Source organism: Citrobacter sp. Cb023, assembly GCF_030336805.1.
Classification (GTDB): Bacteria; Pseudomonadota; Gammaproteobacteria; order Enterobacterales; family Enterobacteriaceae; genus Citrobacter; species Citrobacter braakii.
The window spans coordinates 1-57,671 of sequence record NZ_JAOWCV010000038.1 but is presented as its reverse complement, the minus strand read 5'-3'; the positions used below and the strand labels follow the sequence as shown (position 1 = coordinate 57,671).

The following is a 57,671-nucleotide window of genomic DNA, read 5'->3' as shown; positions in this document are numbered from 1 at the left end:
ATCCATCTGACTGCTGGCCATTGATGCCGCAATCAACGGGATGGCTTGCTGGCGAGCTGACAGCGTATCTGAAACCGTTTGTTCGTGGTTCATTTCTGAGGCTCCTTTATTGACGGGCGCAGCATGTGCCGTGAGACCCAAACCAAAGGTCAGCAGTACCGCTGCCGTTAATGCCTTAATGGGCGTGGTATTGTTCATCTGTCACTTTCTCCATCCAGTTAACGCTTTTGCCATCCACAATCCCGGTTATCGCCAGGTGCGTCATTGCGCTGCCGGGTGCCGCCCCGTGCCAGTGTTTGACGCCCGCCGGGCAAGAGACAACGTCGCCAGCGCGGATGACCTGCACCGGTTGGCCTTCTTGTTGGGTAAGCCCAATTCCCGAGGTCACAATCAGCCGCTGCCCTGCCGGATGCGTATGCCAGGCGGAACGAGCACCTGGCTCAAAGGTGACATAAGCCCCGGAAACGCTAATTTCGTTATCTGGTTTGAAGAGAGGATCAACCCGGACGCGACCGGTAAAGTTCTCTGCTGGCCCGTACACCGCATTCTGGCTTCCGGCGGTGGCGATATGGACAGCGGGATTTTGCTCCGCCGCCCAGGATGAAAACGTAAAGAGGGGCAGTAACAGCCCGAGGTAACGTAAATGTCTGATCATGCAAAGCGTCCTTATCTACAATGATGGAGAGGGTCTGCAATGATTCTAATCAGGGGGAGATGTCGTCAGACTGACGCCAGCCTGACAATTCTGTCAGTTAACCCTTATTATGGTGACGCTGCTTTGTCTTTTCTAAAAATAAGGCACCAAAGCGAAAACCGTGTCATTAATGAAAATAAAACAATAATGGCCAGGTAGCGTAGATAAAAAAGTAGGGCAGATTCATCGTAATCGAAAAAGGAGAAATCGACCTTTATCAACAAATAATCGAGATAGTCCTGGTTCAGTAATTCGTACAATCCCAGTAGTGCGATTAGCGAAAAAACTCCTGGCATCATGACATTTGCAAAGAATGAATTGCTGGAGATGTTCAGGACCCGGCAGAAAAAAGTCGCCAGCATTTTCCAGTGCAACCCGATATGCAGCGCCAGAATGAGCATTCCCCAGTGGACCGACGTCATGTGTACTTTCCTGACCCAGCTCGCCGGGTTGTGGAACGCCTGGTCCAGAAGGATATGTCGGGACAGCATCATGCCCGAGACAATCGCGGTCAGAATGACAACGAATGTCACTGCATTAATGATTCTGTTAACTACCAGCATGGGTAACGGAATATTGGGTGACAGTGACCACAAGCGATGCCGGTTAAGATATAAATGCAGCATGATGAGCAGCGTAAAAATAATACCCGCCCATTCATGCACGATTTCACCGTGAAGGTGAAATCCCATCAATACCAACAGAAGTAACGTCATCAGAGCATCCTGCATGACCTGGAAAATATAAATTTTCTTCATGTCGAGGGATTAACGCTGTGGCTGGACTTGTTTTACCCATTGCTCAACCTGCGCGGGTACGTCAGGAGCTGAAATATCGTTGCGCGAGATCGCGAGCGCACGAGTGACTAATTTGGCCTGTGGCTGCATGCGAGCAATTTCTCGCAGGGAGTCGGCTAACCTGCTGCCACCATGGGTGGTAAAGGGAACGACCGTTTTGCCTGCAAAGTCATTTTGCTCAAAGAGGCTGTATATCACCATTGGCATGGTATACCACCAGATGGGGTAGCCGACGTAAATGGTGTCGTAATCGCTCAGGTCAGGGAGCGGCGTTTTTAGCGAGGGTCTGGCTTTCGTTTGCTGTTCCTTTTCGGCAACGCGCAAAAGTGCATCATGCTGGCGAGGGTAGGGAGTGGCGGTTTCAATGCGAAACAGGTCGCCGTGAGTCTGCTTCTGAATCAGTTGCGCAATAAACTGCGTGCTGCCGGTCTCTGGCGTATTTTTTTGTAATACGCTGGCCCCGGAAAAACCATCCACGGCACCAGGTTTCATCTCCTCTGGTTGTGAAAAGTAGATAATCAGCGTGCGGGCGTGTGCGGATGAATCCTCTGATGCGAACGCGGGCTGCCCCAGAAGCCCCATGACCATCATCGCCAGAAACCCGCTAAATACCTTTTTCATTCTCACTGTTTCATTCCTTCAATCAGCCGTGGTGAGTATCAGCAGTGATTCTGGCGCAGATAGCCTGACATCAGACTGACGACTCTCTGACAATTTTGTCAGAAGTCTTTGCGCGCGGAGATCCCGATTTTGTCTCTGAAATCAGTCTCCCGGTTCGGATAGCGTCAGGCTGTTTAGCAAACGTCAGGCCAAAGGTATTGATACCGTTCTCGCTACGGGCAAAGACATCTCCCCGGTGCATAATGGCGACGGCGCGGACGATCGACAGGCCCAGCCCATGATGGGTATCACTCCTGGATCGGGAGGTGTCAACACGATAGAACCGTTCGAAAAGCCGCTGTAAGTGCTCTGGCGCTATCGGATCGCCAGGGTTAGAAACGTCTACACAAGCTTGATTGCCTTTTTCGCTTAAGCGTACCGTAACCGTGCTATTGGAGGGGGAATGCCTGGCGCTATTTTCCAGCAAATTAGCCAGTGAACGGTGAAATAGCCGCCTGTCGATATGCGCCGTGACGTCGCCCTCAACCTCCAGCGAAAGCTGTTTTTCAGCAAAAGAGGGTTCAACATATTCCGCTGTTTTCAGGGTTTCTTCTCGCAGGGACACCTGCGTAAGCTGGGAAGCATGTTCACCTGCGTGCGCATGAGACAGGAACAGCATGTCGTTAACTATCGACGTCATGCGTTCAAGCTCTTCCAGATTGGAACCCAATAACTCTTCCAGTTCATCTTGTGAACGTCGGCGTGATAGCCCGAGTTGCGTCTGACCGATCAGGTTAGTCAGCGGGGTACGAAGTTCATGCGCAACATCGGCATTAAAGCTCTCGAGCTGTCGCCAGGCGATTTCCTGACGCTCTAACACACCGTTAAATGATGATGCCAGTTGCTGCAGTTCTTCGGGCAACGCGCAGGTATTCAGGCGCTGGCCATGGTCACCTGGTGCAAGGTGTTGTGCCTGCTGACTGAGCATGCCCACCGGACGCAGGCCAATCCGTGAAACAACGTATCCCAGTAAGGCGACAATCAGTACGCCCAGCGCGGCAATAATCAGCAGCGTCCGTGTGAACGCATCAAGTGTGCCCATATACGGCGTAGAGTCGATGGCAACCACATAGCGCAGCTCAGGCCTTTCACCGTTGGCGGGGATGGTTTTCACTAACAGGAACAGTGAGCATGCACCTTCCGATGCGCCGGGCACTTTATTAAATCCCTCCTGCAAAGAAGACCACTGAACGCCCACCGGTGGTATTCCCCCCATGCTAAAGCGCGGGTTATCGCTCACTATCCAGTAGCGAACGCGCTCACCTTCAGAATTGGTTAGCAGAGTAAATTTATTAGCCAACGTCGACCAGCCGTCAGCCGAGGTTCGTGCGGCGATCCACGGACTCATTAATGATTCCCGGAACAACAGTTCGTTGTGCATCTGCTTTTGCAAAGAGTCATGTAAGGAGCTTCTGAGCAAGATACCGATAATGGACACAATCAGCAGCGCGGATAAGGCAAACATCAGCGCCAGGTGAACGGAGATGGAACGTTTAGGCATGCTGAGCCTCTTCATTTATTCCGACCGGACTTCGAGGACATACCCCATGCCACGAACGGTATGTAACAGTTTGACGTCGAACGGGGTATCCACTTTGGCTCGCAGACGTTTAATGGCGACTTCAACCACATTGGCATCGCTGTCAAAATTCATGTCCCATATCTGCTCAGCAATCATCATTTTTGACAGGATCTCCCCCTGATGCCGGGCCAGAAGACTTAACAGGGAAAACTCTTTTGCGGTCAACTCCAGTCGCGTTCCGGCGCGAAATACGCGGCGGGCCAGCAGGTCGAGATGCAGATCGTGAATTTGCAGTTGGGTGATGTCTGCGCCATCCGTAGCGCGGCGACGCACCAGTGCCTGAATGCGCGCCACCAGTTCAATCAGCGAAAAGGGCTTAGGGAGATAATCATCAGCGCCAAGTCGAAGCCCTTTAACGCGCTCGTCGACCGAACCGCGGGCCGAGAGCATCAGTACCGGCGTTTGTTTGACGGCTCGCAGCCCCTCGAGTACCCGGTAGCCATCCATCCCCGGCAGCATCACATCAAGGATTATCGCGTCGTAGTCAAGCTCCAGTGCGTAATGAAGACCTTCAGCGCCATCTGCAGAGACATCTACCGTAAATCCGGATTCACTCAACGCACGGTTGAGATAGGTTGACGTTTTTTCTTCATCTTCGACTAGCAACAGGCGCATAACGGGATTTCCTCTTAACTGTTCAATCGGGCTTATTCTGCCTCTTGATTGCCAACATAAAGCTGACGCTTACCTGACAGCATTGTCAGAAACATGAAGCCATCTCAGCCTGCTTGCTGACAAAAATGTTATTTACCTGTCACGATGCTGACAGGCCTCTCTCTCTAACCTGAGTCTGCACATTTAAATCCGCAAGCCTGAAACTCATCGGGAGAGACCATGAAATTCAATCTGTTAACTGCAATACTGCTCACGGCAATAACCGGGGCCACCTCAGTCAATGCGGCTGATTACAAAAAAAATCCATTTACCCTGGCCTATGACGGTGCCATCACTGAGAACGTCAAAGGCAAGGTCAACATTCATCCGGTGAAGTACGATCTGCATGGCATACAGATAGCTGCGAATGTCTATATCCCTGCTAACTATGATCCCGCCAAAAAATACCCTGCCGTGGTGGTTGCACATCCGAATGGCGGCGTAAAAGAGCAGGTCGCAGGTTTGTATGCCCAGCGTCTCGCCGAGCAGGGCTACATCACGATTACTGCCGACGCGGCTTATCAGGGCGCGAGCGGTGGGATGCCTCGCAGCGTGGATAAACCCGCTAATCGCATCGAGGATATCCACGGCATGGCTGACTACATCAGCCAGTATCCGGGAGTGGATACTTCCCGCCTCGGTCTGCTGGGTATTTGCGGAGGCGGCGGTTATTCACTTGTTGCGGCCGAAACGGATCAACGGTTTAAATCGATTGCAACCATCAGCATGTTTAATTCAGGCCTGGTGCGCCGTAACGGTTTTCAGGACTCACAGCTGGATACTATTCAGCAGCGTCTTCAGCAGGCTTCTGACGCACGTGCTCAGGAAGCTTCCGGAGGCGAAGTCCTGTACTCCGGTGATGCCAATCTGACTGATGAACAGATCGCTAAGTTACCTTTTGCCTTATATCGACAGGGCTATGAGTACTACTGGAAAACTCACGCGCACCCGAACTCTACGTTTAAATACACGACAAGCAGCCTGTTAGATTTGATGAGTTTTGACGTTACGGACCATATCAATCTCATCAATAAACCGCTGCTGATGATTGCTGGTATAAAAGCCGACACGCTCTATATGACGGAAGATGCGTTTGCGAAAGCCACCGGTACAAAAGACAAAGAACTCTTCCTGATCGATGGCGCTACCCATATCGAGACGTATTGGATTCCTGAGTACGTCGACAAGGCTTTGCAAAAGCTGGACGTCTTCTTCGATAAGAGTATTTAACCCCTATCAGACGATACCTTTGGCCAGCCACTCAGGCTGGTCATATCAGGACATAATGAGTGTGTCCGCATGTGACCAAGACTAACGAAGTCGGGAGGAAAGATAATTACGCACATTAAATAGCCGCTATGAATGAAATTCATAAAACGGCAGGGACATCTGAGGATTATTTTTTGCCTGTAAGGTTTTACTTCGTGGTACAGGCCAACTTTAGGTTTAGCATTACGGCATTGAGTGCCTCCTTATCCAGCATGGCTTCGGCATGCAGCTTCTTGAGGCGGGCGTTCTCCTCTTCAAGCGACTTGTTCGTCGGAAAAAACTTTAAAATAATACTTAAGGCGTTAAATGCTAATGCCCGACGCCTTTCAGGTTACTTGCAGGACGGTCACAGCGGGAAAATGCAAACAGGGTTGTGCTATTAGTCAGATACACACCTTTTAACTTGCTAAGAAAAGCTATAATCTGATGTCGTCAACGCAAACTATAAGCTCAATGAGAGAATATACAGGAACAGAACTGGAATAATCGCACTTTCAGGAATACAAATGAGCACCAGGATGATATATCTGAATTTTGACAGAGCTTATCTCTGATAAGCCAAATTAATAGTCACGCTCAGATGCTCAAACTTGCATTTTGTGGTTTATGTAATATATAAGGGAAAATATATGAAATTCAACAATGTAAGACTGTTAGTCAAAGATTACCGCAAATGTTTCAATTTCTACACCCAGAAGCTTGGTTTGGAAGCTGTCTGGGATATTGAAGATTGCTATGCCAGCTTCAAAGTCGCCGAAGGTATAGAAGGCCTTGCTATCTTTACTTCTGATCTGATGGCCCCAATTATTGGAAATGCTGACAGAGAAAAATCGATAATATATCGCGAAAAATCAATGGTTTGTTTCGAGGTTGATAATGTAGATGAAAGCTTTGAGGCCTATTCGTTAAAAGGGATTAAATTCATTAACGAGCCAATGGATATGCCAGAATGGGGTGTGAGAGTGGTTCATCTGTACGATCCGGAGGAAAACTTGATTGAGTTATTTACGCCGCTTGGAGGCTAACAGGGGGGTTATTACTTGAGGCATAACACCCGACTGTTGATACACGGTTATCCGGACCAACACTAAACTCGTTGGGGACTGCAGACGTTTTGGCTATCGCCATATATGACACCTCTGTATAGCTGAGATCAGCATGCCTGCAACTGCTCCGTCATGCGCCCCCTAACTTCTCGTTCGTGCTTCCTATTTCAAGCAGATTCCCCTCTGGATCGGAAATATAAAAATTTCGGATGCCAAAAGAAAGCGTCATTGGTCTACCTGCAGAAAATTGCAATTTCGACTTTAACTCTTTACTTGCAAATAATGGTTATTATCACCTGGTAATATAACTGAGCTAATTCACTTATTACTTAACCACCTTTAGTTAAATTCGCAAAATCCCTTTTATTTCTACTGTAGTGGTTTATTGAATTTGGCCACCTGAGCAGAGGTGATATGCTCATCTCAGAACAATACAGGTGTCCCAATGAAAAAAAGAAATTTCAGCGCAGAGTTTAAACGCGAATCCGCTCAACTGGTCCTTGGCCAGAACTACACCGTTGCAGCAGCGGGATGAACGACAGTGTAAAATGCCAAAAGCCTCCCCTATAACCCCGGAACAGGTACGTATAACAATGGTAACGCCCTGTTTGCGTGGATGCGCTTCGGCTTTTAGAGACAGCGAGGCATTATCACCTTTTCTCATGCGGTTTCCGGAATACGTCATCCAGTAAAACGAACGGATGCTCCCCTGCTTTTTCTGTGTTAATTCGGTATATTCATATTCAGAATCGTTAAACGCACCTCTAACCGCTGGTACCTAAATATGGATATTGACCATTTTAAGACGTTCAACCAGGTTGTTATCAGCGGCAGTTTTACTAAGGCCGCACAGGCACTCTTTTTATCTCAGCCCGCCATCAGCATGCAGATCCAGGCACTGGAAAGCTATCTGAAGGTGTCATTATTCGATCGTTCCCGTCGGCAAATTAGTTTAACCAAAGAAGGCGAAGTCCTGTTTGAATACACACAGCGTATTTTTCATCTTTTTGATGAAGTACAGAGCGTGTTTCAGGACATCAGTAAACTACAGGTAGGCCGTCTGACCATCGGGGCGACGGGCGTGATGGGCACTTACTATCTCACGCGTTTTATTCAGCGTTTCCACGAACGCTTTCCGGGAATTGAACTGGAAATTCTGACCGGTAACTCGCACCACATTGCAGAACTGGTCGCCAGCGGCGAGGTTGAGATCGGTTTTGCCGGACGTTCCGTAATTCGCTCTCCGTTACAACAGGTATTTCTGCATCGGGAAAACTACAAAGTAGTGGTGGGCAAGCACTCCCCCCTGGCGACATGTGCCGGGCAGGATATGAGTCCGGATGAATTACTACAATCACCTTTCATTATGCGTGAGAAAGGAACACGGATAAGAGCCAAAATAAATTCGTGGTTTAAACGTCACTCAGCGAACACCGCTCCGCAAAACCGTGTGACGCTCTCTAATCTGGAGGCGACTAAACGGCTTATCGGCAGCGGTTATGGCGTAACCGTGATTCCTCATCTGGCGATATCCGATGAGTTGAACAGCGGTGAGCTGGTTGAACTTCATGTCAAAGGTTTTAATCTCGCGGTAGATTACTACCTTGTTTACCAGGGGGAGCACTCACTGTCCCGCGCCGCCCTCGGCTTTATTTCACTGCTTTATGATGACACTCCAGATAATGAGTGGGGGAGTTTTCCTGAGCTGCTGGAAAATATATTCCATAATCATCGCTAAGTGGCATTGTTCATTATCCTTGATACAACAAGGACTCATACGCTTATGTCTGAAAAAACAGCCTATAAGCCGAACACATTCCTTACGCCCCTATCAAATTTAACTCTCTAAAATTAATGAGAAAATAATAAATGTGATCGGTATCAACCTATAAACTGAGCTTATAGGTCTGATACTGATTTACAATTTTTAATCCTGTCAGAAGCCTGCCTAATATGGAGTCAATTAAGAGAGATAGTGAATAACTATCGACAGATGTTCCGACAATGAGAGGCTTAAGATGGCTAAAGAAATTGAAAGGAAATTCCTGGTGTGCTCAGAGCAGTGGCGCGCACTTGCAGAGGGAACCGTTTATCGTCAGGGATATCTCAGCAGTATAAAAGAGAGAACCGTTCGTATCCGGACGATAAACGATAAGGCGTTCCTGACCATCAAGGGAGTTACCGTTTCTGCAACGCGAACTGAATATGAATACGAAATTCCGTATGCCGATTGCTGTGCCATGCTGGATGAGCTGGCAGAGCGCCCCATTATCGAAAAGAAACGCTACAAAATCCCGGTGGGTGATGTGGTGTGGGAAATCGACGAATTCATGGGGGTTAACGCCGGACTGATCGTCGCAGAAGTGGAATTGAAAAGTGAAGAGCAGCAGTTCGATAAACCCGAGTGGATTGGTGAAGAGGTGAGCGGCGATCCACGCTATTTCAACTCCAATATGGTCGCCCATCCTTTTACCGAATGGGATAAATAGCGGCATTCACCATTCTTAATGGAACAGGAGAATCACAATGGCTACGCATATGGATAAGAATACCGCCACGTCGTCGAGCGATGCTGAAAAAATCATTCCTCGCGCGGAGTTCCGCGTATTCGGCCACGGCATTATCGAACGGGTAAAAGAAAAAATGTGGGATGCCAAAGCCACATTATTTAAGGCTCGTAAGATGCCGGAAGAGACCTACTTTCTGTCGCTACATACCGATACGGTTAACGTTAAAGTCCGCGACGGTCTGCTGGATATCAAAACGAAAACCGGCGAAACCCCTGAAGGCTATGAGATCTTCCAGCCGCGCGGCAAGTTTCAATTCCCGGTGCAGCGTGAGGAGTTAGCCACCATTTTGCAGCACCTCCAGGTCAACATGGCGCTGGATAAAGAGAGCTATACCCTGGAAGAATTTACCAATATGGCGCGGGCCAGTAGCGATTTAGTACCGGTTAAGGTAGAGAAAATGCGCTACGGTTTTTCCGTTAACGGCATCATCAGCGAATACGCGCAGGTATGGTTTAACGGTGCGATGGTCGAAACCGCCTGTTGCGAAAGTGAAGATTATGCCGGAATTAAGGCAGCGGTTGCGGCGCTGGGGCTCGACGAACTGCCTAACACGAATTATCTGAAAGCCGCCAGACAGGTTGTTGGCATGTGAAATTCACGCCTCCATGGGTAGCTTGCTGCCCATGGAGGCGCATAAGGAGACATGGCCATGTCAGACAAAGGCGCTAAGAAAGTTTTCGATCCGCTGGATATGAGCAATTATTCTCTGGAGAAATTCAAGGAGATTAAAGCCGGTATCTGGATGGAGCGGATCAAATTCATCGGTATGCCGCTGGCTATCCTGCTGTTCCTGTTCTTTCATTTACAGTGGGTCGGGCCTATCGAAATGTTCGATACCCAAACCAAAGTTCCTCCGGCCAACTGTTACAGCGCAACGGGAATTTTTCTTGCCTCGCTGGTGCTGTGGTTGACGGAGGCGATTCCGAACTATCTCACCTCGCTTATCGTGGTCGTCACGGTGATCCTGACCGGCACAATGAAGATGCGTCCTGCGTTTGCCATGCTGGGTGAACCAGTAATGATCCTGAACATTGCCAGCTTCATCATGGCCAGTGCCCTGGTGGTTACAGGGTTGGCGAAGCGTATGTCGCTCTGGCTGTTGGTACGCATGGGGAATAATATCTCGCTGTTGTTCTGGTGCTTTATATTACTCAACCTGATTCTCGGGGCGTTCATCAGTGCGACCTCAGCGAAAACGGCGCTCTTGTTACCGCTGTTTATGGTTATCGCCGCCATCTACGGTGCGACCGGCGGGGAAAAACGCAATAACGTCGGGCGCAATATGGTGCTGCTGAACCTGCTGGCGAATAACGTGTCGGCCAGCGCCTTTATTACCGGTTCCGCAGCTAACCTGCTGGCGGTCGCGATGATGGAGCAGGCGGGATTCAAAGTCTATTACGGCGACTGGTTCATTGCCCTGTGTCCACTGGCGCTGATTCAGTGTGCCATTGCCTGGTACACCGGAACTCGCTGGATTTTCCCCATTAAGAAAGAAGATGCTAAGCCGAAAATTGAAGGCGGCATGGATCGCCTGAAAGGGGAATTGGCGCAGCTAGGTAAGATTAGCTCGGGTGAAGTTCGCGCGGCGCTGACCTTTATTATCGTCTTGTTGCTGTGGGCGACCGACAGGGTGCACGGTATGCGTGCCGAAGTTATCGCCGTGGCGGGTGCCTGCGTTGTTCTGATGCCTTCGGTGTGCAAACTTCCGGCGCTGGGCGTGATGAAGTGGAACGACGCGGACATTCCCTGGCATATGCTGATGTTCAGCTTTGGTGCTTACGTCCTTGGCGGAATGGTCGATCAGACGGATATCGTCGGCCTCTATATTCACAGCCTGTTTGATAAATGGCAGATCGACCCTTCAGGTGGCGGCAAACTGTTGGTCTTTGCCGTACTGAGCGGCGTGTTCGCCATCACCACGCTGGTGAGCGAAAGTAAAACGGCACGTACCATCATTATGTTCCCGATCATTATCAGTATCGCTAAAAAGTTCGGCTGGGACGTGGTGGGATTCTGTCTGCCGATGGCATTCCTGATTAACCAGGTTTACGTGCTCTACTTTAACTCTAAACCCGCAAACATCAGTTACCTGCTCGATCACTACTCGACCGGCGAGTCTTTCAAATATGGTATTATCCAGATGGCTATTATTTGGGTGTTACTGATTTTATGGACTCAATATGTCATGCCGCTGATGGGGTTCAATAGCGCCCTCTGGTAGCATTGATGTGAAGGCGGTAATTCAAATTACCGCCTGATTTGCAGGAGGCAAAGATGCCAGGCGATACGATAAAAGCATCAGGAAAACGCTGTATCGAAATTAAGCAGCGGATTTTTTTCCCGCAGAAAGTCGGCACCAAACCTCTACGAAGCGAAAACTACCATATTGAAACCTGGCTATTCTTTCCTTCCAGTTTGCAGATCAATCGTTGGACATTTCCGCCGCAGGCCTTTCAGCAAAACCTGAAGAACTATATTCGCCTGCGTCCTCCCACCCTGTCGCTGCGTAAATTGTCCGTCAGCGTGCCGAAGACGCTGGGGACAATTGAACGGTTAATTACCGAACAGAGCAAAGATACCTCTGCTCAGGGTTTTGAATACCGACTCAAAATGTTTTGCCTGACCTTCAAACGGGCGCTTCACGTAGAGGTACGTTATATCGGCAAGTTGAGCGAAGACAAACAGGAGCAGGCGCTGCTGAGCTTCGCCGCCACCGCAGAGGATATTCTCAATAACTATCGTCGGATGCGGATAAAAATGTCAAAGGTGGCTGAGGTCAATGCGTTACGCATCATTGACTATGGTGACGAATTCCTCTCACTGATGCTGACACACTATGGTCGTAAATTGCTCAATGATCTTTCGCCTTCACCGGGATACGATACTCTGCGTATTTTCTGGCGCGAGCAGATGCTGTATCGCAAAGCCAATCATCCGGGGACTTTCCCGTCACCTAATTCGGATAACGAACTGGTGATTTATCACGTTAATACCCTGAAAAAATATATCAGCAGTCCAATGTATCTGGATATCCGGCGTAAAAAAGGCGAGACCTTTCTGGCGCATACCATTGCCGGAATCGCCGCGGCAATTGCGATGATTTTCGCGACGGCGGTGGCGTTTATTTGGCAGGGGAAATATGGAGCGCTGAGCTTTCAACTATTTCTCGCAATGGTGATTGGCTATATCTTTAAAGACAGAATGAAAGAGGGATTTCGGGCGCGATTGTTTTCGACATTTCGCCGTTGGCTACCTGACCGACAGCAGATAATTTATAAGAACCTGCGCTCTCCGGTCGGTAAGTGCAACGAATCTTTCGTCTTTGTGGGGGAGCGTCAGCTACCCGATGACGTCAGGACGATGCGCCGTAAGGTGCACATTCTGGATATTCAAAACTATTATCTGAGCGAAGACATTTTGCACTACTCCAAACACGTTCATCTGCGCGGCGGGGACCAGATGTTTTCCGCCGTGAATCGTTCTGTGATGGATATTACGCGCCTGGATATCACCCCTTTTTTGAAATACACCGATGAGTTGCTGAATGAATTACCGACTCTGGATGATGAGCAGGTGCTGTACGGGGAAAAGGTCTATCACATCAACCTTATTCATCGGGTGACGGATGGCAAAGAGAGTTTTCTGGAGCGGGCACGCATCATTATTAACAGCGCGGGTATCAAGCGCATTGAACCAGTTTTTACTGCCGGGGAATCAGAAAGCGAAGAGGGCTGACGACAGAGATAAAATGCCTGATGGCGCAGCGCTATCAGACCTGCGGGTTCCACATCTGTAGGCCTGATAAGGTGTTTACGCCGACATCCGGCAATAAAAGCTGAGCAACCGTTCAGCCTGTTTTACGCACAGGGCGATAGTGGGTGGATTCGTCAAGAAAACGGCGGATGTGGATTTCTTTTTCCAGCCGCTGTTGAAGCTGACGTTCGAGCGCTTCAGGAGAGTGCAGATCGGCCAGCCGCTCGTTGATTCTGTTCACGGCTTCGCTGCGCAGCTGTATATGTTCCTGGATATTCTTCTGTGCCCGTGCTGTCCGGGTATCGCCGAAGAGCATAAAGGTCATTAATTCACGCTGCTGCTCAGAGTTAAGGGCGTTCAGATATTTGGTGCACAATGTTTGATAGGTGATGATGCGACGATCGAGTTCGTCAACCCAGGCGGTCAGCTCGTCACGCTGCGCGGGTGAAAGCTCAGCCATTTCCTGCTGACCGAAAAGTGTTGTTCTCAGCGCCTGAAGCCCGGCGAGATACTGCTGCTCCAGAGGAATCACACGCTGAGCAAAGCATTCATCCAGGGAGGTTTTCGTTTCCTGCGCGATATTCTGATAAACAGGTTGACTCATTTTTTCCTCCCGCACGCGTGGTGCTATCAGATAAGACCAGAATCGCAGCCAGGATGAGTGCGATCCCGCGTCTTAATTTAAGCTAACATAATAAATTATAAACAAAAAATCTATTCTGCTTATCTGAATGATAACCTGCTCTTATAGTTCACCTTAGTTTCTTTGCGTCAAAAATAGATTGACCGCCAGGCCTTGCAGGCTGCTACACACACCGTTTTCCACGTTGCCGCTGTGTCTGGTTCTTCTTTTTCGATTAGTTTTCCACGTCCGACGATAAAGCATTTGCTTGTTCATAATCGATTCTGTCGATCGTGCCGATCGGTATTATTCATTATTCCTGTCCGCTATTGGCGTTTACCCCGATGTTTCTCTGGCTGAAGCCAGAAGTCAGCGTCAGGAGGCTAAAAGGACATTCGCGGCTGGCAACGATTCTTCTCTTGCACGAAAAAGAGTGTGTTTTCGAACCTGCATGTTGGAGAACCCGGCAGTGGAGCACTCTACTCGCGGGACAGCAACAGACGACATAGCTGCAATCGATATGTCGCCCGTTAACACTCAAGGATGTTGACATTAAGCGGTGGGATTACGGGGTAAAAGAAGGGGCGCGCCAGCCCAGTTCCTGCGATATTTTTTTAGCGCACTCTTTGACGTGAGGGACGAGTTCTTGCATGCGTGCGTCCGGCATATAGATGACCGTGCTGGCGACGGAGATGGCCGCGACCACATGGTTTCCGGCATCGTAAACCGGAGCCGCCACGCAGCGAATCGTCGGCTCATTTTCTTCAAGATCGAACGCGAAGCCTGCGTCGGCGTAGCCGCGCATTCGGCCGAGGAAGTCCGGGAGATGACATAATTCGCCATGGGCTAAAAAAAGCTGACGCCATTCGGATTCATCCGCGTCGAGTAACAGCGCTTTGCCAATGCCGGTCAGCACCAGCGGCATGCGATGCCCAATACGCGAGCGCATTTCCAGTCCCTGTTGGCCAGGAATTTTATCGATATACAGGACTTCCGCGCCTTCCCGTTGCCCCAGATGAACCGTGTCGCGGGTAAAATCCGCCAGCTGTTGCAGGAAGGGGCGCGCCAGAGGATAAAGCGGCGTATTTTCCAGTGAACGGGTGCCGAGCTCAATTAAGCGTGGGCCGAGCGCATAGCCATCGTGGTGAGTGAAGCGAAGAAAACGCTGTTGTACCAGCGCGCTGAGCAGCCGATGGGTCGTGCTTTTACTGGTTCCGGTAAACTCGCCGACGCTGCGTAAATCCCGACATCCTGACGCGACGGCATCAATAACAGCAAGACCGCGCAGTAGGGTTTGTACTCCCGTAATTTCGGTAGGTTGAGCATCCATAATTCACCCTGATACAGTGGTCATATTCATGTTTAAGATCAGTACGATAACAATAACCTATTCTGTGCGATAAAAATGTAACCGCGCCGTGATTTCGCCACCGCGGGCAGAAATTCCGTGTAACAGTGACGGATTTTCTGCCCGTTTCTGCTCATTCAGGAGAGCAAATGATTTTTACGTGCGCGTCTTGCGGCTATGGCCTTGCGTACCATTGGGCCAAACAGAGTCAGCATCGCCAATAGCAGGAGCGTGGCGGTGATGGGACGGGTATAAATGAAATCAAAACTCCCGTTGGACAGCGACATCGCGCGACGGAAGTTACTTTCCGCCATCGGCCCCATGATGAGTGCCAGCACGACAGGAGATGCCGGGAAACCGCCTTTTTGCATGAAATAGCCGATCACGCCCGCGACCAGCATAATGCCGACGTCAAACATGCTGTTGTTCAGAGCATAGGTGCCGACGATACACAGTGCGAGGATCAGCGGAGTCAGGACGCTCTTGGGAATGTTGATCATTTTGGCGATGAAACGAACGGAAACCAGGCCAAGAATAAGCAGCATCAGATAGCAAAACAGCATTCCGACAAACAGCATATAGACCGTATCGCTGTGTTCGGTAAATAGTCGAGGCCCAGGCTGCATTCCCTGTAGCGTCAGCGCGCCCAGCATTACCGCCGTCGTGGCGTCACCAGGAATTCCCAGCGTCAGCATAGGTAACAGTGCGCCGCCCGTGCAGCCATTAGCGCCTGCTTCACAGGCCGAAACCGCTTTGAGTTCACCCTTGCCAAACTGATCTTCCGGCCTGGCAAAGCGCTTCGCTTCATTGTAAGAAACGAAAGCGGCAATATCCGCCCCTGCGCCGGGAATCATGCCAATAAACACGCCCAGACCGGAGGAGCGCAGCAGCGTGACAATCAGACGTTTGAACGTAGACCACGGCGGAATGATTCGACCAATAGCGTACTGCACCGTCTTGCTCACTACCTCGTCTTTTTCCAGCGACTTAAGCACTTCTGCAGTGGCGAACAGGCCAATCATCACCGGGATAAAAGGCACGTTCATCAGCTCGACAAAACCGCCGGTGAAACGCGGAAATCCGCCCATCGGATCGAGGCCAATGGTCGCGACCAGCAAACCACCAACGCCAGCGATCAGCCCCTTAATCAGCGATTCACCGGAAATACTGGCAATAATACTCAAGCCGAAAACGGCCAGCGCAAACGTCTCTGCGGCGCTGAATTTTAGCGCCACCTCGGCCAGAATCGGCGAGAGGAACATCAGCACGATTATGCTGAGGGTGCCGCCGAAAAAAGAGGAGAAAGTCGCCGTGCCCAGCGCCACACCGGCCTGACCTTTTTTCGTCAGTTCATAGCCGTCAATCGCCGTTGCCGCGGCGGCTGGCGTGCCGGGGATCCGGAGCAGAATGGCAATAATCGAACCACCATAAACGCCACCAAAAAAGACGCCGGAGATAATCAGTAAGCCAGAAATCGGATCCATGCCGTAGGTAAAAGGCAGCATTACGGCAACGCTCATGGTGACAGTCAGGCCCGGTAACGCGCCCACCAGGATGCCAAGCCAGACGCCAATCATTGAAAATAAAATGGCTTCCGGGTGGGCCAGCAAGCTATTTACGCCGCCGAGTATAAGATCAAATTGGGACATAATTACTCCAGAGTCAGCGATTCCAGGAGGCTGCTTTCCGGCAGCGGAACGTTAAGCGCCAGCGAAAAGAGGATATACAGCGTAATGGAGAGCACGATGGCCAGCAGCCCATTAACCCACCAGCGTTGGATACCGGAGATTTTCATAATCAGCATCATAAAAAGTACCGTTGCGACCAGGTAGCCAAAAAGCTGCATGGCGTAGAGGTATGCCACGCAGGTGACGACGGTACAAAACGGCCCCGTCCAGCGTCCAAACCCCTGAGTGGGGCGAGTGGGTAGAACCAGCAGCTGGCGTAGCGTGGTACCAGAGAACTGACCAGCAATTAAGATCAACGAGAGAATAATCAGCAACCAGCTATAAACCGAAGGAAATGCGCCCGCCCCGATATCTGTAGAAATGGACGTTGCAGGAAAGCTTTTGGCAATCGCCAGCACCACTACGGCGATCAGACACAGCAGCAGAGCGACCAAAATGTAGCATTGTCGTTCTGCCGTAGACGCTGGCGGCGGCGTTGTCGGAGTTAACGGATTTTCAACCATAAACGACTCCCATGAGGACTATCCGGCCAGAGGAGGCTGGCCGGACGTCACCGTTATTTTTGACCGAGGCCCAGTTTTTCGATGGTGACGGAGAAATCGCGCTGCTGCTCTTCAAGCAATGCCTGGAATTCAGCACGATCGAGCCAGACATAGTTGAGGCGCATTTTGGCTAACGCTTCCTTGAAAGAGGGTTCATCGGCAGTGGCGGCGATAGCGGTGGTCAGAAAATCGATCACGTTTTGCGGGGTTTTGCTGGAGATAACCAGCCCACGCCATGCGCCGATCGACAGATCGATGTTTTTTTCCTGAAGCGTGGGGACGTCAGGCATGTTGGCGTCACGTTGAGTGCTCATTACGGCCAGTGTTTTCAGCTTGCCATCCTCAACCTGGTTGAGGACTTCCGCAGTGCTCACCGTAACGGCTTCAATGTGCCCGCCTAAAAGCGCGGTGACGGCTGGCGTCGCGCCATCGAAAGGAACGTGGTTGAAGGTCACGCCGGTTTTATCTTCCAGCGACGCGGCTGCCAGGTGCCAGATTGCGCCCGTTCCTGAGTTGCCAACCCTGACCTGGCCCGGATTCTCTTTCGCCCAGGCGAGGAACTCTTCCAGCGTATTCCATGGTGCGTCGATTTTAACGGTCACGGCGCTGGGTTCCATATTGAACAGACCCAGTGGAGTAAAGTCCTCCGTTTTGAACTTCACCATTCCCAGAGAGGGCAGGATAGTCAGTTCGGCGGTGCCCATCGCCAGCTTGTAGCCGTTAGGGCGCGATGCGGCAAGCTCGCTAAAACCAATTGCGCCGCCTCCGCCAGGCTTATTAATGACGCCAACGCCTACCGGAAAGTGCGGTTTAGAGGCTTCAGCAAATGCGCGCGCCACCAGATCGGTGCCGCCGCCAGCGGCGAAGGGGACGATCAGCTCTATCTGGCGCGTAGGATAATCCGCCGCCTGAGTCGGGCTTGCCAGCAGTAATGAACTGGCGGCTAACAGCGAGGTTAATAATCCAGAGGTAAATTTTTGAATTTTCATAGTCAACTCCGTTTGGTTCTTTTTATGTATTAAGGGGCGAGGACGTTCTCCAGGCGGTCACGAAGTCAGCGGCGCGACTGGCCACTTGCTCTGCTGTCATACCTGGTTGGTAAAGCGCGCCGCCAAGGCCGAATCCACTGGCTCCGGCAGCGCGATAGTCGGATATTGCCTGCGGCGTGATTCCACCAACGGGCAGCAGCGGGATCGCCGCGGGGATCACGGCGCGCCACGCTTTCACCACGACGGGAGGGATCGCCTCAGCGGGAAACTGTTTCACCGCATCCGCTCCCTTCGCCAGCGCGCTGAAAGCCTCGCCTGGCGTCGCCGCCCCGGGGAGGCTTATCAATCCCGCGCGCTTTGTCTCTTCAATTAATACCGGATCGGTATGGGGAGAGATAATCAGCTGGCCGCCGCTTTGCGCCACGTCATGCAGCTGAGTCACGGTCATCACCGTTCCAGCGCCCACCCAACAGTCCGAAGGTAAAATACGACGCAGACGTGAAATACTCAGCAAGGGTTCAGGCGAATTAAGCGGGACTTCGATGATGTGGAATCCCTGTTCATACAGGGCGGCTCCGACGGCTTCAACCTGTTCGGGCGGTATACCGCGCAGAATGGCAATCAGACCGGTTTGACGTAGCGTGGTGATAAAATCCATAGTCAGTTCCTGGTGTTGGTCGAGAAAAAGGTCAACGGGAAATCAGGCCACAAGACTGGCGTAACGCGCTACCTGCCACATTCCCTGTTCCGCCGCTCCGGGAGCGATATACACCGGATTGCGGCATTCAAAAATCGCCATGGCGCGCTGGTAGCGCTGACACAACGGCTGCGAACCAATTAAGGTGATGTCGGTATCGGCGGAGATCCCATCCAGCGCGATGGCAAGCTCATTGCCCAGCAGGAGACCCGAGAGATAGTCCGGCTGTTGTTGCGGCGATAGCTGCTGACAAAGGAGCCGGGTGCGCACCGAAAAGAGAGAGCCGAGCAAATTGCCTGGCTGCTGGCGGGCGACGCGGATGCCTTCAGCAAAAGCCTGCCAGTCAGGAGTTTCAGGGGGCTGCATCGTCAGCCCCAGTATCGAATGGTGGCGCAGCACATCGTAAAGTTCCCCCGACATAAACGTACGCAGGCGGTCAATTTTCCCCTGCGTGACGCTCACCCATTTTGAATGCGTACCGGGCAGGGCAATCAGCGATTTTCTGCCGCTGGCCTGAACATCACGCAGGCGTTCATCACCCGTTATCGCGCCGAACACCTGGGTTTCTTCTCCACGCATCACTTCCGGCAAAAGGTTCGTTTGCTGAACGCCAGGAATGATATAGAAGCAGCGCTGGTCATCGACATCGACGCGGGTTAACTGCTCCGCCAACTGACGAGCATCGCAGGGCGCAGGCAAATAGGGCGCGGGCTGCCAGCCCTGGGCGCTGCCAATCATGCCGCTGGCAATAACCGGACAGGCGGGATCGGCTGCCAGCCAGTCTGCGCAGGCCAGGTCGAAGGCCAGACGAAAGCTCATCAGCCGATTGGGCGCGTCGGGTAATTTCATGATGCCGTGGGGAAGTTCCCGCCGTGCAGTCACGGTGCCGTTTGCGGCTAAGCGGTAGGCGCGTAGCGCGCTGGTTCCCCAATCCAGGGCGATCAATGCAGTCATATCAGGATCCTTTTGCATGCGTAGAGACGAAGGGATAAATCAGAGAGGTTCGATGTGCCACCCAGCCCAGCTCTGCGGAAATGTCCTCAGCGTAACGTTTTACGATGCCGCTGAGCTCCTGCATGCGTTCATCCGGCATGTAGGGGGCGATGCTGGCGACGGAAATAGCGGCGACAACCTGATTTCCGGCATCCCGAATCGGTGCCGCCACGCAGCGGATGGCGAGCTCGTTCTCTTCCAGATCCAGGGTGTAACCGCGCTCAGCGTAATGGTGCATGCTGCGAATAAAGGAACCGGCGTCCGCGCCGGGATTATGCAGTCGATAAAAGTGCTGCCATTCCGCCATCGTCGCGCCGAGCATCAGCGCTTTGCCAATGCCAGTCGAAAACAGCGGCATACGGTGCCCAACGCGCGAGCGCATCTCCAGCCCGCGGGTACCGGGAATTTTATCGATATACAACACGTCGCCTTGCTCGCGAATGCCGAGATGGACGGTGTCCTGAGTGAGCTGAGCCAGCGCTTCGAGCAGCGGGCGGGCAGCGATGCGTAGCGGATAACCAGCAAGCGATGCGCCGCCCAGCTCAATCAGTCTTGGCCCGAGAAAATAGCCCCGGCTGGAAATTTGTCGCAAATATCGTTGAGCGACCAGGGCGCTGATCAGACGATGCGTTGTACTGCGCGGTGCGGAAATGTGCTGACTGATTGCGCGTAAATCATGATGTCCTGCGGCAACCGCTTCGATGGCAGCCAGTCCGCGCAGTAACGTTTGTACACCGTTCACAGTCGAAGGAGAGGAGGTCATGATAATTTCCGCCAGGTCGCTTATTTGATGGCGGTATATTTCCATAGTCAATTAACTGGAAATATGAATTCGCTCACACAATACCACATTATAAACTCGCGTTTCATATATAGGGATTATTAGGGTGAATAAAGCGATAGTAATCACAATTGAGGTTCAGGGTGAAATATATATTTTGGACTGTCGGTGATGCGTATTGAGTAGCTTCTCGTTCAGGCGAATGGCTGATTATTAATGGGCATCGCGCGCCGCATTAACTTCATCGTGAATTCACACCATAAGGGAAAAATTATGTCAGGATTTAATTTCGTTAATCCGGTTAATTTCTATTTTGGCCAGGGGAAACTGGCACAGGCGGGAACAATTACCGCGCAATACGGCAAAAAGGCGCTGATCATTGCTTCAGATAGTGCGAAGCCCACGGGGCAGTTGGCGGCGTTGGTTGATGTATTGACGCAGGCGGGCGTGACGTCCGTCTGTTTTGACCGTTTCATGCAGAACCCGCTTTCAACCCTTGTCGATGAAGGGGCTACGTTCGCCCGTGAACAGCAATGCGATGTGATTGTCGGCATTGGCGGAGGAAGCGCGATGGATATGGCAAAAGGCATTGCCTTTATGGCCTGTAATAGCGGAGGAATTTGGGACTATGTATTTGGACAAACTCCGGCTGATTCGGCGCTACCGGTAGTGTTAATTCCGACTACCGCAGGCACGGGCAGCGAAGCGAATAAAACGGCGGTATTTACGAATCCACAAACCAATGACAAAAAAGGGCTGGTGAATCCGCTGATTTATCCGAAGGCGGCAATTATTGATCCTTTATTAATGCTGACGTTACCCCGGCGCGTTATTGCCGGTCCGGGAGCAGATGTCCTGTTTCATTCGTTGGAGTCCTTTATTTCGAAAAATGCCCATCCGATGAGTGAAATGCTTTCATTACAGGCGGTTGAGCTGATTGGCAAATATTTACCGCAGGTTTATGACGATGTCACCAATATTGAGGCGTGGGAAAAAGTCACTTTTGCCAGTTCGCTGGCGGGTATGGCGATTGATTGTGCCGGGACGACATTGCCCCATGCGTTGCAGCACCCGATGGGCGGGTTGCTTGATGTCGTACATGCCGAAGGCATTGCCGCCATTTACATGGCCTTTATGGAATTCACCTGGCAAAGCGCGCCGCAAAAATTCGCCGCTATCGCCAAAGCGCTTGGCGTGAATACCCTCAATATGACCGAAGAAGAAGCGGCGAGAAGCAGTATTGATGCGGTGCGTTCGCTGCTGGGCTACGTCAATATGCTGCCGTCGCTCAGCTCTCTGGGCGTTAAAGAGGAACATTTCGACTGGTTTATTGGCAATGCCACTACCACGATGCGTGTCGTGCTTGCGAATAATCCCCGCGTGCCTGACGCCGATGAGATTCGCGCCATTTATCAGCAAAGCCTCTAAACCCACGTCACCGCCTCAGGAGCAAGCTTATGATTATTATCATCGACAGCGGTTCAACCCAGACCCGGCTCTATTTGTTACGCGATGAGGAGATCGTTGCTGAACATCTCCTCGCTGTTGGCGTTAACTCCGGGAAGGCCCGTTCTCAGGGGGATTTCAGAGACGCCATTGCCGCAGGGATAAGTGAACTGCTGCACGCTAACCAATTGACGACTGGTGATGTGCGTTTTGCGATTGCTTCGGGAATGATCACCTCTAACCTCGGGCTGCTGGAGATACCGCATATCACCGCTCCGGTGAGCCTTGAGCAGCTTGTCTCCCGGGTGGTGAAGGTAAAAGATCCCGCAATACTGCCTCTGGATTTGGAGATCCGTTTTGTCCCTGGTATCAAAAATGCGCAGGCGGATCGTTGCTGGTCCAGCCTGCGGGATATCGACCTGATGCGCGGGGAAGAGACTCAGGCCGTGGGGCTGATGACGTCGCTTTACAGGAACCTGCCGCTGACGATGATCGAACTGGGTTCAACAACCAAGCTTATCCACATTGACGCGCAGGGAAGAATCGCCGGCAGTATTACCAGTCTGAGCGGGCAGGTTTATGCGGCGGTGAAAAAAGAGACGTTTATTGGCGCCAGTATGCTGGAAGAAGAGGATGACGATTTTTTCTCGGCGGACATCCTGCAATATGCCTGTGATAGCGTGCATCATGCGGGCCTTCTGCGCACGCTGCTGTTTACGCGTTTTATCGAGTTCTCGTTGCCGTGCACCGCAGTCGAAAGAACATTTTTTTGTCAGGCGGCGCTGGCGGCGGATGACATGAAACTCTTTGATGAGGCCGAGCGTTTAGGCTTTTCTCTGCAAGGCGACATTGTGCTGACAGGCAAGCGGCAGCGCTGCGAAATGTATCGTTCTTTATGGCGCAGCCGATATGGACTTGAGAACCCGGTCCATTTTATCTGTGATAAAGACGAGATCGCCCAACTGGCGATCAAAGGGGCAGGGTATATTGCCCGTCAGATGACGTAACGCACCAGATAACAAAGCCTCGCAGGCTACGCGGGGCTTTGTGGTTTTTCACTGTTTCGCATACAGCACATAAGGACCGGATGTGTAAGAGATAACAATGATTTTATTGGGCAATTTCCTCAAGCCTGCAGGCACATCCAGGTCATCCTCAGGCCGCAGGCCATTCAGGCGCTTCGCGAAGTATGTCGCGGCCTTCTGGAAGATGGTCAGTTCATCAGCCTGCTCAGCGAGTTGAAATCATTGAGACAATGGAGTTTTTCTTTCGGCTTGGCAGTGCGGCATTGCGTATCAGTGAACCTAACGGGGCCTTGTTTATTTATTATACCGTTATCGTACCCACTAAAAATGAAGATGGCAGAATGTTGTGCTCATCCACGTACTCATTTTTGACTGTCTCGTTACGAGACAGATGCACACTCTCTGAAATAAAAAATCCACGCAATTGCGCGGATTTTGTAGACTTTTTCAATATTCATGAGATTTGATGAAACCTCATGAGACGAGAAGTTTTGTTTAGACGTTGAAGAGGAAGTTCATCACATCGCCATCTTTAACGATGTAATCTTTACCTTCTGCACGCATCTTACCGGCTTCTTTCGCGCCTTGTTCACCTTTATAGGTGATGAAATCTTCAAACGCGATGGTTTGTGCGCGGATAAAGCCTTTCTCGAAGTCAGTATGAATTTTACCCGCGGCCTGCGGAGCCGTTGCGCCAACAGGAATGGTCCATGCACGAACTTCTTTCACGCCAGCGGTGAAGTAGGTCTGCAGGTTCAGCAGTTCGTAACCAGCGCGGATTACGCGGTTCAGACCTGGCTCTTCCAGACCCATTTCTGCCATGAATTCTTCACGGTCAGCATCATCGAGTTCTGCGATGTCAGCTTCAACGGCAGCGCAAACTGCAACAACCACGGAGCCTTCAGCTGCGGCGATTTCACGCACTTTATCGAGGTATGGGTTGTTTTCAAAACCGTCTTCGTTGACGTTGGCGATATACATGGTTGGTTTCAGCGTCAGGAAGCTCAGGTATTTGATAGCCGCTTTGTCTTCATCGGTCAGCGTTTTCAACGCACGCAGCATGCCAGCGTTTTCCAGCTGTGGCAGGCATTTTTCCAGTGCAGCCAGTTCCGCTTTAGCGTCTTTATCGCCGCCTTTGGCCTTCTTCTGTACGCGATGGATAGCGCGCTCACAGGTATCCAGGTCAGACAGCGCCAGTTCGGTATTGATAACCTCAATGTCGTCAGCCGGATCCACTTTGTTATTAACGTGGATGATGTTGTCGTTTTCAAAGCAGCGAACCACGTGGCCGATAGCTTCGGTTTCACGGATGTTCGTCAGGAACTGGTTACCCAGACCTTCGCCTTTGGACGCGCCTTTTACCAGACCGGCAATGTCGACGAATTCCATCGTTGTTGGCAGGATACGCTGCGGTTTGACGATTTCGGCCAACTGATCCAGACGCGGATCGGGCATCGGGACAACACCTGTGTTCGGCTCGATAGTACAGAACGGGAAGTTTGCCGCTTCAATACCCGCTTTTGTGAGCGCGTTGAACAGGGTGGATTTGCCTACGTTTGGCAAACCGACGATACCGCATTTGAATCCCATGTTTAAATCACCTTAATCTTTTGATATTCAACCTGTTATGGAAAACAGATTGTAGAAAAGTAAATAACTCTGCCTATTATACACAGCACGCGAGAAAAATGCCGCACATCGCTGCTTATTGCGCTTTAAAGGTGTGTAACCGGCTCGTTGCCTTGGTCAGGCCATCTTTGAATAAAATCTCGGTACAACGTGCCGCTTCGTCAATTGCTTCATCAATTAACTTCTGTTCTGAAACAGGCGGTTTGCCTAAAACAAATCCGACAACTTTGTTTTTATCACCCGGATGACCAATTCCCACGCGTAAACGATGAAAGTTGGGGTTATTGCCCAACTTGCTGATGATGTCTTTCAGGCCATTATGTCCGCCATGACCGCCACCGAGCTTAAATTTTGCCACGCCAGGCGGCAGGTCTAATTCGTCGTGCGCGACCAAAATTTCATCGGGATTGATACGATAAAAACTGGCCATCGCACCTACTGCCTTGCCGCTGAGATTCATAAATGTGGTCGGTACCAGCAAACGGACATCTTCCCCTTCGAGCGTTACTCTGGAGGTGTAGCTGAAGAATTTCGGCTCATCACGCAGGGGCGCGCGTAATCTCTCTGCCAGTAAATCGACATACCATGCGCCTGCGTTGTGTCGCGTTGCCGCATACTCTGCGCCGGGGTTCGCCAGGCCGACAATCAATTTAATCGTCACGTGTTTTGTCCTGAGTGTTTCCATAAACGACGTGTAGTTTACTGTCTGATGCTGCTCTTGACAAAAAACTGCGTTCTAATCGCCAAAAACTGAATAATTGCACAAATGGACTATTAGAAATTGAGTATGTTCAGTAGCTTATTTGTAAAGTTTTGTTGCGCGAGTGTTTGTAATTGTGATCGCTCCCGCACTTGCGAACGGCAGTGTTGTCTATACTTTACACATAAGGATTAGGGGTATTCCCTGTAGCAACCCAAAGTTCCGGAGGTGACACATGAAACGCAAAAACGCTTCGTTACTCGGTAACGTGCTCATGGCTTTAGGGTTGGTGGTGATGGTGGGGGGTGTTGGTTACTCTATTTTAAACCAATTGCCGCAATTTAATCTGCCACAGTTTTTCGCACATGGTGCCGTGCTCAGTATTTTTGTAGGTGGTGTTCTGTGGTTGGCGGGAGCCAGAGTGGGCGGGCACGAGCAAATCAGTGACCGTTACTGGTGGGTACGCCATTATGACAAACGCTGTCGTCGCGGTGATACCACTCATCGTCATAACTAAATCGTTTCCCGGTAGAGAGGGCTGCGGTTTGAATACAAAGTCCTGGTTGAAAAACCAGGACTTTGCTTGTTCATTATCCTTGCATAGAACGCACTTTTATATTCGCTATGGAATATAAGAAACGTTATTCGAATAACCGATAATGTAACGTTTTAACCGCGCTATCCGCGTCTTCAGCGGGCAACAGGAAACACAGGTTGTCATTTGACGCGCCGTGGCAAATCATTCGCACCGTATGCCCTTCAAGCCAGGCAAAAACGTCTTTGCAAACTCCCGCCGCCTGAGTCAGTCGATTCCCCACCAAAGTGACTAATGCCAGTCCGGTTTCCACTTCCACACGACAGTGGGAGGATAATGCGGTAAACAATGCGCTGGTCAGTATATGATCTTCACCTGAGGTTGCGTGAGTCGCGTCCAGCGCCAGCGCAATACTGTTCTCTGAGGTTGTAACCAAATCCACCGTGACCGCGTGGCGAGCTAAAATGGCGAAGGACTGCGCCAGGAAAGAACCGGACGGTTGTGTCTCCAGACTATGTAATCGCAACAGCGTCTGTTTACGGCGCACGGCAAGCGCACGATAGCGAGGTGGGTTGTCGGTGGTGTTATGCACCAGCGTACCACCGGCAGCCGTATCCTTACTTGAGCCAACAAAAACCGGAATGCTTTTACGCATTGCCGGAAGCAGCGTAGCCGGGTGGAGGACCTTCGCACCGAAGGCGGCCATATCGCTGGCCTCGGAAAATGAGATGTGGTCAATCCGTTTGGCCCGCGGCGCAATACGCGGATCGGTGGTGTAGATCCCTGCGACATCGGTCCAGATGTCCACGCGTGCGGCGTGAAGCGCCTCACCGAGAAGCGTCGCCGTGTAATCACTACCACCGCGTCCCAGCGTAGTGGTATGCCCTGCGGCATCCCGGCCGATAAACCCCTGGGTCACCATAATCGCTTGCTCAAGACGAGGGCGCAGGTGAGTCTCCACCAGGTGGTGCAAGGTACTGAGTTCGGGTTCGGCGCAGCCGAAACTCGAGTTGGTACGCATCACGCTGCGGGCGTCAAACCACCCGGCCTCGGCATGCCGTTCACGTAAGACTTCAGTAAACAGTAAAGAGGACATCAGCTCGCCGTGACTGACCAATTCATCGCTTAGCGCATCAGACGGTGAAACGGTCGCCGTTTGTGCAAGATGGCGGATGTTGTTGAGAAGATTATCGATTTCCGTGCTGATAACGGACGGCTGCTTCAGGCGGGAAATAATGTTGTATTGGATGGCGCGTAAGGTCTCAAGCTTATCTAATTGTTGATGCGTTTCCAGACCTTCAGAAAGCTCGACCAGTAAGTTTGTAACGCCTGCTGAAGCAGACAGCACGACTAAACGGACATCTTGATCAGCAAGGACAATGCTGGCGCTTCGGTTCATCGCATCAAAATCAGCGACGCTGGTGCCGCCAAATTTGGCAACGACGGATGGTGGATAAATGCGAGTCATAACAATCTCATATCAGGGCGCCATAAAAGTATGGCTAGAAAATTTTCATTCTCGGCATAAGGGGAAACGGTGTTCGCCTTACGAAATGTCCGCCCGCGAACATTTCTGCTGACAACCCAGGGAATTCCTGTTGTCGAAAACGCGTGTCGCCTGTACGCGTTACCGGGTGCTGCGCATTAATTTTATTTACATAGCCTGCAAATAAGCGCGCCATACTAAGTGATTTATATTTAGGGATCGACTTTTTTATTCGATTTATCGACAAATAAGTGAAAAATCATGTCGTAACAAGAAAACGCGTACATTATTAATGGTAAAAACGTGTAAAAAAATAATAAAAACATGAAAATTACATGGTTTTTATAACATCGTATGCGTTGCAATTGGCTACGGTAATTGTTAATTAAATAGATATATTTCTTTAGGATTTCGTAATGAAGGGTGGCTGTTACACTTTGAATTATAAAGAAAAAACACCCGCTAAATGTGTTGAAAAATAAATGATTGAGTCCAGGGCTAAAACAACATATATTAGCCGCGCTTTTTTACAGGTAACCCTTATAACCATTTATTCAATCAGGCGTTAATCTACACCTGGTTGTAGGAGTGATATGATGACGGATAAAGTCCGTATTGATACTTTAAGTGCTAATTCATTACCACAGAGCAATGATACCTTTTTAGCAAGACAGGCTGAGTTTGAATCTAATGTCCGCAGCTATCCACGTAAACTGCCATTAGCGATTGCTAAAGCGCAGGGCGTCTGGATTACTGACGTAGAAAATAATCAATATCTTGATTGCCTGGCAGGTGCCGGAACCCTGGCGCTTGGTCATAATCATCCTGAAGTGCTGCAGAGCATTCAAAGTGTCATCACAAGCGGCTTACCGTTACATACGCTTGACCTTACCACACCGTTAAAAGATGAATTCTCATCGTATTTACTTTCTTTATTACCGGGCCAGGGCAAAGAGTATTGCCTGCAGTTCACCGGGCCGTCCGGTGCCGATGCCGTTGAAGCGGCGCTGAAGCTGGCGAAGAAAGTTACCGGCCGTTCCAGCATCATCAGCTTCTCCGGTGGCTACCACGGGATGACCCACGGCGCGCTGTCCGTGACCGGCAACCTGTCGCCGAAAGAAGCCGTCAGCAACATGATGGCGGAAGTGCAGTTTATGCCGTATCCGCATCAGTACCGTTGCCCGCTGGGTATCGGCGGTGACGCTGGCGTCAAAGCATTGACCTACTACTTCGAAAACCTGATCAACGACGTTGAGAGCGGCGTGCGTAAACCGGCTGCCGTAATCCTCGAAGCGGTGCAGGGCGAAGGCGGGGTAAACCCGGCTCCGATCGAGTGGCTGCAGCGTATTCGTAAAGTGACCCAGGAACATGGCATTCTGCTGATTATCGATGAAGTTCAGGCTGGCTTCGCGCGCACGGGTAAACTGTTCGCCTTCGAACACGCCGGTATTGAGCCGGATATCATCGTGATGTCCAAAGCGGTTGGCGGCGGTCTGCCACTGGCGGTACTGGGCATTAAAAAGCAGTTCGATGCGTGGGCTCCGGGCCATCACACTGGCACCTTCCGCGGCAACCAACTGGCGATGGCGACCGGTCTGACAACGCTGAAAATCCTCAAAGACGACAAGATTGCCGATAAAGTTGCTGCGCAGGGCGAGTGGCTGAAAGGCAAACTGACTGACCTGCAGAAACGTTACCCGGTTATCGGCCAGGTACGTGGTCTGGGCCTGATGATTGGTCTGGAAATCGTTAAGCCGAACGAAGCGCAGGATCACATGGGCTGCTACCCGGCCGATGGAGAGCTTTCCGCGCTGCTGCAGAAAAAATGTTTCGAAAACGGCCTGATTCTGGAGCGTGGCGGCCGTAACGGTTGCGTACTGCGTCTGCTGCCGTCTCTGTTGATCACCAACGCAGAGCTGGAGATTTTCCTCGATAAATTCGAAAATGCCCTGCTGGGCGCTGGCGTGAAGCCGGTTTAAACGGAGTTGGATCGAATGTCAGACGTAAATCCGATTCTGTCCGGCTCGGCACAAAGCATTGCTGCCTACCAGGACGCGATCGAGCAGAGTACGCAAGCGGTCGTTGAATGGTTGAAGCAGCCTGAGATGTATCAGGGCAAAACCGTTGAGCAACTGCGCGAACGTATCAACCTGAATTTTACGTCTCAGGGCCTGGGCAACCAGGCCGCTATTGAGCGTGCGGTTGAATACTTTCTGAAAGACAGCTTGTTGGTTCACCATGCGCAGTGCGTGGCGCACCTGCACTGCCCGAGCCTGGTGATTAGCCAGGCGGCAGAAGTGTTGATCAACGCCACCAACCAGAGTATGGACTCCTGGGATCAGAGCCCGTCGGCGACCATCATTGAGATCAAACTGATCGAATGGTTGCGTGAGCAGGTGGGCTATGCGGCAGGCGACGCGGGCGTGTTCACTAGCGGCGGCACCCAAAGCAACCTGATGGGCCTGATGCTGGCGCGCGACGCCTTCTTTGCCCGCCAGGGGCATTCCATTCAGCAGAATGGTCTGACCGGCGACCTGAGCAAAATCAAAGTATTTTGCTCTGAAAGCGCGCACTTCTCTGTGCAGAAGAACATGGCGCTGATGGGGCTGGGTTACCGTTCCGTCACCCAGGTGAAGACCGATGCGTTCTCACGCATGGATCTGGCTGACCTGAAAGACAAGCTGGCCCAGGCGAAAGCCAACGGCGAACAGGTGATGGCGATTGTCGCCACTGCTGGTACTACCGATGCGGGCGCAATCGATCCGTTAGCGGACATTGCGGCGCTGGCGGCAGAACACCAGATCTGGATGCATGTGGATGCAGCATGGGGCGGGGCGTTACTGCTTTCTGAGCAGTATCGTCACTTCCTGAACGGCCTTGAACTGGCGGATTCCGTGACGCTGGACTTCCACAAACAGTTCTTCCAGACCATCAGCTGCGGCGCGTTCCTGCTGAAAGACGCGCGTCATTACGAGCTGATGCGTTACCAGGCGGCGTACCTGAACTCTGATTTTGATGAAGAGGCGGGCGTACCGAATCTGGTGTCGAAATCGCTGCAGACCACGCGCCGTTTTGACGCGCTGAAGCTGTGGATGGGGCTCGAAGCGCTGGGCAAAAAGCAGTATGCCGAAATCATTGATAACGGCGTAACGCTGGCGCGTGATGTGGCTGCGTTTGTGAAAACTCAGCCACACCTGGAACTGGTGATGGAGCCGCAGCTGGCAAGCGTGCTGTTCCGTTTCCGTCCGCACAGTGACGACATGGCGTTCGTTGCGCTGTTGAACCAGCGTATTGGCGACGTTCTGCTGGCTTCTGGTAGCGCCAACGTTGGCGTGACCGAAGCAGATGGCGTAACCTGCCTGAAGCTGACGCTGCTGAACCCAACGGTGTGTCTGGAGGATGTCAAAGTCCTGCTGGCAAGCGTGAAAGCGACAGCTGAGCAACTGCTGAACGCGTAAGCAATAAGCTGATTATAAAAATGGCTCCCACACACGGGAGCCATTTTTTTGCCTGTCATTTGTAGCCCGGCGGCGCTTCGCCTGGCCGGGCTACACGTCAGCTGATATCTGCCAGCGCGGCGTCTTTATTCGGGAAGAACGTCAGGCGTCCGGCAATCGGCTGAATGCCCGCGCGCGCCATTGTACGTAACGGCTGGAATTCCAGATTACTGATCCGCAGTTCACACCCTTCCGGGAGGCGTTTTACAAACCGCTGGAAAGCGTCCAGACCACCGGCATCCAGTACCGGGACCGCGTCCCACTTTAAGACCACAATACGTTTACCTGCAATACGCGATTCGAGATCGGTAAATAATCCCTCCGCAGCGGCAAAGAAAAGTGGGCCAATAACGCGCAGCACCAGCACATCGTCAGGTACATCTACGTTGACCGGCGCCAGACGCGTCATGCGCGCGATACGACGCATAAACAGCAGGGAGGCGAGAACGATACCGACGCTGATGGCGATCACCATGTCGAATAGCACCGTCAGCGACATACACATAAGCATGACAATGATGTCGTCTTTTGGCGCATGACGCAGCAGATCCACCACTTTATGCGCTTCACTCATGTTCCATGCCACCATCAGCAGCAGGGCGGCCATGGCGGAAAGCGGTAACCAGGAAAGCAGCGGCGCAAGCACCAGCAGGGCAAGGATCACCAGAATCGCGTGGATGACCGCTGAAATTGGTGAGGTCGCCCCGGCGCGGACGTTTGCCGCAGAACGGGCAATTGCCGCCGTGGCGGTGATACCACCGAAGAACGGTGCCACGATGTTGCCCAGGCCCTGGCCAATCAGCTCACTGTTGGCTTTATGCTTGGTGCCAGTCATCCCATCAAGTACGACGGCGCACAGTAGAGATTCAATCGCCCCGAGCATCGCCATGGAGAAGGCGGCCGGTAACAGCGCCTGTAACGAACTCCAGCTCAGGGTAAAGTTTGACTCCGGCATGTCCCACGGTAATACCAGTTGCGGCAGCAATTGCGGGATACCGTTACCCTGCGAGCCATCAGCCAGAATGTAGTGGAACTGAGAACCGATGGTGGCGACATGGCCGCCGGTCAGGTTCACAATCCCCATTACCGCACAGCCTGCCAGCAGCGCAGGAAGGTGGCCCGGCAGTCGGATCCCCAGACGCGGCCAGAAAATCAGGATCCCCAGCGTCACCACGCCAATTGCGGCATCGCCAACGTTGAGGGTTGGCAGGGCCATAAACAGCGCGCCGACCTTTTGCAGGTAGTGCTCCGGGACATGGGCCATTTGCAGACCGAGAAAATCTTTAATCTGCATGGTACCGATGGTGATACCAATACCCGATGTAAAACCTAACGTAACGGATACCGGGATATATTCGATCAGGCGACCAAAACGGGCGAGGCCGAAAAGGATCAGGAATATCCCGGACATTAGCGTTGCGACCAGCAGGCCTGCCAGCCCAAACTGTTGCGAAACCGGATACAGAATCACCACGAAGGCGGCAGTTGGGCCAGATACGCTAAAACGTGAACCCCCGGTAAGGGCGATAACAATCCCAGCCACGGCTGAGGTATACAAGCCGTACTGCGGCGCCACGCCACTGCCTATTGCCAGGGCCATCGCCAGCGGAATGGCAATGATCCCAACGGTTATCCCGGCGATCAGGTCGCGGGTAAAGCGAGAAGCGGTATATTTTTCTTTCCAACAAGCGTCGATGAGGGCGCGGAAAGGCATCACATGTGAGGAAAATAATCTGTTCACAATAATGTTTCATCCATGAGCGCATCATCTGTCAACTAAATGGCAGGTGAAGGAGGCATAAGTCATACAAATAGATGTTGCAGATAAAAAAACCCGCCGCAGCGGGTTTTTGAGCCGGGCTCGATTAATGCTCGAACATAGCAGAGATGGATTCTTCGTTGCTGATACGACGAATCGCTTCGGCCAGCATACCCGACAGGGTCAATGTACGCACGTTTGGCAGTGCTTTGATTTCGTCAGTCAGTGGAATAGTGTCACAGACAACGACTTCATCAATCACTGAATTGCGCAGGTTGTTTGCCGCATTACCTGAGAAGATCGGGTGGGTAGCGTAAGCAAATACGCGTTTTGCACCACGTTCTTTCAGTGCTTCTGCTGCTTTACACAGCGTACCGCCGGTATCGATCATATCATCAACCAGCACGCAGTCACGACCTGCAACGTCACCAATAATGTGCATCACCTGAGAAACGTTCGCGCGCGGGCGTCGTTTGTCGATGATAGCCATGTCGGTATCGTTCAGCAGTTTAGCGATAGCGCGGGCACGCACGACGCCACCGATGTCCGGAGAAACCACAATCGGATTGTCCAGATTCAGCTGCAGCATGTCTTCTAACAGGATCGGGCTACCGAATACGTTATCAACCGGTACGTCAAAGAAGCCCTGGATCTGTTCAGCATGCAGGTCAACGGTGAGGACGCGGTCAACGCCAACGCTGGACAGGAAATCAGCGACGACTTTAGCAGTAATCGGTACACGAGCGGAACGTACGCGACGATCCTGACGTGCATAGCCGAAGTAAGGAATAACGGCGGTGATACGGCCTGCGGAAGCACGGCGCAGCGCATCAACCATAACGACCAATTCCATCAGGTTGTCGTTAGTAGGGGCACAAGTGGACTGGATGATGAAAATATCACCACCGCGTACATTTTCATTAATTTGTACGCTGACTTCGCCGTCGCTAAAGCGACCTACAGCGGCGTCGCCGAGTGAAGTGTACAGGCGGTTGGCAATACGTTGTGCTAGTTCCGGGGTGGCGTTACCAGCAAAAAGCTTCATATCAGGCACGAGAAGAACCTCAGGCATGCGTCCATTGGTGGAAAGAATCTGCCGAAAACTGTGCGGGCCAGGCAGTATCCTCTCCATGCGGTGTATTAAAGAGCGCGATGCAACGTCTGGAACAGGGTGACGTTGTCACCGCAACTCAGCTTGCCCGGCTTACTCGTCATCTTTCACGTTTCATGTATGCTGGCATATTTCGCCATCTTCCTGAAACCCGAATGATTTAGAGTAACGCTCTGTGCAATGGGGAGAGGTTGACACCTTTCGCCACAAAGCCTTTGAGCCATTCCGGGGCTTGCTCAAGCACCTGGCGAGCACGAGACTCAGTGTCAAATTCAGCAAAGACACAAGCCCCTGTACCAGTCAGGCGCGACGGCGCGTATTCTAACAGCCAGGAAAGCGCCGCATCAACCTCGCGAAAACGTTTTCTTGCGATAACCTCGCAATCATTGCTGAATTCACATTTTAGTAACGTTTTTATTGACCTTTTTGGCGTGTTGCGCGGGAGGTCGGGATCTTTAAAAATCACCGGCGTCGGAATACTGACTCCCGGGTGGGCGACCAGATACCATTTTTCCTCTGGCTCGACCGGGGTCAGAATTTCACCTACGCCTTCAGCAAAGGCCGCATGGCCGCGCACGAATACGGGAACGTCCGCCCCCAGCGTTAAGCCGAGTCCTGCCAGTTCATCAACCGAAAGTCCGCACTGCCAAAGGTGATTCAGCGCCACCAGGACGGTAGCTGCATTAGACGAACCTCCGCCAAGACCGCCGCCCATCGGCAGGCGTTTTTCGATACTGATGTCGGCGCCGCTCCCTTTGGGAAGGCGATCGCTTTCAGACGCCGCCTTCATCAGCAAGCGCGCCGCACGGACAATGAGATTGTCTTCATGTGCAACGCCTTCCACCGGCGTTAACAGGCGGATTTCGCCGTCGCCACGCAGCGCAATACCTATCGTGTCGCCATAATCAAGAAACTGGAATAGCGTCTGCAAGGTGTGATAACCGTCCGCACGCTGCCCGGTGATGTATAAAAACAGATTCAGTTTTGCCGGAGAGGGCCAGTGGGTCATCATTTCACAATCCAGTTATCCATTTTCAGCTTAATACGCTGATCGCCGTCGGACAGTTCCATGTTTGCCGGCATCGCAGGCTTAATTTTGCTGTCGTAGGCGCTATAGACCACTTTCCAGTTTTTACCGTCTTTGCTGTAGTTCACTTCACTCAGACGATACTGGTCGTCGAGTTTGTAATCGCTGGCGTCTCCCGGCAGGCCAAGGATCCACTGGCGCAGGCTGTTCAATGGAATAGGCATGCCGGTCAGCTTACCAATCATCTCTTCGGCGTCGTCAGCGGTGTAGTGCTTGCCTTTGTTATCGACAAGTTCGACGTTGCCCGGCTGGGCATTGAGTTCCAGTTCAGTGCTGCCCAGGGGATTGGTCAGCAGGAGACGGTAGCGATCCTGTCCGGTTTGTTGCCAGAAAAAGCGGGCATAGACTTTCTGTTGATCGGAAATATACGCAAACGCACCGCGCGTCTGATATTGGTTCAGGGCGCGTACTTCCTGCTGGTGCTGGCGCCACTGTGGAGAGTCAGGGCTTTTGCCGGGACCTTTCGGCGCGTTGAGCGTACAGGCGGTAAGAGCCAGGGCCGCCAACGGCAGCAGGCGAATCAGGCGAAAATCAGGCAGGGTCATAATGATGACAAATCCTTGAGATACGTTGCAGTTATAACTCTTAATGCTAGCGCCGCCATCATACATCGTCTACGTTCAAGTTATCTTAAATCGCTCAAATTTGTGCACTAAGCTATTACTCCAAAAGGGGGCAGTCTCTTTTATTGACCGCACGCATCCTGTATGATGCACCCAGTCTAACCTTATCAACGCTGGTACTATTCCCGCACACATGACCCTTTTAGCGCTTGGTATTAACCATAAAACGGCACCTGTATCGCTGCGAGAACGCGTAACGTTTTCGCCGGATACGCTCGATCAGGCGCTGGACAGCCTGCTTGCGCAGCCAATGGTGCAGGGCGGGGTGGTGCTGTCGACGTGTAACCGTACGGAACTGTATCTCAGCGTTGAAGAGCAGGATAACCTGCAAGAAGCGCTGGTTCGCTGGCTGTGCGATTACCATAATCTTAATGAAGAAGACTTGCGCAATAGCCTGTACTGGCACCAGGACAACGACGCCGTCAGTCATTTGATGCGTGTTGCCAGCGGTCTGGATTCGCTGGTGCTTGGTGAACCGCAGATTCTGGGGCAGGTGAAAAAAGCTTTTGCGGATTCGCAAAAAGGTCACCTGAACGCCAGTGCGCTGGAACGCATGTTCCAGAAATCATTCTCTGTCGCTAAACGTGTACGAACAGAAACAGACATCGGTGCCAGCGCCGTGTCCGTGGCTTTTGCCGCCTGTACGCTGGCGCGGCAAATATTTGAATCGCTCTCCACGGTGACCGTGCTGTTAGTGGGCGCAGGCGAAACCATTGAGCTGGTGGCGCGACACCTGCGTGAGCATCAAGTGAAGAAGATGATCATCGCCAACCGTACCCGCGAGCGGGCGCAGGTGCTGGCGGATGAAGTCGGCGCCGAAGTGATTTCACTGAGTGATATCGATGCGCGTTTACAGGATGCCGATATTATTATCAGTTCTACCGCCAGCCCGCTGCCGATTATCGGCAAAGGAATGGTGGAGCGCGCGCTTAAAAATCGCCGTAATCAACCTATGCTGCTGGTGGATATCGCCGTACCGCGCGATGTCGAGCCAGAAGTGGGTAAGTTGTCCAACGCCTATCTGTACAGCGTTGACGACCTGCAAAGCATCATTTCGCATAACCTGGCCCAGCGCAAAGCGGCGGCCGTGGAAGCCGAAACCATTGTGGCGCAGGAAACCAGCGAATTTATGGCCTGGCTACGCGCTCAGGGCGCAAGTGAAACTATCCGCGAGTATCGCAGTCAGTCAGAACAGATCCGTGATGAACTGACTGCCAAAGCGTTGGCCGCTCTTCAACAGGGTGGTGATGCGCAAGCCATTATGCAGGATCTGGCCTGGAAACTGACCAACCGCTTGATCCATGCACCAACCAAATCACTTCAACAGGCCGCCCGTGACGGGGATAGTGAACGCCTGAATATTCTGCGCGACAGCCTCGGGCTGGAGTAGCAGCACACCAATCTTATTTTTTACAGGGTGCATTTACGCCTATGAAGCCTTCTATCGTTGCCAAACTGGAAGCCCTGCATGAACGCCATGAAGAAGTTCAGGCGCTGCTCGGGGATGCGGGTACTATCGCAGACCAGGAACGCTTTCGTGCACTGTCGCGCGAATATGCGCAATTAAGCGATGTATCTCGCTGTTTTACGGACTGGCAACAGGTTCAGGAAGATATCGAGACGGCTCAGATGATGCTCGACGATCCTGAAATGCGTGAAATGGCGCAGGATGAACTGCGTGAAGCAAAAGATAAATGCGAGCAGCTGGAGCAACATCTGCAGGTTCTGCTGTTGCCTAAAGATCCTGATGACGAACGTAACGCCTTCCTCGAAGTGCGTGCGGGAACCGGTGGTGATGAGGCCGCGCTGTTTGCCGGCGATCTGTTCCGCATGTACAGCCGTTACGCTGAATCGCGTCGCTGGCGGGTAGAGATCATGAGCGCCAGCGAAGGCGAACATGGCGGGTTTAAAGAAGTCATTGCCAAAATTAGCGGCGAAGGCGTGTACGGTCGACTGAAATTTGAGTCCGGTGGGCATCGTGTGCAGCGCGTACCTGCGACGGAGTCACAGGGCCGTATTCACACTTCTGCCTGTACGGTCGCGGTCATGCCGGAACTGCCGGATGCCGAACTGCCGGACATCAACCCGGCCGATCTGCGTATTGATACCTTCCGCTCATCAGGCGCAGGGGGGCAGCACGTTAACACCACCGACTCCGCAATCCGTATTACCCACTTGCCGACCGGTATCGTAGTGGAATGCCAGGACGAACGTTCGCAGCATAAAAACAAAGCGAAAGCGATGTCGGTGCTGGGGGCGCGAATTCGTGCCGCCGAAGTGGCAAGACGTCAACAGGCCGAAGCCTCTGAGCGTCGCAATCTGTTGGGCAGTGGCGATCGCAGCGATCGCAACCGTACCTATAACTTCCCGCAGGGTCGCGTGACCGATCACCGCATTAACCTGACGCTCTACCGTCTGGATGAAGCGATGGAAGGCAAACTGGATATGCTCATTGAGCCAATTGTCCAGGAATACCAGGCCGACCAACTGGCGGCGTTGTCCGAGCAGGATTAATGGATTATCAGCACTGGCTGCGTGAAGCGATAAGCCAATTACAGGCAAGTGAAAGCCCGCGCCGTGACGCCGAGATTTTGCTCGAGTTTGTTACCGGTAAGGGACGCACCTTTATTTTGGCTTTCGGTGAAACGGTATTAACCGAGGCGCAGCGTCAACAGCTCGACACATTACTGGAGCGCCGTCAGCGGGGTGAGCCGGTGGCGCATTTAACCGGCGTGCGGGAGTTCTGGTCGCTGCCGCTGTTTGTGTCTCCGGCTACGCTTATTCCTCGTCCGGATACTGAGTGTCTGGTGGAACAGGCGCTGGCTCGCCTGCCGGCCTCAGCATGCCGCATTCTCGATTTGGGAACTGGCACGGGCGCCATTGCGCTGGCGCTGGCAACCGAACGTCTGGATTGCGCAGTAACGGCGGTTGACCGCATGCCGGATGCCGTTGCGCTGGCCACTCGCAACAAACAGCATCTGGGCATCGACAATGTTTGCGTGCTGCAAAGCAACTGGTTCAGCGCTTTGCAGGGACAGCAGTTTGACATGATTGTCAGCAATCCGCCGTATATCGACGAACAGGATCCGCACCTGGCGCAAGGCGATGTACGCTTTGAACCTCTGTCGGCACTGGTGGCGGGCGATCGGGGACTGGCGGATATCGTGCATATTATTGACCAGTCTCAGCGCGTGTTAACGCCCGGCGGCTATCTGTTGCTGGAACATGGCTGGCAGCAGGGGCAGGCCGTCCGGGACGTCTTTACTCGTGCGGGTTACCAGGCGGTTGAAACCTGCCGTGATTATGGCGGCAACGAGCGAATTACGCTTGGACGCATCCCATCATGAGTACCTTCAGTGTGTTACTCAACATTCATCTCATCAGTATTGCGCTTTCCGTTGGCTTGCTGACGCTGCGTTTTTGGTGGCGTTACACCGACTCGCGTCTTGCCTGCGCACGCTGGACGCGCATTGTGCCACCGGTTGTGGATACCGTTTTATTACTCAGCGGCGTGGCGCTAATGGTTAAAGCGCACATCCTGCCATTCACTGAGCACGGGACATGGCTGACTGAAAAGCTGTTTGGGGTTATCATTTACATCGTTTTGGGTTTTATTGCGCTCGATTATCGTCGGGCGCGCAGTCAGCAGGCGCGATTAGTCGCATTTCCGCTGGCGCTGGTGGTGCTGTACATCATCATTAAACTCGCCACCACAAAAATACCGTTACTGGGGTAAGCATGAGGTCGTTAGCTGATTTCGAATTTAATAAAGCGCCATTGTGTGATGGGATGATCCTGGCGTCGGAGTCTATCCGTCTGGATTTTCCAACACAAACTGTCTACGACGAACTGGAACGTCTGGTCAGTCTGGCGCAAGAAGAAATTAGCCAGCTCCTGTCTCAGGATGAGCAACTGGAAAAACTGCTGGCACTTTTTTACGGCGAATGGGGATTTACGGATACCCACGGCGTCTATCGTCTTTCTGATGCACTCTGGCTTGACCAGGTACTGAAAAATCGGCAGGGCAGCGCCGTGTCTCTGGGGGCGATCTTATTGTGGATTGCCAACAGACTGGAGCTGCCGCTGGTACCGGTGATTTTCCCGACGCAACTGATCCTTCGTATTGAGTCGCTCGATGGTGAAATGTGGCTAATCAATCCATTCAATGGCGAAACGTTAAATGAGCACACGCTGGAAGTGTGGTTGAAGGGGAACATCAGCCCGGTCGCGGAGCTGTTTAACGAAGACCTGGATGAAGCGGATAACGCGGAAGTGATCCGCAAACTGCTCGACACGCTGAAATCATCACTGATGGAAGAGCGGCAAATGGAGCTGGCGCTGCGTGCCAGTGAAGCACTATTGCAGTTTAATCCTGAAGATCCGTATGAAATTCGCGATCGTGGTTTAATATACGCGCAACTCGAGTGCGAACATGTTGCGCTGACAGATTTAAGTTATTTCGTTGAACAGTGTCCGGAAGACCCGATCAGCGAAATGATTCGTGCGCAAATTAATACTATTTCGCACAAACAAATTGTATTGCATTGATTAATCACACTTTACCTACCGTTTAAGGCGATCCTATGAAACAAAAAGTGGTTAGCATTGGCGACATCAACGTGGCAAATGACCTGCCGTTCGTGCTGTTTGGCGGAATGAACGTGCTGGAATCCCGCGATCTGGCGATGCGCATTTGTGAGCACTACGTAACCGTTACTCAAAAGCTGGGTATCCCTTACGTGTTTAAAGCCTCCTTTGATAAAGCCAACCGTTCTTCGATCCACTCTTACCGTGGACCGGGCCTTGAAGAAGGGATGAAAATCTTCCAGGAACTGAAGCAGACTTTTGGCGTAAAAGTGATCACCGACGTTCACGAAGCCAGCCAGGCACAGCCTGTTGCTGATGTGGTGGATGTGATTCAGCTTCCGGCATTCCTCGCTCGTCAGACCGATCTGGTGGAAGCAATGGCGAAAACCGGTGCCGTTATCAACGTGAAGAAACCGCAGTTTGTAAGCCCGGGCCAGATGGGCAATATCGTGGATAAATTCCATGAAGGCGGCAACGATAAGGTTATTCTGTGTGACCGTGGTGCGAACTTTGGTTATGACAATCTGGTTGTGGACATGCTGGGCTTCAGCGTGATGAAGAAAGTCTCCGGCAACTCACCGGTGATTTTTGACGTTACCCATGCGCTGCAGTGCCGCGATCCGTTTGGCGCAGCAAGCGGCGGTCGTCGTGCGCAGGTTACCGAACTGGCGCGTGCCGGTATGGCGGTTGGTCTGGCAGGTCTGTTTATTGAAGCGCATCCGGATCCAGCCAATGCGAAATGCGATGGTCCATCCGCGCTGCCGCTGGCGAAGCTGGAACAGTTCCTGACGCAGATTAAAGCGATTGATGACCTGGTGAAAAGCTTCGACGAGCTGGATACCGAGAACTAAGAGAGTGTGACAGGCCGGAGTTTCCCTCCGGCCTGCTATTTGAAAAGGGTATAAAGGTCGCCGTCAGGCACCAGACGCGCCATTGATTGTGTTATATCGGCAGAAAAGAAAACGGCCCTGAAGAGGACCGTGGGGTACGTCTAAAATAATAATCAGGCAAATATTGTCATCAGATAGGCAATAAACAGTGCCAGATGCGCTGCACCGTTAAGCACATTGGTGCGTCCGGTGGAGAAAGAGATCTGACACAGAACCAGTGATGAAACCATCACAATCATCTCTGGCGCACCCAGCGCAAACATCAAATCATTCCCGGTTGCCCATGCAATCAGCGTCACCACCGGTACGGTCAGCGAAATTGTGGCTAATACCGAACCGAAGAATAAATTCATTGCCCGCTGTACCTGATTGCTCAGAACCGCTTTCAGTGCGCCCAGTCCTTCAGGCGAGAGGATCAGTAACGCGACCAGGAAACCCGTAAATGCGACTGGCGCATTCAGTTCAGTCAGCAAGGTCTCAAGCGGGCTGGCGTTCATCTTGGTCACGGCAATAACAGCGATCAGATGAATGATAAGCCAGGCGGCGTGCCACAGATTGCTGTGCGCAGACGGCTTACCGTGATGCGGGTCATCGTCGTCACCCTCGTCTTCATGCTCGTAAATGAACAGACTTTGGTGCGTTTTAGTTTGAATCAGCAAAAATACGCCGTACATCGCCGCAGAAATTAACGCCACCAACAGCGCCTGCGCGGTAGTGAAATTTGCCCCCGGCAACGCCATCGGGAATACCAGTACAATAATGGCCAGTGGGAACAGGGCGATTAAATACTGCTTAATACCAAATAGGTTCATATATTGAGTGGCAAATTTACGGCCACCTAACAGTAATGAAAAACCGACCAGCCCCCCGGTTACGATCATAATGATTGAATACAGCGTATCGCGCATGAGCGTAGGTGCGGCATCGCCGGTTGCCATTAATGCGGAGATTAAGCTGACTTCAAGAATAACAACGGACAAACTGAGGATCAGCGACCCGTAGGGTTCGCCAAGTCGATGCGCTAATACGTCCGCATGACGGACAACGCTGAATGCGCTGCTTAATATACCAATAAGGGCCAGCGCATTAATACCGATGACCACTGGTAGTGACTGACTGCTCCCCCAGAAGAACAGGACTACCAGCGCCAAAATCGGGAAGACGAGAGAGGTCTCCTTGTGGCGGGTTTTTACCGCCTCATGTGCTTGTGTCATTGCATTAATTCTCCATCTCTGCAGGTATTTATAATTATAAAAAGTATTAAAGAATGTAAAAAATAACAGAAAACGTGGTTTTGTAGGTGACATTTTACGAAATTTTACTACATCACCTGTTTTCCCTCTCAAAGCGGCCAAAAACAAATTTCTTGTTTATAGACTGTTTAATTAACAGAAGGTTAGGTAAAGAAAATTTCTAAAAATGTCCATTATTGGCGTCGCGCCGCATTGTTAACCACACTTAAGGTTTAGCCTAAAAAGAGGAGTTCACAATGCCCTATAAATCTAAAAGCGATCTGCCTGACAGCGTGCAGCACGTTCTGCCAGCCCATGCTCAGGACATTTATAAAGAAGCTTTCAACAGCGCCTGGGAACAGTATAAAGACAAATCTGACCGCCGTGACGATGCCACCCGAGAAGAGACGGCACATAAGGTGGCGTGGGCCGCGGTTAAAAATGATTACCAAAAAGGTGATGATGGTAAATGGCATAAAAAGACGTAACAGTATCAATTATAATGCCTTTATAAACTCGCTTGCATCAGGCGTTAGCGAATCGTGCTACGCCGCGCGGTTACTGGCTTGCAAGCGAGCGGTGAATTGCCTATTGTCCAGCTATTGGTTTCAAAATGAGCAGTAAAAAAGCCCGGAAGGCGTCAAAAAAGTTGTCGCAGGGAAGCAGCAGTGGCGGAGGTGTAAGGTGTTAACGCGTGATTTTTTATTGAATGCCGACTGTAAGACGGCATTTGGTGCTATTGAAGAATCACTACTCTGGTCAGCGGAACAACGTGCAGCCTCACTGGCCGCCACGCTCGCTTGTCGACCAGATGATGGACCGGTGTGGATCTTCGGTTATGGATCGTTGATGTGGAACCCGGCCTTAGAGTTTGAAGAGTCCTGTACCGGCACATTAGTCGGCTGGCACCGTGCATTTTGTCTGCGCCTGACGGCGGGGCGAGGAACGGCGTGTCAGCCAGGCCGCATGCTGGCCCTGAAAGAGGGCGGACGTACCACCGGTGTGGCCTACCGCTTGCCGGACGCGTCGCTGGAACAAGAGCTTTCTCTGTTGTGGAAGCGAGAAATGATCACCGGATGCTATCTGCCGACCTGGTGCCAGTTGGCGCTTGATGACGGCCGTACGGTGAACGCGCTGGTGTTTATTATGGATCCGCGCCATCCGCTGTTTGAGTCAGACACGCGCGCGCAGGTGATCGCGCCGCTTATTGCCGCGGCCAGCGGACCTTTAGGCACTAATGCCCAGTATCTGTTCTCGCTGGAACAAGAGCTGGTCAAGCTGGGGATGCAGGATGATTGTCTTAATGATCTGGTGATCACGGTCAAACGATTGTTGGGAGAGAACCTGCCGGAAGGCGTTATGCGGCCAGGGTTTGCCTGAACCCGGCGTGGAATTGTATGCCCGAAAGCCAGGCGCTTTTCGGGCATGTCACGCTTAGGCTGCAATATAACTTATCGAATGCTCAAGCGACTGACTGTGGCTGTCGATCAGCACGTTCCAGACGCCGGTATAGGGCACGGTCAACCATGCGTTATCACGATCCTGCACGCTTAAGATGTCGGACTGCGTGTCTTTGACGTGATTTTTTTCGCTCATCAGGTGGATGTGACAGCGCTCGGAACAGCGCACAACCACCGTATCGCCACCAAATAACTTTAAACTTGCCTTCACTAATGCCATTTTTCACCCCGTTCTTGAAAACAACGTACTTTCTGTCGAAAGTGCTGCGTGATGTTGTTCACATTTCACTCATTGCATAACACCAAAGGGGGAGCAACAGGATGCTGATTTTGATCAAAAAATGGCATAACGATTAAACAAAAGTGACAAAATACCTCAAAAGGGTTGAACGGGCGTGCTAACGTTCAACGAAACCGCGCCCATCAAATATTAAATCCGGAAATTATCGACACTTTCAGTGCGCTTGCCTGAAAACGGTGTATCAGAAGGTCAACACTTTATCTGCAGCCAGCGTCCATTGAGCCAGTTCTACCAGCGTGCCGACGGCCACTCCATCAATTAACGGCAGCGCCGTGATCCCACGACCATCGGTGCAGGTTTTGCATAGTTTTACCGGAACATTTTGCGCTGTCAGGATCTCCAGCATTTGCTGAATATTGTAGCCTTCCGCGGGTTTCTGACCACGTAATCCTGCGGTTACGGCATCAGACATTAAAAACAGACGCAGGTCGAGAGCGGCTTCTTGTTCGCGCAGGGCGATAGCCAGACGCAGGCTGTTAAATAACGATTCGCTTCCATAAGCCGCTCCGTTCGCGACGATCACTATCTTTTGCATTTTTACTCCTGTTACTGCATGTGAGCGTTAATAACCGACACGTATGTTACACCTATTTCTCAATGCCAGGATAATGCCGAAAAAAGGGGGAGGGGCTGAAAATCAACGCTGAAAACGTTATGGTTTAAGATAAGTATGCCACTGTGGCTAATTGATGTAAGAAACCACTAACGATTTGAGCCGTATTATCTGTTCTTCTCTTGCTGTATTCGCACTCTTGCCGCTGGCAGGCGGTACTGCTAACGCGCAGTCGTCCTTTGTGCACCAGGCTGAAAACCCTTTCGATAACAATAGTGATGGCTTGCCCGATCTTGGTATGGCCCCGGAGTCGCGGGCAGGCGAAAAGCATTTTGCCGAAATGGTCAAAGCGTTTGGTGAAGCCAGCATGACTGATAACGGGCTTGATACCGGTGAACAGGCGAAGCAGTTCGCGTTTGGCCAGGTGCGAGATACGGTCAGCGAACAGGTGAATCAGCAACTGGAATCCTGGCTTTCTCCCTGGGGAAACGCCAGCATCGGGTTGCAGGTGGATAACGAAGGCAGTTTTACCGGGAGTCGGGGAAGCTGGTTTGTGCCGTGGCAGGACAATCAACGTTATCTTACCTGGAGCCAGCTAGGAGTGACGCAACAGGACGACGGCTTAGTCAGTAATGCGGGGATTGGGCAACGTTGGGTACGCGACGGTTGGTTACTGGGTTACAACACCTTTTATGACAACTTACTGGATGAAAATCTGCCCCGCGGAGGCCTCGGCGCAGAGGCGTGGGGCGAATATTTGCGCTTATCCGCTAACTATTATCAACCGTTGTCTTCCTGGCAGGATCGTTTTGCAACCCAGCAACAACGGATGGCCCGCGGCTACGATCTGACCGCGCAAATGCGGATGCCGTTCTATCAACACCTCAATACCAGCGTCAGCGTGGAACAGTATTTTGGCGACCGGGTGGATCTATTTCATTCGGGAACCGGGTATCACAATCCGCTGGCGGTGAACCTCGGGCTGAGCTATACACCGGTGCCGCTAATCACGGTGACAGCGCAGCATAAGCAGGGGGAAAGCGGCATCAGCCAGAATAACCTCGGCTTAACCCTTAGTTACCGTTTTGGCGTGCCGTTAAAAAAACAGTTGATGGTCAGTGAGGTGGCGAACAGCCGTTCACTGCGCGGCAGTCGTTATGACGATCCGCAGCGTAACAATTTGCCGACGCTGGAGTATCGCCAGCGTAAAACGCTGTCGGTATTTTTGGCCACGCCGCCCTGGGATCTCAAACCGGGAGAGACGGTGGCGCTGAAGCTGCAGGTGCGTAGTTTGCATGGGATCCGCCACCTGACGTGGCAGGGCGATACTCAGGCGTTGAGCTTAACGGCTGGCAGCAATAACCGAAGCGCGCAGGGCTGGACGATTATTATGCCGAAGTGGGACAGCAGAGAAGGTGCGACGAACCGCTGGCGGTTGTCTGTGGTGGTAGAAGATGAGCAGGGCCAGCGTGTCTCTTCCAATGAGATCACGCTATCACTGACCGAACCGTTTACTACCGTTTCGGAAAATGATCCTCGTTAACAATGACGCATGCGCGCGTTATCAGAAAATACGTTCCTGGTGCACCCATACCGCGGCTTCAACACGTGATTTGAGCTTCATTTTCTTCAGCATATGCTTCACGTGAACTTTTACCGTGCTTTCGGTGATGTCCAGGCGGCGAGCGATCATCTTGTTAGGCAGGCCCTGGGCGATGAGCTTAAGAATATCGCGTTCGCGCGGCGTCAGTTGAGTAACATCACGGTCGGACGTTGCACGATTGGCGCGTAGGCTGGCGGCCAGAACCGGCGTTAAGGCTTCGCTCAGCACCATTTCACCGGCAGCCGCTTGCTGCAATGCTTTCAGCAAATCTTCCGGCTCCATATCTTTCAGTAGATAACCGTCGGCACCGCGCTTCAGTGCAGTAACCACGTCTTCTTCATGGTTGGATACGCTAAACACGACGATACGGCCTGACAGTGATTTCTCACGCAGCTTGTCGAGTGTTTCCAGACCGTTCATGCCGGGCATGTTGAGATCAAGAAGGATCAGATCGGGATCAAGGGATTCTGCCAGCTCGATACCCTGCTCACCATTGCTGGCTTCGCCGACAACGGTGATATCGGGCGCCATGCTGACAAGCTGTTTTACACCGGTTCGCAGCATCGGATGATCGTCGATCAACAGGATGGTTGCCGGTTCCAGATTACTCATGGGTATCTCCTTGGACTTCTGTGAAGTTTGTTTCGGGAATAAAAGTGACAGCAACTTCAGTACCGCCTGTCTCGCGACGGCGTACACGGCAATCGCCGCGCAAGCTCTGCGCACGGTCGCGCATGATTATCATGCCGTAGTGGTTACTGCGTTCGGCGTTTTCCGGTACGCCGCAGCCGTTATCTTGCACTGTTAGTTTGACCTGTTTACCATTTTGCACCACCGTCACGACTACTTCATCGGCCTGAGAGTGTTTGAGGGCGTTGCTCAGGGCTTCGCGCGCAATTTGTAGCAGGTGAATCGCCTGATGCGAAGGGACCAGACGCGGTGGCAACTGATAATCCAGCTTAACCGTAAAACCAAAACGCGCGCTGTATTCCTGACAGCTGGCTTCCAGCGCCGGTCTTAATCCAGGTTCCGTCAGCTGTAAACGGAAGGTCGTTAACAGCTCGCGCAGTTGCGCCCAGGAGGCGTTCAACTCGTTACGAATCTGACTGAGCAGCTCGCGGCAGTTATCTGAAAGCGCATCGCCCTGCATCTGCAAACAGCTCACCTGCATCTTCATACAGGAGAGCGATTGTGCAATAGAATCATGAAGTTCGCGCGCAATGGTGGCACGCTCTTCCATCACGATCAACTGCTGCTGACGCTCCTGATGCCTGTCGAGTGCAAGCGTTGCGGTCAGTTGCTCAACCAGGGTATCAACCAGTTGCTGCTGATCGTGGCTGAGATGGCGTCCGTACGGCAAAGTCGCGAGCAGGATACCATACTGGGTATGGGCATCGGTTAGCCGCCATTTCAGTGTGATACCGCCGTCAATGGCGGGTAGCGTACCGCGCGGACACAAATGGCAGCCTTTCTCATCACAGCTGACATTGGACTGGCAGGTAAATTCCTGATGATTATCTTCATCTTCCAGGTCATAGACCCGCAGTTCAATATCATGCAGCAGGGTCAAATTTTGCAGACCGTTCAGTACCGGAGAGAGGCGTTCGCACAACGGCACCTGAGAGTGCAGACGGCGGTTGGCTTGCCACAGGAAAGAGAGGATCTGATTTTTGTGCTCCAGACCCGCCGTTTTCTCCTGTACCCGCTGTTCCAGCACCGCGTAACTTTCGGCCAGTTCTTCCGACATATTATTCAGCGCCGAACCCAGCGCTGCCATCTCATTACGTCCACTGATATGTGCGCGTTGGGTAAAATCACGTTGACTGACGGCTCGCGCCATCGCCAGCAGTTGTTTCCACGGCTGTAACAGGCGCACGCGCAGCCAGATAATGGTGAAGACCAGCAGCAACGCCATAAATACGGCCATCAGGCGATGCAGCAGAACGACGCGTTCAATGCGTAATTCGGTGGTATGGTCAAAGGCGGTGACCAGCTTATCCAGTCCGCCCACAAAGCGCCTGACATCCTGCGCTACCGCATCGGGCGTTTGCGCATGCGCAAGCCCCGGTGCCAGTTTGGTGTGCCAGTAATCCTGTAAGGCTTTTAACTGCGCCTGTTGTCCGTCACGCTGCGCGGCACGCGTCAATTCCGGGCTAAACGCCGTTTGCTCCATTTCATCCAGCAATGGTTGATCGTTGGCGTCCAGCGGTATGGCCGCCAACAGGCGATAGCTTTGCATGCGCAGCGATCCCGCTTTGTTGATTGCATGCGCGCTACCCTGAACGCCCTGAACCAGCCAGCCAGAGACTGCCATACCCGCCACGCCGATGGCAGTAGACAATAAAACAATCAGCGCCACCTGGTTGACCAGCGTAAGCGGGGAAAGACAACGTTTAAACATGGTGACTTGTTCCTTCGGGTTTTCGTAAAACCGAAAACCTTATTGAATGACGATTCTGCTGCAGGCAGTGGCGTTATTCTCGGCGATACACTGGAGTATACCCATACCTCAAATGGGCTACCCCTTAATTGCCGCCAGAGGGAGAGATCCTAAACGAGGGGGAGTAGGGGACGACAGAAGCGTGAAAAACCACATCTTTTTTACCGAAGTTATGTACTCATTTAGGATGATGATAAATTTCAGGCATCAATAATGACACCTTTTCCTTTGATTTATATCAACTTACCTCCAGCTGTAAACCCTAATGTGGCAGGCATCGAAACAAGTATCAGAGGTGTCTATGAGTCACTCATCTGCCCCGGAAAGGGCATCTGGAGCTGTAATTACCGAATGGCGGCCGGAAGATCCCGCCTTCTGGCAGCAGCGTGGTCATCGAATCGCCAGCCGTAACCTGTGGATTTCCGTCCCTTGCTTGCTGCTGGCGTTTTGCGTGTGGATGTTATTTAGCGCCGTGGCGGTGAACTTACCGAAAGTCGGATTTGATTTCACCACTGAACAACTGTTCATGCTGACGGCATTACCTTCGGTGTCCGGCGCGCTGCTGCGTGTACCGTACTCCTTTATGGTCCCCCTGTTTGGTGGACGTCGCTGGACGGCGTTCAGCACCGGTATCCTGATCATTCCTTGCGTATGGTTAGGTTTTGCGGTGCAGGATACCTCCACGCCATTTAGTACCTTTATCATTATCTCGCTGTTGTGCGGTTTTGCCGGTGCGAACTTTGCCTCCAGCATGGCAAACATCAGCTTCTTCTTTCCAAAACAGAAACAGGGCGGCGCGCTGGGTCTGAACGGTGGTTTGGGTAACATGGGCGTCAGCGTGATGCAGTTGGTCGCTCCGCTGGTGGTTTCACTGTCAATCTTTGCCGCATTTGGCAGCCAGGGTGTTGAACAACCGGATGGTACGCAACTGTATCTGGCAAACGCCGCATGGATTTGGGTCCCGTTCCTGGCTGTATTAACGCTGGCCGCATGGTTTGGTATGAATGAACTGGCAACCTCAAAAGCTTCGCTGAAAGAGCAACTGCCGGTGCTGAAACGCGGGCACCTGTGGATTATGAGCCTGCTGTATCTGGCAACCTTCGGTTCATTTATCGGTTTCTCTGCCGGTTTCGCGATGCTGTCAAAAACGCAGTTTCCTGAGGTACAGATCCTGCATTACGCCTTCTTTGGACCGTTAATTGGCGCTCTGGCTCGTTCAGCAGGCGGCGCAATCTCTGACCGGCTGGGGGGGACCCGCGTAACGCTGGTGAACTTCGTGCTGATGGCTATTTTCAGTGCCTTACTGTTCCTGACGCTGCCATCAAACGGTGTCGGTGGCAACTTTATCGCCTTCTTTGCGGTGTTCCTGGCGCTGTTCCTGACGGCTGGTCTGGGGAGTGGTTCAACCTTCCAGATGATCTCCGTTATCTTTCGCAAGCTGACGATGGACAGAGTGAAAGCTGAAGGCGGTTCAGAAGAGAAAGCGATGCGCGAGGCGGCGACCGACACCGCGGCGGCGCTGGGCTTTATCTCAGCTATTGGTGCGATCGGCGGCTTCTTTATCCCGAAAGCATTCGGTACGTCCCTGGCATTAACTGGCTCTCCGGTCGATGCGATGAAAGTATTCCTGATCTTCTATGTCGCCTGTGTGGTTATCACCTGGGCGGTGTACGGACGTCATTCTAAAAAGTAAAAAAAGTAGTAACTGTTGATTATCCATTGCGCGGTGTTAGACCGCGCTTTTTTTTGCCCGCCATTAGTTACAACATACTTTTATATTGTGACGCGACAACAGCCTGTTAGAACGGTGCTCGTAATATGCTAAACAGGGGGGATACCCCTTAATACCCACTTATAAAGAATTTAACATTTGTATGATAAGTGAGTTTAAAAAAATCAATAAAATTCAATATGTTGATTGATTTATCGATATCCCCCTAAGGGGGTATGTGAAAATCGACCCTTAATTTTCATCCCTGCCTGCCTTGATCGTTATCAATTCTCACGCCCTTTCAGAGCGTTACCTTCGCTCTCAATCAAGCAATGTCGATTTATCAGAGAGCCGTCAGGCTCCTACAGGAGAAAACCGATGAGTAAATTCCTGGACCGGTTTCGCTACTTCAAGCAGAAGGGCGAAACCTTTGCCGATGGGCACGGCCAGCTTCTCAATACCAACAGGGACTGGGAGGATGGATACCGCCAGCGTTGGCAGCATGACAAAATCGTGCGTTCAACCCACGGTGTAAACTGCACCGGCTCATGCAGCTGGAAAATCTATGTGAAAAATGGTCTGGTGACCTGGGAAACCCAGCAAACTGACTACCCACGCACTCGTCCAGATATGCCCAACCACGAGCCTCGCGGCTGCCCGCGTGGTGCAAGCTATTCATGGTATCTCTACAGCGCTAACCGTCTGAAATACCCGCTGATGCGCAAACGTCTGATGAAGATGTGGCGTGAAGCAAAAAGACTGCACAGCGATCCGGTAGATGCATGGGCATCCATTATCGAAGACGCCGATAAAGCAAAAAGCTTCAAACAAGCGCGTGGTCGTGGTGGATTCGTTCGTTCTTCCTGGCAGGAAGTGAATGAGCTGATTGCCGCATCTAACGTTTACACCATCAAAACCTATGGTCCTGACCGCGTCGCAGGCTTCTCGCCAATCCCGGCGATGTCGATGGTTTCTTATGCGTCCGGCGCACGTTATATGTCGCTGATTGGCGGGACCTGCCTGAGCTTCTATGACTGGTACTGTGACCTGCCGCCAGCTTCCCCGCAGACCTGGGGCGAGCAGACCGACGTACCGGAATCTGCCGACTGGTATAACTCCAGCTACATTCTGGCATGGGGCTCTAACGTACCGCAGACCCGTACCCCGGATGCGCACTTCTTTACTGAAGTTCGTTATAAAGGCACCAAAACAGTAGCAATTACCCCGGACTACGCAGAAATCGCCAAACTGTGCGACCTGTGGCTGGCTCCGAAGCAGGGAACCGATGCGGCGATGGCAATGGCGATGGGTCATGTCATGCTGCGCGAGTTCCACCTCGATAACCCGAGCCAATATTTCACCGACTACGTACGTCGTTATACCGACATGCCAATGCTGGTGATGCTCGAAGAGCGCGACGGCTACTATGCTGCTGGTCGTATGCTGCGTGCTGCGGATCTGGTTGACTCTCTGGGCCAGGAAAATAACCCGGAATGGAAAACTGTCGCTTTCAACAGCAACGGCGAAATGGTTGCGCCGAACGGTTCAATTGGTTTCCGTTGGGGCGAAAAAGGCAAATGGAACCTTGAGCAGCGCGATGGCACATCCGGTGATGAAACCGAACTGCAGCTCAGCCTGCTGGGTAGCCAGGATGATATCGCTGAAGTGGGCTTCCCGTACTTTGGCGGCGAAGGCACCGAGCACTTCAGTAAAGTCGAACTGGAAAACATTCTGCTGCATAAATTGCCCGTTAAACGCCTGCAACTGGCCGATGGATCTACGGCGCTGGTGACCACCGTTTACGATCTGACTATGGCCAACTACGGCCTGGAACGTGGTCTGAACGATGAAAACTGCGCGACCAGCTACGATGATGTGAAAGCGTACACGCCAGCGTGGGCAGAAAAAATTACAGGCGTATCACGTTCTCAGATTGTACGCATCGCCCGTGAATTTGCGGATAACGCAGATAAAACGCACGGTCGTTCGATGATTATCGTCGGCGCCGGTTTGAACCACTGGTACCACCTCGATATGAACTATCGTGGCCTGATCAATATGCTGGTGTTCTGTGGCTGTATCGGCCAGAGCGGCGGCGGCTGGGCCCACTACGTAGGGCAGGAAAAACTGCGTCCGCAAACCGGCTGGCAGCCGCTGGCGTTTGCGCTTGACTGGCAGCGTCCGCCTCGTCATATGAACAGCACCTCCTACTTCTATAACCACTCCAGCCAATGGCGCTATGAGACGGTGACTGCGCAGGAACTGCTGTCCCCGATGGCAGACAAATCCCGCTATAGCGGTCATTTGATTGACTTTAACGTTCGCGCTGAACGTATGGGCTGGTTACCGTCGGCGCCGCAGTTAGGGACTAACCCGCTGTATATCGCGAAAGAAGCGCAGAAAGCAGGTATGACGCCGGTGGACTACACCGTTAAATCCCTGAAAGAAGGTTCTATTCGCTTTGCGGCAGAGCAGCCGGAAAACGGTAAAAACCATCCGCGTAACCTGTTTATCTGGCGTTCAAACCTGCTCGGTTCTTCCGGTAAAGGCCACGAGTACATGCTCAAGTATCTGCTGGGTACTGAACATGGTATTCAGGGCAAAGATCTCGGCCAGCAGAGCGGCGTGAAGCCAGAAGAAGTGGAATGGCAGGATAACGGACTGGACGGCAAACTGGATCTGGTCGTTACGCTGGACTTCCGCCTGTCGAGTACCTGTCTGTATTCCGATATCGTGCTGCCGACCGCTACCTGGTATGAAAAAGACGACATGAATACCTCGGATATGCATCCGTTTATTCATCCTCTGTCTGCGGCCGTTGACCCGGCCTGGGAATCGAAGAGCGACTGGGAAATCTATAAAGCCATCGCCAAGAAATTCTCTGAAGTTTGTGTGGGCCACCTCGGTAAAGAAACCGACGTCGTTACGCTGCCGATACAGCACGACTCCGCCGCTGAACTGGCGCAGCCGCTGGACGTGAAGGACTGGAAAAAAGGGGAATGCGACCTGATTCCAGGTGTTACGGCGCCGCACATCATGACCGTTGAGCGTGATTATCCGGCAACGTACGAGCGTTTCACCTCCATCGGTCCATTGATGGAAAAAATCGGTAACGGCGGTAAAGGGATTGCCTGGAACACCCAGAGCGAAATGGATCTGCTGCGTAAGCTCAACTACACCAAGGCTGACGGTCCGGCGAAAGGCCAACCGATGCTGGATACCGCCATTGATGCTGCTGAGATGATCCTGACGCTGGCTCCGGAAACTAACGGTCAGGTTGCCGTTAAAGCCTGGGCGGCGCTGAGTGAATTTACTGGTCGTGACCATACGCATCTGGCGCTGAATAAAGAAGACGAAAAAATTCGTTTCCGTGACATCCAGGCGCAGCCGCGCAAAATTATCTCCAGTCCGACCTGGTCAGGTCTGGAAGATGAACATGTGTCTTATAACGCCGGTTATACCAACGTTCATGAGCTGATCCCATGGCGTACGCTATCTGGTCGCCAGCAGTTGTATCAGGATCACCAGTGGATGCGTGACTTCGGTGAGAGCCTGCTGGTGTATCGTCCGCCAATCGACACCCGTTCGGTGAAAGCGGTGATCGGCGAGAAATCTAACGGTAACCCGGAAAAAGCGCTCAACTTCCTGACGCCGCACCAGAAATGGGGTATCCACTCCACCTACAGCGACAACCTGCTGATGCTGACGCTGTCTCGCGGTGGTCCGATTGTGTGGATGAGTGAAGTTGATGCGAAGGATCTGGGTATCGAAGATAACGACTGGATCGAAGTCTTCAACAGCAACGGGGCGCTGACGGCGCGTGCAGTTGTCAGCCAGCGTGTGCCGGCCGGGATGACCATGATGTACCACGCGCAGGAACGTATCGTTAACCTGCCGGGTTCTGAAATCACCCAGCAGCGCGGCGGGATCCACAACTCGGTAACCCGTATTACGCCGAAACCAACTCACATGATCGGTGGTTATGCGCAACTGGCATACGGCTTTAACTACTACGGTACCGTCGGTTCAAACCGCGATGAGTTCGTAGTTGTACGTAAGATGAAGAACATTAACTGGTTGGATGGCGAAGGCAATGACCAGGTACAGGAGAGCGTAAAATGAAAATTCGTTCACAAGTCGGCATGGTGCTGAATCTCGATAAGTGCATCGGCTGCCACACCTGTTCAGTGACCTGCAAAAACGTCTGGACCAGCCGTGAAGGTATGGAGTACGCCTGGTTCAATAACGTCGAAAGTAAGCCTGGCGTTGGCTTCCCGAACGACTGGGAAAACCAGGAAAAATGGAAGGGCGGTTGGATCCGTAAAATCAATGGCAAGCTGCAGCCGCGCATGGGTAACAAAGCACTGCTGCTGGGTAAAATCTTTGCTAACCCGCATCTGCCGGGCATGGATGATTACTATGAGCCGTTTGATTTTGACTACCAAACGTTGCACAACGCCCCAGCAGACAGTAAGGCGCAGCCGATTGCGCGTCCGCGTTCGCTGATCACCGGTCAGCGGATGGATAAAATCACCAGCGGTCCAAACTGGGAAGAAATTCTGGGGGGCGAGTTCGAAAAACGCGCCAAAGACCAGAACTTCGAAAACATGCAGAAGGCGATGTACGGTCAGTTCGAAAATACCTTCATGATGTATCTGCCGCGTTTGTGTGAGCATTGCCTTAACCCGGCGTGCGTGGCGACCTGCCCAAGCGGCGCTATCTACAAGCGTGAAGAAGATGGCATCGTGCTGATCGACCAGGACAAATGCCGCGGCTGGCGTATGTGTATCACTGGCTGCCCGTATAAGAAGATCTACTTCAACTGGAAGAGCGGGAAATCTGAGAAGTGCATTTTCTGCTACCCGCGTATCGAAGCCGGTCAGCCGACCGTTTGTTCCGAAACCTGCGTAGGCCGTATTCGTTACCTCGGCGTACTGCTGTATGACGCAGATGCGATTGAAAGTGCGGCAAGCACGGAGCACGAGAAAGATCTGTATCAGCGTCAACTGGACGTGTTCCTCGATCCGAACGATCCGGCTGTTATTGAACAAGCGCTGAAAGATGGTATTCCGCTGAGCGTCATTGATGCTGCACAGCAGTCGCCGGTTTACAAAATGGCGATGGACTGGAAGCTGGCGCTGCCGCTGCATCCGGAATACCGCACGCTACCGATGGTCTGGTACGTGCCGCCTTTGTCACCGATCCAGTCTGCCGCCGATGCGGGCGAGCTGGGCAGCAACGGTATTCTGCCGGACGTTGACAGTCTGCGTATCCCGGTTCAGTACCTGGCGAACCTGCTGACCGCAGGCGACACTCAGCCGGTACTGTTGGCACTGAAACGTATGCTGGCGATGCGTCACTACAAACGTGCGGAAACCGTTGACGGTAAAGTTGATACCCGTGCGCTGGAAGAGGTGGGCTTAAGCGAAGCGCAGGCACAGGAAATGTATCGTTATCTGGCGATTGCTAACTACGAAGATCGTTTCGTGGTACCGAGCAGCCATCGTGAACTGGCACGTGACGCGTTCCCGGAGAAAAACGGTTGTGGCTTTACCTTCGGTGACGGTTGCCACGGTTCTGATACTAAATTCAATCTGTTCAACAGCCGCCGCATCGACGCTGTCGATGTGACCAGCAAAACGGAGCCGCACCAATGATTGAACTTGTCATTGTTTCGCGTCTGCTCGAGTACCCGGATGCTGCTTTGTGGCAGCATCAGCAGGAACTTTTCGATGCACTCGCGTCATCTGAGAACCTGGATAAAGAGGATGCCCAGACTCTGGGCGTTTTCCTGCGCGATCTCACCGCGCAGGACATGCTGGATGTGCAGGCAAGCTATAGCGAACTGTTTGACCGTGGCCGCGCCACCTCGTTGCTGCTGTTTGAACATGTACACGGCGAGTCCCGCGATCGTGGTCAGGCTATGGTTGACCTGATGGCGCAGTATGAACAGCACGGTCTGCAGCTCGACAGCCGCGAACTTCCCGATCATCTGCCGCTGTATCTGGAATACCTTGCGCAGTTGCCGAAAAGCGAAGCATTAGGGGGGTTACAGGATATTGCGCCGATTCTGGCGCTGCTCAGCGCTCGCTTGCAACAGCGTGAAAGCCGGTATGCGGTGCTGTTCGATCTGCTGTTAAAACTGGCGAATACCGTTATCGACAGCGATAAAGTGGCTGAAAAAATTGCAGATGAAGCGCGTGACGATACCCCACAAGCCCTGGATGCGGTCTGGGAAGAAGAGCAGGTGAAATTCTTCGCCGATCAGGGGTGTGGTGAGTCGGAAATTTCCGCTCACCAGCGTCGTTTTGCCGGGGCTGTTGCGCCGCAGTATCTGAATATCACCACCGGAGGACAGCAATAATGCACTTCCTGAATACGTTCTTCTTTGACATCTATCCGTACATCGCGGGTTCTGTCTTTCTGATTGGCAGTTGGCTGCGTTATGACTATGGGCAATATACCTGGCGCGCGGCTTCCAGTCAGATGCTGGATCGCAAAGGGATGAACCTGGCGTCAAACCTGTTCCACATCGGGATCCTGGGGATTTTTGTCGGGCACTTCCTTGGCATGCTGACACCACACTGGATGTATGAAGCGTGGCTGCCGCTTGAAGTGAAACAAAAGATGGCGATGTTCGCGGGTGGTGCCAGTGGTGTGATGTGTTTGATTGGTGGCGTCCTGCTGCTGAAACGCCGCCTGTTCAGCCCACGTGTGCGGGCGACCACTACCGGAGCGGACATTCTGCTCCTCTCCCTGCTGGTGATCCAGTGTGCGCTGGGCCTGCTGACCATTCCATTCTCCGCCCAGCATATGGACGGCAGCGAGATGATGAAGCTGGTGAACTGGGCGCAGACTGTGGTGACCTTCCAGGGTGGTGCGTCTCAATATCTGGATGGCGTCGCGTTCATTTTCCGTATGCACCTGGTGCTGGGTATGACGCTGTTCCTGTTGTTCCCGTTCTCGCGTCTGGTGCACATCTGGAGCGTTCCGGTCGAATATCTGACGCGCAAATACCAGATTGTTCGTGCGCGTCATTAATCGGTTATCTGTGTAAGACAAAACCCCGCTCCGGCGGGGTTTTTTTACGACTAATTGCCGGATAAGCATAGCGCATCAGGCAAATTGCCGACCCGAATTGGGCTTGATCGAGGGACATTACAGATGGATGGGATGCTGGTGCTTTATGAGGTGATGGTGGTGGGGGAAGGATTACTCAGCGCGGTGCGCCTCGCCCTTCGGGTCGTTGCCTGCGGCAACGCTTTCTCGCTAACGCTCGAATCGAACCTTAGTCGAAGCTTCTCATCCTTC

The 57,671-nt window shown here is 52.3% G+C and carries 52 protein-coding genes, 1 other RNA gene and 2 pseudogenes (1 of these 55 running past the window's edge); 28 read left to right on the top strand and 27 right to left on the bottom strand.

The window, feature by feature from the left end; all coding sequences use genetic code 11:
• The 6 genes from OGW44_RS13855 to OGW44_RS13830 all read right to left on the bottom strand — a co-directional run.
• Nucleotides 1-198, bottom strand: partial view of a carboxymuconolactone decarboxylase family protein gene (locus OGW44_RS13855; protein ID WP_137352333.1) — the 5' end (the start) only. Its footprint begins 564 nt before the window's first position; 198 of the gene's 762 nt are visible here — the first part of the coding sequence; the start codon lies at nt 196-198; its stop codon lies beyond the left edge, outside the window.
• On the bottom strand, nt 176-655 hold the full coding sequence (locus OGW44_RS13850) for a (R)-mandelonitrile lyase (protein WP_103928292.1): 480 nt from the start codon (nt 653-655) through the stop codon (nt 176-178). Before OGW44_RS13850 ends, OGW44_RS13855 begins: the two co-directional genes overlap by 23 nt.
• A 107-nt stretch (nt 656-762) precedes the next feature.
• On the bottom strand, nt 763-1,410 hold the full coding sequence (locus OGW44_RS13845) for a DUF4405 domain-containing protein (RefSeq protein ID WP_053389609.1): 648 nt from the start codon (nt 1,408-1,410) through the stop codon (nt 763-765).
• Nucleotides 1,411-1,461: 51 nt separating this feature from the next.
• Nucleotides 1,462-2,112, bottom strand: coding sequence for a flavodoxin (locus tag OGW44_RS13840; protein WP_032931593.1), 651 nt, complete (start codon nt 2,110-2,112; stop codon nt 1,462-1,464).
• A 70-nt stretch (nt 2,113-2,182) separates the two neighbouring features.
• Complete coding sequence (locus OGW44_RS13835) at nt 2,183-3,652, bottom strand: heavy metal sensor histidine kinase (protein WP_185654670.1); 1,470 nt, start codon at nt 3,650-3,652, stop codon at nt 2,183-2,185.
• Between the two features lie 15 nt (nt 3,653-3,667).
• On the bottom strand, nt 3,668-4,348 hold the full coding sequence (locus OGW44_RS13830; protein ID WP_053389600.1) for a heavy metal response regulator transcription factor: 681 nt from the start codon (nt 4,346-4,348) through the stop codon (nt 3,668-3,670).
• Between the two features lie 219 nt (nt 4,349-4,567).
• Here OGW44_RS13830 and OGW44_RS13825 point away from each other — a divergent pair, with 219 nt between their 5' ends.
• The 8 genes and pseudogenes from OGW44_RS13825 to OGW44_RS13790 all read left to right on the top strand — a co-directional run bounded on the left by OGW44_RS13825 (nt 4,568) and on the right by OGW44_RS13790 (nt 13,007).
• The gene (locus tag OGW44_RS13825) at nt 4,568-5,617 is read left to right on the top strand and encodes an alpha/beta hydrolase (RefSeq protein WP_185654669.1); all 1,050 of its coding nucleotides are present in this window, start codon (nt 4,568-4,570) and stop codon (nt 5,615-5,617) included.
• 668 nt (nt 5,618-6,285) lie between these two features.
• On the top strand, nt 6,286-6,681 hold the full coding sequence (locus OGW44_RS13820) for a VOC family protein (RefSeq protein ID WP_046275293.1): 396 nt from the start codon (nt 6,286-6,288) through the stop codon (nt 6,679-6,681).
• Nucleotides 6,682-7,147: 466 nt separating this feature from the next.
• Nucleotides 7,148-7,292: pseudogene (locus tag OGW44_RS13815) on the top strand (IS3 family transposase); the annotation flags it as partial.
• Between the two features lie 194 nt (nt 7,293-7,486).
• Nucleotides 7,487-8,440, top strand: a complete 954-nt coding sequence (locus OGW44_RS13810; protein WP_153646299.1) for a LysR family transcriptional regulator — start codon at nt 7,487-7,489, stop codon at nt 8,438-8,440.
• Between the two features lie 280 nt (nt 8,441-8,720).
• The gene (locus OGW44_RS13805) at nt 8,721-9,191 is read left to right on the top strand and encodes a CYTH domain-containing protein (protein WP_137380187.1); all 471 of its coding nucleotides are present in this window, start codon (nt 8,721-8,723) and stop codon (nt 9,189-9,191) included.
• Nucleotides 9,192-9,228: 37 nt separating this feature from the next.
• A complete protein-coding gene (locus OGW44_RS13800) occupies nt 9,229-9,864 on the top strand; it encodes a hypothetical protein (RefSeq protein ID WP_047389878.1) in 636 nt (211 codons plus the stop codon).
• Nucleotides 9,865-9,921: 57 nt separating this feature from the next.
• A complete protein-coding gene (locus OGW44_RS13795; protein ID WP_185654668.1) occupies nt 9,922-11,493 on the top strand; it encodes an SLC13 family permease in 1,572 nt (523 codons plus the stop codon).
• A gap of 53 nt (nt 11,494-11,546) precedes the next feature.
• Nucleotides 11,547-13,007, top strand: a complete 1,461-nt coding sequence (locus tag OGW44_RS13790; protein ID WP_016153314.1) for a hypothetical protein — start codon at nt 11,547-11,549, stop codon at nt 13,005-13,007.
• Between the two features lie 112 nt (nt 13,008-13,119).
• Here the strand turns inward: OGW44_RS13790 and OGW44_RS13785 are convergent, their stop codons facing one another.
• A complete protein-coding gene (locus OGW44_RS13785; RefSeq protein WP_181630511.1) occupies nt 13,120-13,629 on the bottom strand; it encodes a hypothetical protein in 510 nt (169 codons plus the stop codon).
• 337 nt (nt 13,630-13,966) lie between these two features.
• On the opposite strand from OGW44_RS13785, the pseudogene OGW44_RS13780 reads away from it, so the two are divergent.
• Nucleotides 13,967-14,077 (top strand): annotated as a pseudogene (locus OGW44_RS13780) (Arm DNA-binding domain-containing protein); the annotation flags it as partial.
• Nucleotides 14,078-14,212: 135 nt separating this feature from the next.
• Here OGW44_RS13780 and OGW44_RS13775 read toward each other — a convergent pair.
• From OGW44_RS13775 to OGW44_RS13745, 7 genes are all read right to left on the bottom strand, one after another.
• A complete protein-coding gene (locus tag OGW44_RS13775) occupies nt 14,213-14,977 on the bottom strand; it encodes an IclR family transcriptional regulator (RefSeq protein ID WP_016153312.1) in 765 nt (254 codons plus the stop codon).
• A gap of 155 nt (nt 14,978-15,132) precedes the next feature.
• On the bottom strand, nt 15,133-16,644 hold the full coding sequence (locus OGW44_RS13770; protein ID WP_047389883.1) for a tripartite tricarboxylate transporter permease: 1,512 nt from the start codon (nt 16,642-16,644) through the stop codon (nt 15,133-15,135).
• A gap of 2 nt (nt 16,645-16,646) precedes the next feature.
• Entirely contained in the window at nt 16,647-17,186 is a 540-nt protein-coding gene (locus tag OGW44_RS13765; RefSeq protein WP_185654667.1) for a tripartite tricarboxylate transporter TctB family protein, read from the bottom strand.
• A gap of 53 nt (nt 17,187-17,239) precedes the next feature.
• A complete protein-coding gene (locus tag OGW44_RS13760; protein WP_016153309.1) occupies nt 17,240-18,214 on the bottom strand; it encodes a Bug family tripartite tricarboxylate transporter substrate binding protein in 975 nt (324 codons plus the stop codon).
• Between the two features lie 22 nt (nt 18,215-18,236).
• Nucleotides 18,237-18,872, bottom strand: coding sequence for a 2-dehydro-3-deoxy-6-phosphogalactonate aldolase (locus OGW44_RS13755; protein ID WP_185654666.1), 636 nt, complete (start codon nt 18,870-18,872; stop codon nt 18,237-18,239).
• Between the two features lie 42 nt (nt 18,873-18,914).
• On the bottom strand, nt 18,915-19,865 hold the full coding sequence (locus OGW44_RS13750) for a 2-dehydro-3-deoxygalactonokinase (protein WP_185654665.1): 951 nt from the start codon (nt 19,863-19,865) through the stop codon (nt 18,915-18,917).
• A gap of 1 nt (nt 19,866) precedes the next feature.
• Entirely contained in the window at nt 19,867-20,667 is an 801-nt protein-coding gene (locus OGW44_RS13745) for an IclR family transcriptional regulator (protein WP_185654664.1), read from the bottom strand.
• 291 nt (nt 20,668-20,958) lie between these two features.
• On the opposite strand from OGW44_RS13745, the gene OGW44_RS13740 reads away from it, so the two are divergent.
• Together OGW44_RS13740 and OGW44_RS13735 are read left to right on the top strand one after the other, a co-directional pair.
• Nucleotides 20,959-22,113, top strand: coding sequence for an iron-containing alcohol dehydrogenase (locus OGW44_RS13740; RefSeq protein ID WP_185654663.1), 1,155 nt, complete (start codon nt 20,959-20,961; stop codon nt 22,111-22,113).
• A 29-nt stretch (nt 22,114-22,142) separates the two neighbouring features.
• Nucleotides 22,143-23,138: a 2-dehydro-3-deoxygalactonokinase gene (locus OGW44_RS13735; RefSeq protein WP_185654662.1), complete on the top strand. Its 996-nt coding sequence runs from the start codon at nt 22,143-22,145 to the stop codon at nt 23,136-23,138.
• A gap of 513 nt (nt 23,139-23,651) precedes the next feature.
• On the opposite strand, the gene ychF is transcribed toward OGW44_RS13735, so the two are convergent.
• Together ychF and pth are read right to left on the bottom strand one after the other, a co-directional pair.
• Entirely contained in the window at nt 23,652-24,746 is a 1,095-nt protein-coding gene (gene ychF / locus OGW44_RS13730; protein ID WP_016153303.1) for a redox-regulated ATPase YchF, read from the bottom strand.
• A 115-nt stretch (nt 24,747-24,861) separates the two neighbouring features.
• Nucleotides 24,862-25,446: an aminoacyl-tRNA hydrolase gene (gene pth, locus OGW44_RS13725; protein ID WP_185654661.1), complete on the bottom strand. Its 585-nt coding sequence runs from the start codon at nt 25,444-25,446 to the stop codon at nt 24,862-24,864.
• Nucleotides 25,447-25,720: 274 nt separating this feature from the next.
• On the opposite strand from pth, the gene ychH reads away from it, so the two are divergent.
• Nucleotides 25,721-26,002, top strand: a complete 282-nt coding sequence (gene ychH / locus OGW44_RS13720) for a stress-induced protein YchH (protein WP_016153301.1) — start codon at nt 25,721-25,723, stop codon at nt 26,000-26,002.
• Between the two features lie 124 nt (nt 26,003-26,126).
• Here the strand turns inward: ychH and lysC are convergent, their stop codons facing one another.
• Nucleotides 26,127-27,488 (bottom strand): lysine-sensitive aspartokinase 3, encoded by a 1,362-nt coding sequence (gene lysC, locus OGW44_RS13715; protein WP_016156744.1) that lies wholly within the window; start codon nt 27,486-27,488, stop codon nt 26,127-26,129.
• 611 nt (nt 27,489-28,099) lie between these two features.
• On the opposite strand from lysC, the gene OGW44_RS13710 reads away from it, so the two are divergent.
• Both OGW44_RS13710 and OGW44_RS13705 read left to right on the top strand, forming a co-directional pair.
• On the top strand, nt 28,100-29,485 hold the full coding sequence (locus tag OGW44_RS13710; protein ID WP_019076946.1) for a diaminobutyrate--2-oxoglutarate transaminase: 1,386 nt from the start codon (nt 28,100-28,102) through the stop codon (nt 29,483-29,485).
• 15 nt (nt 29,486-29,500) lie between these two features.
• Entirely contained in the window at nt 29,501-30,964 is a 1,464-nt protein-coding gene (locus tag OGW44_RS13705) for a pyridoxal phosphate-dependent decarboxylase family protein (RefSeq protein ID WP_016156743.1), read from the top strand.
• A gap of 97 nt (nt 30,965-31,061) precedes the next feature.
• Here OGW44_RS13705 and dauA read toward each other — a convergent pair whose 3' ends face one another.
• The 4 genes from dauA to lolB all read right to left on the bottom strand — a co-directional run bounded on the left by dauA (nt 31,062) and on the right by lolB (nt 35,505).
• Nucleotides 31,062-32,744 carry a C4-dicarboxylic acid transporter DauA gene (gene dauA / locus OGW44_RS13700; protein WP_029139565.1) on the bottom strand — a complete coding sequence of 561 codons (1,683 nt, stop codon included), beginning with the start codon at nt 32,742-32,744 and terminating at the stop codon, nt 31,062-31,064.
• 124 nt (nt 32,745-32,868) lie between these two features.
• Entirely contained in the window at nt 32,869-33,816 is a 948-nt protein-coding gene (gene prs / locus OGW44_RS13695; protein WP_001518537.1) for a ribose-phosphate diphosphokinase, read from the bottom strand.
• Between the two features lie 217 nt (nt 33,817-34,033).
• A complete protein-coding gene (gene ispE, locus OGW44_RS13690; protein ID WP_016153296.1) occupies nt 34,034-34,885 on the bottom strand; it encodes a 4-(cytidine 5'-diphospho)-2-C-methyl-D-erythritol kinase in 852 nt (283 codons plus the stop codon).
• Nucleotides 34,882-35,505: a lipoprotein insertase outer membrane protein LolB gene (gene lolB, locus OGW44_RS13685; protein ID WP_047358971.1), complete on the bottom strand. Its 624-nt coding sequence runs from the start codon at nt 35,503-35,505 to the stop codon at nt 34,882-34,884. Before lolB ends, ispE begins: the two co-directional genes overlap by 4 nt.
• Before the next feature lie 211 nt (nt 35,506-35,716).
• On the opposite strand from lolB, the gene hemA reads away from it, so the two are divergent.
• From hemA to kdsA, 6 genes are read left to right on the top strand one after another with little or no spacing between them, the layout of a single operon-like run.
• A complete protein-coding gene (gene hemA, locus OGW44_RS13680) occupies nt 35,717-36,973 on the top strand; it encodes a glutamyl-tRNA reductase (RefSeq protein WP_016153294.1) in 1,257 nt (418 codons plus the stop codon).
• A 41-nt stretch (nt 36,974-37,014) separates the two neighbouring features.
• Nucleotides 37,015-38,097: a peptide chain release factor 1 gene (prfA, locus tag OGW44_RS13675; protein ID WP_016153293.1), complete on the top strand. Its 1,083-nt coding sequence runs from the start codon at nt 37,015-37,017 to the stop codon at nt 38,095-38,097.
• Entirely contained in the window at nt 38,097-38,930 is an 834-nt protein-coding gene (prmC, locus tag OGW44_RS13670; RefSeq protein ID WP_151222613.1) for a peptide chain release factor N(5)-glutamine methyltransferase, read from the top strand. Before prfA ends, prmC begins: the two co-directional genes overlap by 1 nt.
• The gene (sirB2, locus tag OGW44_RS13665) at nt 38,927-39,319 is read left to right on the top strand and encodes an invasion regulator SirB2 (protein WP_016153291.1); all 393 of its coding nucleotides are present in this window, start codon (nt 38,927-38,929) and stop codon (nt 39,317-39,319) included. Before prmC ends, sirB2 begins: the two co-directional genes overlap by 4 nt.
• 2 nt (nt 39,320-39,321) lie before the next feature.
• The gene (gene sirB1 / locus OGW44_RS13660; RefSeq protein WP_003020775.1) at nt 39,322-40,131 is read left to right on the top strand and encodes an invasion regulator SirB1; all 810 of its coding nucleotides are present in this window, start codon (nt 39,322-39,324) and stop codon (nt 40,129-40,131) included.
• Between the two features lie 35 nt (nt 40,132-40,166).
• Nucleotides 40,167-41,021: a 3-deoxy-8-phosphooctulonate synthase gene (gene kdsA / locus OGW44_RS13655; RefSeq protein WP_003020772.1), complete on the top strand. Its 855-nt coding sequence runs from the start codon at nt 40,167-40,169 to the stop codon at nt 41,019-41,021.
• Between the two features lie 152 nt (nt 41,022-41,173).
• Here kdsA and chaA read toward each other — a convergent pair whose 3' ends face one another.
• On the bottom strand, nt 41,174-42,274 hold the full coding sequence (gene chaA / locus OGW44_RS13650) for a sodium-potassium/proton antiporter ChaA (protein ID WP_016153289.1): 1,101 nt from the start codon (nt 42,272-42,274) through the stop codon (nt 41,174-41,176).
• A gap of 275 nt (nt 42,275-42,549) precedes the next feature.
• On the opposite strand from chaA, the gene chaB reads away from it, so the two are divergent.
• Both chaB and OGW44_RS13640 read left to right on the top strand, forming a co-directional pair.
• Nucleotides 42,550-42,780, top strand: a complete 231-nt coding sequence (chaB, locus tag OGW44_RS13645; protein ID WP_016153288.1) for a putative cation transport regulator ChaB — start codon at nt 42,550-42,552, stop codon at nt 42,778-42,780.
• A gap of 196 nt (nt 42,781-42,976) precedes the next feature.
• The gene (locus tag OGW44_RS13640) at nt 42,977-43,672 is read left to right on the top strand and encodes a gamma-glutamylcyclotransferase (RefSeq protein ID WP_016156738.1); all 696 of its coding nucleotides are present in this window, start codon (nt 42,977-42,979) and stop codon (nt 43,670-43,672) included.
• A 54-nt stretch (nt 43,673-43,726) separates the two neighbouring features.
• Here OGW44_RS13640 and OGW44_RS13635 read toward each other — a convergent pair whose 3' ends face one another.
• Together OGW44_RS13635 and OGW44_RS13630 are read right to left on the bottom strand one after the other, a co-directional pair.
• On the bottom strand, nt 43,727-43,972 hold the full coding sequence (locus OGW44_RS13635) for a DUF1883 domain-containing protein (protein WP_003833405.1): 246 nt from the start codon (nt 43,970-43,972) through the stop codon (nt 43,727-43,729).
• Nucleotides 43,973-44,234: 262 nt separating this feature from the next.
• Nucleotides 44,235-44,588 (bottom strand): DsrE/DsrF/TusD sulfur relay family protein, encoded by a 354-nt coding sequence (locus tag OGW44_RS13630; protein WP_049042858.1) that lies wholly within the window; start codon nt 44,586-44,588, stop codon nt 44,235-44,237.
• A gap of 175 nt (nt 44,589-44,763) precedes the next feature.
• On the opposite strand from OGW44_RS13630, the gene OGW44_RS13625 reads away from it, so the two are divergent.
• Nucleotides 44,764-46,149 (top strand): YchO/YchP family invasin, encoded by a 1,386-nt coding sequence (locus OGW44_RS13625; protein ID WP_185654660.1) that lies wholly within the window; start codon nt 44,764-44,766, stop codon nt 46,147-46,149.
• Nucleotides 46,150-46,170: 21 nt separating this feature from the next.
• Here OGW44_RS13625 and narL read toward each other — a convergent pair whose 3' ends face one another.
• Together narL and narX are read right to left on the bottom strand one after the other, a co-directional pair.
• Nucleotides 46,171-46,821, bottom strand: coding sequence for a two-component system response regulator NarL (gene narL / locus OGW44_RS13620; protein WP_003020756.1), 651 nt, complete (start codon nt 46,819-46,821; stop codon nt 46,171-46,173).
• Nucleotides 46,814-48,610, bottom strand: coding sequence for a nitrate/nitrite two-component system sensor histidine kinase NarX (narX, locus tag OGW44_RS13615; protein ID WP_016156734.1), 1,797 nt, complete (start codon nt 48,608-48,610; stop codon nt 46,814-46,816). Before narX ends, narL begins: the two co-directional genes overlap by 8 nt.
• A 340-nt stretch (nt 48,611-48,950) precedes the next feature.
• On the opposite strand from narX, the gene OGW44_RS13610 reads away from it, so the two are divergent.
• The 5 genes from OGW44_RS13610 to narI all read left to right on the top strand — a co-directional run bounded on the left by OGW44_RS13610 (nt 48,951) and on the right by narI (nt 57,401).
• Nucleotides 48,951-50,342, top strand: a complete 1,392-nt coding sequence (locus OGW44_RS13610) for a NarK family nitrate/nitrite MFS transporter (protein ID WP_016153284.1) — start codon at nt 48,951-48,953, stop codon at nt 50,340-50,342.
• 396 nt (nt 50,343-50,738) lie between these two features.
• Nucleotides 50,739-54,482: a nitrate reductase subunit alpha gene (locus tag OGW44_RS13605; RefSeq protein ID WP_016156733.1), complete on the top strand. Its 3,744-nt coding sequence runs from the start codon at nt 50,739-50,741 to the stop codon at nt 54,480-54,482.
• Nucleotides 54,479-56,017, top strand: coding sequence for a nitrate reductase subunit beta (gene narH / locus OGW44_RS13600; RefSeq protein ID WP_185654659.1), 1,539 nt, complete (start codon nt 54,479-54,481; stop codon nt 56,015-56,017). Before OGW44_RS13605 ends, narH begins: the two co-directional genes overlap by 4 nt.
• On the top strand, nt 56,014-56,724 hold the full coding sequence (gene narJ / locus OGW44_RS13595) for a nitrate reductase molybdenum cofactor assembly chaperone (RefSeq protein WP_049042853.1): 711 nt from the start codon (nt 56,014-56,016) through the stop codon (nt 56,722-56,724). Before narH ends, narJ begins: the two co-directional genes overlap by 4 nt.
• The gene (gene narI / locus OGW44_RS13590; protein WP_185654658.1) at nt 56,724-57,401 is read left to right on the top strand and encodes a respiratory nitrate reductase subunit gamma; all 678 of its coding nucleotides are present in this window, start codon (nt 56,724-56,726) and stop codon (nt 57,399-57,401) included. The genes narJ and narI overlap by 1 nt, the downstream gene beginning before the upstream one ends.
• A gap of 154 nt (nt 57,402-57,555) precedes the next feature.
• On the opposite strand, the gene OGW44_RS13585 is transcribed toward narI, so the two are convergent.
• A non-coding RNA gene (locus OGW44_RS13585) (RtT sRNA) lies at nt 57,556-57,671 on the bottom strand; the annotation flags it as partial.

Excerpts from the sequence above, each read along its gene's own strand:
- OGW44_RS13850 (WP_103928292.1), bottom strand. The coding sequence starts at position 655 with ATGATCAGACATTTACGTTACCTCGGGCTGTTACTGCCCCTCTTTACG.
- OGW44_RS13845 (WP_053389609.1), bottom strand. The coding sequence starts at position 1,410 with ATGACGTTACTTCTGTTGGTATTGATGGGATTTCACCTTCACGGTGAA.
- OGW44_RS13840 (WP_032931593.1), bottom strand. The coding sequence starts at position 2,112 with ATGAAAAAGGTATTTAGCGGGTTTCTGGCGATGATGGTCATGGGGCTT.
- OGW44_RS13835 (WP_185654670.1), bottom strand. The coding sequence starts at position 3,652 with ATGCCTAAACGTTCCATCTCCGTTCACCTGGCGCTGATGTTTGCCTTA.
- OGW44_RS13830 (WP_053389600.1), bottom strand. The coding sequence starts at position 4,348 with ATGCGCCTGTTGCTAGTCGAAGATGAAGAAAAAACGTCAACCTATCTC.
- OGW44_RS13825 (WP_185654669.1), top strand. The coding sequence starts at position 4,568 with ATGAAATTCAATCTGTTAACTGCAATACTGCTCACGGCAATAACCGGG.
- OGW44_RS13820 (WP_046275293.1), top strand. The coding sequence starts at position 6,286 with ATGAAATTCAACAATGTAAGACTGTTAGTCAAAGATTACCGCAAATGT.
- OGW44_RS13810 (WP_153646299.1), top strand. The coding sequence starts at position 7,487 with ATGGATATTGACCATTTTAAGACGTTCAACCAGGTTGTTATCAGCGGC.
- OGW44_RS13805 (WP_137380187.1), top strand. The coding sequence starts at position 8,721 with ATGGCTAAAGAAATTGAAAGGAAATTCCTGGTGTGCTCAGAGCAGTGG.
- OGW44_RS13800 (WP_047389878.1), top strand. The coding sequence starts at position 9,229 with ATGGCTACGCATATGGATAAGAATACCGCCACGTCGTCGAGCGATGCT.
- OGW44_RS13795 (WP_185654668.1), top strand. The coding sequence starts at position 9,922 with ATGTCAGACAAAGGCGCTAAGAAAGTTTTCGATCCGCTGGATATGAGC.
- OGW44_RS13790 (WP_016153314.1), top strand. The coding sequence starts at position 11,547 with ATGCCAGGCGATACGATAAAAGCATCAGGAAAACGCTGTATCGAAATT.
- OGW44_RS13785 (WP_181630511.1), bottom strand. The coding sequence starts at position 13,629 with ATGAGTCAACCTGTTTATCAGAATATCGCGCAGGAAACGAAAACCTCC.
- OGW44_RS13775 (WP_016153312.1), bottom strand. The coding sequence starts at position 14,977 with ATGGATGCTCAACCTACCGAAATTACGGGAGTACAAACCCTACTGCGC.
- OGW44_RS13770 (WP_047389883.1), bottom strand. The coding sequence starts at position 16,644 with ATGTCCCAATTTGATCTTATACTCGGCGGCGTAAATAGCTTGCTGGCC.
- OGW44_RS13765 (WP_185654667.1), bottom strand. The coding sequence starts at position 17,186 with ATGGTTGAAAATCCGTTAACTCCGACAACGCCGCCGCCAGCGTCTACG.
- OGW44_RS13760 (WP_016153309.1), bottom strand. The coding sequence starts at position 18,214 with ATGAAAATTCAAAAATTTACCTCTGGATTATTAACCTCGCTGTTAGCC.
- OGW44_RS13755 (WP_185654666.1), bottom strand. The coding sequence starts at position 18,872 with ATGGATTTTATCACCACGCTACGTCAAACCGGTCTGATTGCCATTCTG.
- OGW44_RS13750 (WP_185654665.1), bottom strand. The coding sequence starts at position 19,865 with ATGACTGCATTGATCGCCCTGGATTGGGGAACCAGCGCGCTACGCGCC.
- OGW44_RS13745 (WP_185654664.1), bottom strand. The coding sequence starts at position 20,667 with ATGACCTCCTCTCCTTCGACTGTGAACGGTGTACAAACGTTACTGCGC.
- OGW44_RS13740 (WP_185654663.1), top strand. The coding sequence starts at position 20,959 with ATGTCAGGATTTAATTTCGTTAATCCGGTTAATTTCTATTTTGGCCAG.
- OGW44_RS13735 (WP_185654662.1), top strand. The coding sequence starts at position 22,143 with ATGATTATTATCATCGACAGCGGTTCAACCCAGACCCGGCTCTATTTG.
- ychF (WP_016153303.1), bottom strand. The coding sequence starts at position 24,746 with ATGGGATTCAAATGCGGTATCGTCGGTTTGCCAAACGTAGGCAAATCC.
- ychH (WP_016153301.1), top strand. The coding sequence starts at position 25,721 with ATGAAACGCAAAAACGCTTCGTTACTCGGTAACGTGCTCATGGCTTTA.
- lysC (WP_016156744.1), bottom strand. The coding sequence starts at position 27,488 with ATGACTCGCATTTATCCACCATCCGTCGTTGCCAAATTTGGCGGCACC.
- OGW44_RS13710 (WP_019076946.1), top strand. The coding sequence starts at position 28,100 with ATGATGACGGATAAAGTCCGTATTGATACTTTAAGTGCTAATTCATTA.
- OGW44_RS13705 (WP_016156743.1), top strand. The coding sequence starts at position 29,501 with ATGTCAGACGTAAATCCGATTCTGTCCGGCTCGGCACAAAGCATTGCT.
- ispE (WP_016153296.1), bottom strand. The coding sequence starts at position 34,885 with ATGATGACCCACTGGCCCTCTCCGGCAAAACTGAATCTGTTTTTATAC.
- lolB (WP_047358971.1), bottom strand. The coding sequence starts at position 35,505 with ATGACCCTGCCTGATTTTCGCCTGATTCGCCTGCTGCCGTTGGCGGCC.
- hemA (WP_016153294.1), top strand. The coding sequence starts at position 35,717 with ATGACCCTTTTAGCGCTTGGTATTAACCATAAAACGGCACCTGTATCG.
- prfA (WP_016153293.1), top strand. The coding sequence starts at position 37,015 with ATGAAGCCTTCTATCGTTGCCAAACTGGAAGCCCTGCATGAACGCCAT.
- prmC (WP_151222613.1), top strand. The coding sequence starts at position 38,097 with ATGGATTATCAGCACTGGCTGCGTGAAGCGATAAGCCAATTACAGGCA.
- sirB2 (WP_016153291.1), top strand. The coding sequence starts at position 38,927 with ATGAGTACCTTCAGTGTGTTACTCAACATTCATCTCATCAGTATTGCG.
- sirB1 (WP_003020775.1), top strand. The coding sequence starts at position 39,322 with ATGAGGTCGTTAGCTGATTTCGAATTTAATAAAGCGCCATTGTGTGAT.
- kdsA (WP_003020772.1), top strand. The coding sequence starts at position 40,167 with ATGAAACAAAAAGTGGTTAGCATTGGCGACATCAACGTGGCAAATGAC.
- chaA (WP_016153289.1), bottom strand. The coding sequence starts at position 42,274 with ATGACACAAGCACATGAGGCGGTAAAAACCCGCCACAAGGAGACCTCT.
- chaB (WP_016153288.1), top strand. The coding sequence starts at position 42,550 with ATGCCCTATAAATCTAAAAGCGATCTGCCTGACAGCGTGCAGCACGTT.
- OGW44_RS13635 (WP_003833405.1), bottom strand. The coding sequence starts at position 43,972 with ATGGCATTAGTGAAGGCAAGTTTAAAGTTATTTGGTGGCGATACGGTG.
- OGW44_RS13630 (WP_049042858.1), bottom strand. The coding sequence starts at position 44,588 with ATGCAAAAGATAGTGATCGTCGCGAACGGAGCGGCTTATGGAAGCGAA.
- narL (WP_003020756.1), bottom strand. The coding sequence starts at position 46,821 with ATGAGTAATCTGGAACCGGCAACCATCCTGTTGATCGACGATCATCCG.
- narX (WP_016156734.1), bottom strand. The coding sequence starts at position 48,610 with ATGTTTAAACGTTGTCTTTCCCCGCTTACGCTGGTCAACCAGGTGGCG.
- OGW44_RS13610 (WP_016153284.1), top strand. The coding sequence starts at position 48,951 with ATGAGTCACTCATCTGCCCCGGAAAGGGCATCTGGAGCTGTAATTACC.
- OGW44_RS13605 (WP_016156733.1), top strand. The coding sequence starts at position 50,739 with ATGAGTAAATTCCTGGACCGGTTTCGCTACTTCAAGCAGAAGGGCGAA.
- narH (WP_185654659.1), top strand. The coding sequence starts at position 54,479 with ATGAAAATTCGTTCACAAGTCGGCATGGTGCTGAATCTCGATAAGTGC.
- narJ (WP_049042853.1), top strand. The coding sequence starts at position 56,014 with ATGATTGAACTTGTCATTGTTTCGCGTCTGCTCGAGTACCCGGATGCT.
- narI (WP_185654658.1), top strand. The coding sequence starts at position 56,724 with ATGCACTTCCTGAATACGTTCTTCTTTGACATCTATCCGTACATCGCG.